Annotated in this window: 40 protein-coding genes; 19 read left to right on the top strand and 21 right to left on the bottom strand. The window is 70.2% G+C overall.

Going from position 1 to position 50,195, the window contains the following annotated elements:
- Window positions 1-21 precede the first annotated feature (21 nt).
- The 4 genes from D7X96_RS42040 to D7X96_RS20875 all read right to left on the bottom strand — a co-directional run bounded on the left by D7X96_RS42040 (window position 22) and on the right by D7X96_RS20875 (window position 9,017).
- Complete coding sequence (locus tag D7X96_RS42040) at window positions 22-4,941, bottom strand: hypothetical protein (protein ID WP_121770551.1); 4,920 nt, start codon at window positions 4,939-4,941, stop codon at window positions 22-24.
- A gap of 119 nt (window positions 4,942-5,060) precedes the next feature.
- Window positions 5,061-6,431 carry a peptidase MA family metallohydrolase gene (locus tag D7X96_RS20885; RefSeq protein ID WP_121770550.1) on the bottom strand — a complete coding sequence of 457 codons (1,371 nt, stop codon included), beginning with the start codon at window positions 6,429-6,431 and terminating at the stop codon, window positions 5,061-5,063.
- 52 nt (window positions 6,432-6,483) lie between these two features.
- Window positions 6,484-7,701 (bottom strand): threonine ammonia-lyase, encoded by a 1,218-nt coding sequence (locus tag D7X96_RS20880; protein WP_121724684.1) that lies wholly within the window; start codon window positions 7,699-7,701, stop codon window positions 6,484-6,486.
- 86 nt (window positions 7,702-7,787) lie between these two features.
- Complete coding sequence (locus D7X96_RS20875) at window positions 7,788-9,017, bottom strand: Glu/Leu/Phe/Val family dehydrogenase (RefSeq protein ID WP_120552803.1); 1,230 nt, start codon at window positions 9,015-9,017, stop codon at window positions 7,788-7,790.
- Window positions 9,018-9,086: 69 nt separating this feature from the next.
- Here D7X96_RS20875 and D7X96_RS20870 point away from each other — a divergent pair, with 69 nt between their 5' ends.
- Entirely contained in the window at window positions 9,087-9,581 is a 495-nt protein-coding gene (locus D7X96_RS20870; protein WP_121770552.1) for a helix-turn-helix domain-containing protein, read from the top strand.
- Window positions 9,582-9,611: 30 nt separating this feature from the next.
- Here the strand turns inward: D7X96_RS20870 and D7X96_RS20865 are convergent, their stop codons facing one another.
- Entirely contained in the window at window positions 9,612-12,032 is a 2,421-nt protein-coding gene (locus tag D7X96_RS20865) for a DEAD/DEAH box helicase (protein ID WP_121770549.1), read from the bottom strand.
- 68 nt (window positions 12,033-12,100) lie between these two features.
- Here D7X96_RS20865 and D7X96_RS20860 point away from each other — a divergent pair, with 68 nt between their 5' ends.
- Window positions 12,101-13,222: a sigma-70 family RNA polymerase sigma factor gene (locus D7X96_RS20860; protein WP_121770548.1), complete on the top strand. Its 1,122-nt coding sequence runs from the start codon at window positions 12,101-12,103 to the stop codon at window positions 13,220-13,222.
- 41 nt (window positions 13,223-13,263) lie between these two features.
- Here D7X96_RS20860 and D7X96_RS20855 read toward each other — a convergent pair whose 3' ends face one another.
- From D7X96_RS20855 to D7X96_RS20840, 4 genes are all read right to left on the bottom strand, one after another.
- Window positions 13,264-14,829 (bottom strand): beta-ketoacyl synthase N-terminal-like domain-containing protein, encoded by a 1,566-nt coding sequence (locus D7X96_RS20855; protein WP_121722304.1) that lies wholly within the window; start codon window positions 14,827-14,829, stop codon window positions 13,264-13,266.
- Between the two features lie 29 nt (window positions 14,830-14,858).
- Window positions 14,859-16,334, bottom strand: a complete 1,476-nt coding sequence (locus D7X96_RS20850) for a DUF6250 domain-containing protein (protein ID WP_120549917.1) — start codon at window positions 16,332-16,334, stop codon at window positions 14,859-14,861.
- 82 nt (window positions 16,335-16,416) lie between these two features.
- On the bottom strand, window positions 16,417-17,127 hold the full coding sequence (locus tag D7X96_RS41520) for a hypothetical protein (protein WP_121770547.1): 711 nt from the start codon (window positions 17,125-17,127) through the stop codon (window positions 16,417-16,419).
- A 27-nt stretch (window positions 17,128-17,154) separates the two neighbouring features.
- Window positions 17,155-17,430: a DUF2379 domain-containing protein gene (locus D7X96_RS20840; RefSeq protein WP_121722306.1), complete on the bottom strand. Its 276-nt coding sequence runs from the start codon at window positions 17,428-17,430 to the stop codon at window positions 17,155-17,157.
- Between the two features lie 56 nt (window positions 17,431-17,486).
- On the opposite strand from D7X96_RS20840, the gene D7X96_RS20835 reads away from it, so the two are divergent.
- The 4 genes from D7X96_RS20835 (at window position 17,487) to D7X96_RS20820 (ending at window position 21,727) form a co-directional block, all read left to right on the top strand.
- Entirely contained in the window at window positions 17,487-18,245 is a 759-nt protein-coding gene (locus D7X96_RS20835) for a DUF4159 domain-containing protein (RefSeq protein WP_120549914.1), read from the top strand.
- A 27-nt stretch (window positions 18,246-18,272) separates the two neighbouring features.
- The gene (locus tag D7X96_RS20830) at window positions 18,273-20,552 is read left to right on the top strand and encodes a glutamine amidotransferase (RefSeq protein WP_121770546.1); all 2,280 of its coding nucleotides are present in this window, start codon (window positions 18,273-18,275) and stop codon (window positions 20,550-20,552) included.
- Between the two features lie 72 nt (window positions 20,553-20,624).
- Window positions 20,625-21,098, top strand: a complete 474-nt coding sequence (locus D7X96_RS20825; RefSeq protein ID WP_121770545.1) for a hypothetical protein — start codon at window positions 20,625-20,627, stop codon at window positions 21,096-21,098.
- A complete protein-coding gene (locus D7X96_RS20820; RefSeq protein ID WP_121770544.1) occupies window positions 21,095-21,727 on the top strand; it encodes a PIN domain-containing protein in 633 nt (210 codons plus the stop codon). The genes D7X96_RS20825 and D7X96_RS20820 overlap by 4 nt, the downstream gene beginning before the upstream one ends.
- A gap of 48 nt (window positions 21,728-21,775) precedes the next feature.
- Here D7X96_RS20820 and D7X96_RS20815 read toward each other — a convergent pair whose 3' ends face one another.
- The 3 genes from D7X96_RS20815 to D7X96_RS20805 form a co-directional block, all read right to left on the bottom strand.
- A complete protein-coding gene (locus D7X96_RS20815) occupies window positions 21,776-22,333 on the bottom strand; it encodes a superoxide dismutase family protein (protein WP_121770543.1) in 558 nt (185 codons plus the stop codon).
- 110 nt (window positions 22,334-22,443) lie between these two features.
- Window positions 22,444-24,021 carry an N-6 DNA methylase gene (locus tag D7X96_RS20810; protein WP_121770542.1) on the bottom strand — a complete coding sequence of 526 codons (1,578 nt, stop codon included), beginning with the start codon at window positions 24,019-24,021 and terminating at the stop codon, window positions 22,444-22,446.
- 21 nt (window positions 24,022-24,042) lie between these two features.
- Window positions 24,043-24,897 (bottom strand): ion transporter, encoded by an 855-nt coding sequence (locus tag D7X96_RS20805; protein ID WP_120549910.1) that lies wholly within the window; start codon window positions 24,895-24,897, stop codon window positions 24,043-24,045.
- 141 nt (window positions 24,898-25,038) lie between these two features.
- On the opposite strand from D7X96_RS20805, the gene D7X96_RS20800 reads away from it, so the two are divergent.
- Window positions 25,039-25,803: a bestrophin-like domain gene (locus tag D7X96_RS20800; protein ID WP_120549909.1), complete on the top strand. Its 765-nt coding sequence runs from the start codon at window positions 25,039-25,041 to the stop codon at window positions 25,801-25,803.
- 144 nt (window positions 25,804-25,947) lie between these two features.
- Window positions 25,948-26,943 carry an alpha/beta fold hydrolase gene (locus D7X96_RS20795; RefSeq protein ID WP_158626607.1) on the top strand — a complete coding sequence of 332 codons (996 nt, stop codon included), beginning with the start codon at window positions 25,948-25,950 and terminating at the stop codon, window positions 26,941-26,943.
- Between the two features lie 105 nt (window positions 26,944-27,048).
- On the opposite strand, the gene D7X96_RS20790 is transcribed toward D7X96_RS20795, so the two are convergent.
- The 7 genes from D7X96_RS20790 to D7X96_RS20760 all read right to left on the bottom strand — a co-directional run bounded on the left by D7X96_RS20790 (window position 27,049) and on the right by D7X96_RS20760 (window position 36,706).
- A complete protein-coding gene (locus tag D7X96_RS20790; protein WP_121770540.1) occupies window positions 27,049-28,659 on the bottom strand; it encodes a sodium:solute symporter family transporter in 1,611 nt (536 codons plus the stop codon).
- Window positions 28,660-28,669: 10 nt separating this feature from the next.
- Complete coding sequence (locus tag D7X96_RS20785) at window positions 28,670-28,948, bottom strand: DUF485 domain-containing protein (protein WP_120549906.1); 279 nt, start codon at window positions 28,946-28,948, stop codon at window positions 28,670-28,672.
- 38 nt (window positions 28,949-28,986) lie between these two features.
- A complete protein-coding gene (gene acs / locus D7X96_RS20780) occupies window positions 28,987-30,951 on the bottom strand; it encodes an acetate--CoA ligase (protein ID WP_121770539.1) in 1,965 nt (654 codons plus the stop codon).
- A gap of 9 nt (window positions 30,952-30,960) precedes the next feature.
- The gene (locus D7X96_RS20775; protein ID WP_121770538.1) at window positions 30,961-32,064 is read right to left on the bottom strand and encodes a porin family protein; all 1,104 of its coding nucleotides are present in this window, start codon (window positions 32,062-32,064) and stop codon (window positions 30,961-30,963) included.
- Window positions 32,065-32,223: 159 nt separating this feature from the next.
- Window positions 32,224-33,597 (bottom strand): sigma-54-dependent transcriptional regulator, encoded by a 1,374-nt coding sequence (locus D7X96_RS20770; RefSeq protein WP_121770537.1) that lies wholly within the window; start codon window positions 33,595-33,597, stop codon window positions 32,224-32,226.
- A complete protein-coding gene (locus D7X96_RS20765; RefSeq protein WP_121770536.1) occupies window positions 33,594-36,548 on the bottom strand; it encodes an ATP-binding protein in 2,955 nt (984 codons plus the stop codon). The genes D7X96_RS20770 and D7X96_RS20765 overlap by 4 nt, the downstream gene beginning before the upstream one ends.
- Window positions 36,545-36,706 carry a hypothetical protein gene (locus D7X96_RS20760; protein ID WP_171447193.1) on the bottom strand — a complete coding sequence of 54 codons (162 nt, stop codon included), beginning with the start codon at window positions 36,704-36,706 and terminating at the stop codon, window positions 36,545-36,547. Before D7X96_RS20760 ends, D7X96_RS20765 begins: the two co-directional genes overlap by 4 nt.
- 89 nt (window positions 36,707-36,795) lie before the next feature.
- Between D7X96_RS20760 and D7X96_RS20755 the strand changes: the two genes are divergently transcribed.
- Window positions 36,796-38,370: a GspE/PulE family protein gene (locus D7X96_RS20755; RefSeq protein ID WP_120549900.1), complete on the top strand. Its 1,575-nt coding sequence runs from the start codon at window positions 36,796-36,798 to the stop codon at window positions 38,368-38,370.
- Here the strand turns inward: D7X96_RS20755 and D7X96_RS20750 are convergent.
- Both D7X96_RS20750 and D7X96_RS20745 read right to left on the bottom strand, forming a co-directional pair.
- The gene (locus tag D7X96_RS20750) at window positions 38,300-39,907 is read right to left on the bottom strand and encodes a sensor histidine kinase (RefSeq protein ID WP_121722314.1); all 1,608 of its coding nucleotides are present in this window, start codon (window positions 39,905-39,907) and stop codon (window positions 38,300-38,302) included. The two genes, D7X96_RS20755 and D7X96_RS20750, sit on opposite strands and share 71 nt — an antisense overlap.
- Before the next feature lie 182 nt (window positions 39,908-40,089).
- Window positions 40,090-40,662 carry a dihydrofolate reductase family protein gene (locus D7X96_RS20745; protein WP_120549898.1) on the bottom strand — a complete coding sequence of 191 codons (573 nt, stop codon included), beginning with the start codon at window positions 40,660-40,662 and terminating at the stop codon, window positions 40,090-40,092.
- Window positions 40,663-40,769: 107 nt separating this feature from the next.
- Here D7X96_RS20745 and D7X96_RS20740 point away from each other — a divergent pair, with 107 nt between their 5' ends.
- The 10 genes from D7X96_RS20740 to D7X96_RS20695 form a co-directional block, all read left to right on the top strand.
- Entirely contained in the window at window positions 40,770-42,002 is a 1,233-nt protein-coding gene (locus tag D7X96_RS20740) for an AHH domain-containing protein (RefSeq protein WP_121770535.1), read from the top strand.
- A complete protein-coding gene (locus tag D7X96_RS20735) occupies window positions 41,995-42,579 on the top strand; it encodes an imm11 family protein (RefSeq protein WP_121770534.1) in 585 nt (194 codons plus the stop codon). The genes D7X96_RS20740 and D7X96_RS20735 overlap by 8 nt, the downstream gene beginning before the upstream one ends.
- A gap of 112 nt (window positions 42,580-42,691) precedes the next feature.
- A complete protein-coding gene (locus D7X96_RS20730) occupies window positions 42,692-43,924 on the top strand; it encodes an AHH domain-containing protein (protein ID WP_121770533.1) in 1,233 nt (410 codons plus the stop codon).
- A complete protein-coding gene (locus tag D7X96_RS20725) occupies window positions 43,917-44,501 on the top strand; it encodes an imm11 family protein (protein WP_233609577.1) in 585 nt (194 codons plus the stop codon). Before D7X96_RS20730 ends, D7X96_RS20725 begins: the two co-directional genes overlap by 8 nt.
- Before the next feature lie 112 nt (window positions 44,502-44,613).
- Window positions 44,614-45,846: an AHH domain-containing protein gene (locus tag D7X96_RS20720; RefSeq protein WP_121770532.1), complete on the top strand. Its 1,233-nt coding sequence runs from the start codon at window positions 44,614-44,616 to the stop codon at window positions 45,844-45,846.
- 5 nt (window positions 45,847-45,851) lie between these two features.
- Entirely contained in the window at window positions 45,852-46,424 is a 573-nt protein-coding gene (locus D7X96_RS20715) for an imm11 family protein (protein ID WP_121770531.1), read from the top strand.
- Between the two features lie 11 nt (window positions 46,425-46,435).
- Complete coding sequence (locus D7X96_RS20710; RefSeq protein ID WP_121770530.1) at window positions 46,436-47,635, top strand: DmpA family aminopeptidase; 1,200 nt, start codon at window positions 46,436-46,438, stop codon at window positions 47,633-47,635.
- Between the two features lie 71 nt (window positions 47,636-47,706).
- Window positions 47,707-48,894 carry a GNAT family N-acetyltransferase gene (locus D7X96_RS20705; protein WP_121770529.1) on the top strand — a complete coding sequence of 396 codons (1,188 nt, stop codon included), beginning with the start codon at window positions 47,707-47,709 and terminating at the stop codon, window positions 48,892-48,894.
- Window positions 48,895-48,970: 76 nt separating this feature from the next.
- Window positions 48,971-49,945 (top strand): NAD-dependent epimerase/dehydratase family protein, encoded by a 975-nt coding sequence (locus tag D7X96_RS20700; RefSeq protein ID WP_121770528.1) that lies wholly within the window; start codon window positions 48,971-48,973, stop codon window positions 49,943-49,945.
- 11 nt (window positions 49,946-49,956) lie between these two features.
- Window positions 49,957-50,195: WGR domain-containing protein (locus D7X96_RS20695; protein ID WP_121770527.1), on the top strand; the 239-nt coding region annotated here is incomplete at its 3' end.

The following is a 50,195-nucleotide window of genomic DNA, read 5'->3' as shown; positions in this document are numbered from 1 at the left end:
CCTATTAAGTCGTCGGCAGCGTCAGATGTGTATAAGAGCCAGCTCCTGGGGCGTGGCCCAGGCGGAGCGCGCGGCGGGGGCCGCAGGGGCGCCCCACTCCGGCGTGGCGGGAGGGGAGACCCACTCGGAGGCGGCTTCCTCGACCGGAGCGTCCCACGACTGCTGGGTGCCGGTGGGCTGGGCCCAGGCGGCGCCAGCGGAGGCGTCCTCGGTGGCGGCCCATTCCGGCTGCGCGGCGTCCGTGGTGGCCCACGGCTGATCCGCGCCCGGGGTCACGGCCTCGGCCGTCGCCCATTCGGGCTGGGCCTCGATGGGGGCTTCTTCCGCGGCGGCCCATTCGGGCTGCGCGGCGACGGGAGCGGCTTCCTCGGTGGCCCATTCCGGCTGGGCCTCGATGGGCGCTTCTTCAGCGGCGGCCCACTCCGGCTGCGCGGCGACGGGAGCGGCTTCCTCGGTGGCCCATTCCGGCTGGGCCTCGATGGGGGCCTCTTCAGCGGCGGCCCACTCCGGCTGCGCGGCGGCGACGGGAGCGGCCTCTTCCGTGGCCCACTCCGGCTGCGCTACGGCAGGAGCAGCGGCTTCTTCGGTGGCCCATTCCGGCTGCGCCTCAATGGGAGCCTCTTCGGCGGCGGTCTCGGACGTCGACCACTCGGGCTGCGTGGCAACCGGCGTGGCAGTGTCAGCCGTAGCCCACTCAGGCTGCGCCTCGATGGGAGCCTCTTCGGCGGCGGTCTCGGACGTCGACCACTCGGGCTGCGTGGCAACCGGCGTGGCAGTGTCAGCCGTAGCCCACTCAGGCTGCGCCTCGATGGGAGCCTCTTCGGCGGTGGCCCACTCGGACTGAGTGGCAACCGGCGCAGCGGCTTCTTCGGTGGCCCATTCGGGCTGGGCTTCGATCGGTGCGTCTTCGGCAGTGGCCCACTCGGGCTGCGCCTCGATGGTCGCGGCCTCCGTGGCGCCGTCCGTCGGCGCCCACTCGGACTGAGTGGCGACCGGCGCGGTGCCTTCAGCCGTGGCCCACTCGGACTGCGCGGCGACGGGCGCGGACTCTTCCGTGGCCCACTCGGGCTGGGCTTCAATCGGCTCGGCTTCATCCGACGTCCACTGGGCCTGCGCGGCTACGGGCGCGGAGCCCTCCGCCGTGGCCCAGTTGGACTGCGCGGACTCAGGTGCGGCTTCTTCGGCGGTCCACTCGGGCTGGGTGGCGACCGGTGCACTGGCTTCCGCCGGGGTCCACTCAGGCTGCGCGGAAACAGGCGTGGCCTCTTCCTCCGAGACCCATTCGGGCTGTGCCTCGATGGGGGCCTCTTCCGCCGCGGCCCACTCAGGCTGAGCGGCGACAGGAGCGGACTCTTCGGCCGTGGCCCACTCTGGCTGAGCTGCGACGGGCGCGGTCGCTTCCGTCGAAGCCCACTCGGGCTGCGCGGCGACAGGAGCGGCGGCTTCCTCCGTGGCCCACTCGGGCTGGGCTTCGATGGGCGCGACTTCATCCGACGCCCACTGTGACTGCGCGGCAACGGGAGCGGACTCTTCGGCCGTGGCCCATTCGGGCTGCGCAGCGACAGGCGCGGACTCTTCCGCCGTGGCCCATTCGGGCTGGGCTTCGACAGGGGCTTCTTCAGTCGAGGCCCATTCGGACTGCGCGGCGACCGGTGCGGTGGCTTCCGCCGGAGCCCACTCGGACTGCGTGGCGACGGGCGTGGCCTCTTCAGCCGTGGCCCATTCGGGCTGGGCTTCGATCGGCGCGTCTTCAGCGGTGGCCCACTCGGGCTGGGCCTCGATGGGCGCGGCCTCCTCGGTTCCCCACTGCGGCTGCGTGGGGACGGCGGCGGCGCCTTCGGTGGTGGCGGCCCATTCGGGCTGAGCCTCGATGGGCGCGGCTTCTTCCGTGGCGCTCCACTCGGACTGCGTGGCGGCGGGCGCGGCGGCTTCCTCCGTGGCCCACTCCGGCTGGGCTTCGATGGGGGCGGCTTCTTCCGTGGCGTTCCACTCGGACGCCTGCGCCGGCTGGGCGGCCTCAGGGGTGGCCCATTCGGACTGGGCCTCGATCAGCGGAGCTTCCTCGGACGCGGGCGTCCATCCGGCCTGCGCATCCGCGACGGGCGCCGTCGAGGACGCGGCCCAGGCGGAGTCAGTGGCCGGAGCATCCCAGGCGGGCGTCGCGCTCGCGGCGGGCTGCTCGGACGACGCGGTGGCGGCCCACTCGGGCTGGAGCTCGATGGGGGCGGCGTCCTCGGACGGCTGCGCCCACTCGGACGCGCTCGCGGTGGGCTCCACGGCATCGGCGGCCCACTCGGGCTGGAGCTCGATGGCTGCGGACGCGTCCTGCAGACCCACGGTGTCGGTGGCGTCCGAGGGCGCACCTTCGGCGGACCACGACTGCGCATCCTGATCCGAGGTGTTCCAGGTCGAAGCTTCGGTGGACTGCGCTTCGGCGAGCGACTCGGCGGCGGTGGCCAGCGGCACGGCCTCGTCGGCACTGCCGCTCAGCTCGCCCCACTGCTCCGAAACAGGGGCCGCTTCGTCCGCGGGCTCGACGTCGTCCGAGCCGAGTTCCACCGTGTCGGCTTCGATGTCCGGGCCAACCGGGATGCTGCGGATCCGCAGCGACGGGATGCCGGACTCGTTCGCGAACGGGGAGGGCGGCGGCGTGAGCTGCTCCTCTTCGGCTCCGAGTTCGGCGACGTCGAAGGTCTGGGCGTCCACGCCGGACGCGACCGCCGGGGCCGCGCCGCCGTTGGAGCCATCCGTGACGCTTTCGTGGGCGACATCGTTCGCGTCGAGCGCGATCTCCTCGGCCGAGGCTTCCGCCGGAGCACCGCTGGCGGACTCCCAGTTCGACGCGACGTCGTCCGTGCTGAGAGCGATTTCCTCGGCGGGGGCTTCGGGTGAAGGAGCGCTGCCCGACTGCCAATCCGTGGCGACATCGCTCGACTCGAGCGGGATCTCCTCGGCGGCGGCGTTGTTCGCGGACCACTCCGTCACGGCATCGCCCGTGGCCGGTGTGTTCGCGTCGGTGGTTGCCGCCGTGTCGGCCTGCCACTCCGTGGCGACATCCTCGGAACCGAGGGCGATCTCTCCCGCGCCTTCCGTTGAAGCACCCGGATCCGCCTGCCACTCCGTGGCGACGTCCGTGCTCAGCGCGACGGCATCGGCAGCCGGAGCCTCGCCAGCTGCCTGCCACTCCGTGGCAACGTCATCCGCACCCAGCGCGATCTCTGCGTCAGCCGGAGCCGAGGCACCCGCCTGCCAATCCGTGGCGACATCGTTGGTGCCGAGCGCGATCTCCTGCGCAGCAGCCTGTTCGCCGGTCTGCCAATCCGTGGCGACGTCGTTGGTGCCGAGCGCGATCTCCGCCGGAGCCTCGCCAGCCGCCTGCCAATCCGTGGCGACATCGTTGGTCCCGAGCGCAATCTCTTCGGCCGGAGCCTCAGCCCCCGCCTGCCACTCTGTCGCGACGTCGTTGGTGCCGAGCGCGATCTCCGCCGGAGCTTCAGCACCCGCCTGCCACTCCGTGGCCACATCACCGGTGCTGAGCGGGATCTCCTCGGCCTCCGGAGTCGCCTGCCATGCGGCCTCGACTTCGGTCGGTCCGGTCGCCGCGGCCTCTCCACCGGACTGCCAGGTCGCCGCGACAGGCGTCTCCGGCTGCCACTCCGTGGCGACGTCGCCCGCGTCCAGGGCGATCTCCTCCGCGGGCACTTCCGTGGCCGAGGCGCCATCCGTCCACGCCTCCGCGATGTCCCCCGCGCCGAGCGCGATCTCCCCACCTTGCTCCGGCGCACCCGCGACAGGGGCCGCATCCGCCCCCCACGCTTCCGCCGTCTCCGCGGCGGCCGGCTCCGCTTCCTGCACGGCGGCTTCCACGGGCGCGGCGGACTCCGCCGTCGCGACGTCGCTCCAGTCCCACTCCGAAGCCGTGCCTCCAGCCGGCGCCGTCGGCTCCACCGCGAGCGGCGCCGTGTCGAGCGCGCTGGCCCGCGACTCCTCGGACTCCACCGCCAGCGGCGCCGCGTCCCACGCCGCGTCCACGGGCGACAGGTCCTCGGCCATCACCGCCTCGGGGACGGGCTCCGCCTCCAGCAGCTCCGCCTCGCCGACCGCGTGCTCCGCGGAGGCCAGCGCCTCCGCCATCGGATCCAGCTCGGACGTCGCGGGGGCCTGGGCCTCCGACTCGACCTCCATCGACAGGTCCGCGAACGAATCCTCCAGCGAGGGCTCCGGCTCGGCGGCGGCCACCGGCGGCGGCGTCTCCACCGACAGACCGGAGAAGTCCTCCTCGGCGCTCGTACCCCACGCCTCCGCCGCAGCAGGCGCCGCCGCCACGGGGGCCTGCGGCATCCACGGCGCGGGTTCACTCAGCGAGGGGATGTCGATGTCGTCCGTGCTGAGGTTCAGGCTGTCCGGCTCGGCGGGCGCCTGCGGGACGTACCCGCCGGCCTGCGGATCCACCGGGGCCGCGTTCGGGTCATACGCCGCGTTCGGGTCGTAACCCTGCTCCGCCCATGCCGCCGCCGCGTTCGGATCATAGGCCGCCGCGTTGGGGTCGTAGGCCGCCGCCGCGTTCGGGTCATACGGCGCGTTCGGGTCGTAGCCGGCGGGGTACGCGTACCACTGGCCGTCCTCGCCGTAATAGCCCTGGGCGTTCGGGTCATAGCCGGCGGGGTAGGCGTACCACTGGCCGTCCTCGCCGTAGTAGCCCTGCGGCTGCTCGTAGCCGGCGGGGTAGGCGTACCACTGGCCATCCTCGCCGTAGTAGCCCTGCGGCTGCTGCTCCGGCTGTGCCCACGCCTGGGCCGCCGCGGTGTCCGCCGCGTCCTGGATGCCCAAGAGGCCGCGCAACTCGACCCAGCGAGCCTCCTCGACAGCGGACAGGCTTCCCAGCTTCCGCTTCTCATCCAGGAAGCGGAACTCTCTCATCGCGGCGCGCGTATCGGACATCCGTCACCTTGCTGCGCCAGCGTCCAACAGGGGGACCGCCGCAGCGAAAATCTTGGAGGTCCGCGAGTGTAGGGGACTCCCGCCAGGGGGTAAACCAATCCGCCACGCCCGGCCGGCCGCTACCTCCCCGAGAGGGCGGCACGCACCGCCTGGTCCAGGCCCGCGAAGTCCTTCTCGTAGGTGGCCTGAAGGGCCTCCTGGAAGGACTGCCCCCCGCCCGCCCTTTGGATGAAGGCCAGCAGCTTCTCCTGGCCCCCCAGCCGCACCAGCTCCCGCACCGCCATGGCGGACGTGCCGTAGGCGATCTCCGGCTGGGACATGGTGATGGGCGCCTTCGAGTCCATGTCCGACAGCTTCGGCAAGAGCCCCTGCTTTGCCCGGCCCCGCATCGCATCCCGGAGTCCGCGCGGGGGGCCGTCCAGCCCCAGGTAGCGCCACTCGATGTACTCGGCCAGGCCTTCGTTGAACCAGCGGGGCAGGGCACCGCCGCCGCCCGGGCAGAGCTCGTCCACCGCCGCGTGCACGTACTCGTGGACCAGCGTGGCCTTCGTCGCCTGCGTCAGCTCCGCCGCGTCGTTCATGCGGATGGCGTTGTCGGAGTACAGGCCCGCCACCGCGGCCGCGTAGCTGGGGCCCAGGTGCGTGGCGAACTCGTCGCGCGTGTAGAGCACCACGTTCAGCTGCCGCTCGCGGGCCTTCCCCAGCGTGCGCTGGGTGAAGTCATAGGCCTCGTCGAGCGCGGACACGACCTTGCCCTCGTACTCCGCGCGCTGGCCGAAGTCCCGGTCGCTGTTGAAGTAGCGGATGGCGAAGCGGCTGTTCTGGCGCACGCGCATGCCGTCCTTGCCCACGCCGGACTCGTAGCTGAGGCTCGCGGAGCGGACCTCTCCGCCTGACGTCGCCCTCGCCTGGCGCGTGTCCCCGGAGCCGGGCTCGCCGTTCATCCGCTGCTCCAGGCGCTCCGCCTCGCGCCGCGCGGCCCCTTCCTCCGACACCCGCGAGCGCGCCAGCTGCAGCAGCTTCTTCGCCTCCGAGGCCTCCTTCGACTTCGCGGGCACCTTCTGCAGCGTGGCCAGCGCCCCTTCCGAGTCCTGGTCCGCCAGCTGCAACCGCCCCAGCTCCAGCGCGAACGCGCCGTCCTTGGGGAAGTGCTCCAGGCCCTTCTTCAGCGCGTCCTCCGCGGCGGAGCGCTGATCCGTCTTCAGCGCGGCGCGCGCCAGGCAGCGCAGGCCGCCCGCCGTCTCCTGGAAGGCCACGGCGCGCTCGCCCAGCGAGTACGCCATCACGGCATCCTCCGGGAGCAGCGCCTCGCAGCCCTTGAGCAGCGGCGCCGCCACGGACGGCCGCTGCGCTTCGGGGTAGGCGGAAGGGTCCGCGGCCGCGAAGGCCAGGTACAGCTCCTCCCACTCCTTGTGGGCCGCCAGCTCCTTCGCCTTCTGCGCGGGAGGAGCGGCGGCCAGGAGCAGCAGGGCGATGAGGGGCGTGTTCATGGGTTTCCGGAGTATCGCCGAAGCCCCGAGCGCCCGCGCAAGCCTCCCCGCCCTACGTCCGGGCGACCTGCCAACCCTGCGACTCCAGCGCGGTCATCAGCTCCTGGATGTGGGCGTGTCCGGTGGTCTCCAGCATCACCTCCACCGTGGCCTCGCCCAGGCCCGCCTTGGAGAAGGCGCGGTCATGGTGCAGGTCCACCACGTTGGCGCGCATCTCGGCGATCTGCGTGGTGAGCCGCGCGAGCATGCCGGGCCGGTCCGGCAGCCGCACCTCCAGCTGCACCAGGCGGCCCGCCTTCACGAGGCCCCGCTCGATGATGCGGCTGATGACGTTCATGTCGATGTTGCCGCCGCCGATGATGATGGCGACGCGCTTGCCCTTCGCCTGCGGAATCCGGCCATTGATCAGCGCCGCCAGCCCCGTCGCGCCGGCGCCCTCGGCCACGGATTTCTCCTGCTCCAGGAGCATCAGGATGGCGGCGGCGATCTCCTCCTCGTCCACCGTCACCACCGCGTCCACGTACTTGCGCACGTGTTCGAACGTCAGCTCCCCCGGCACCTTCACCGCGATGCCGTCCGCGATGGTGGTGCCCGCGTTCGTGAGCTCCGTGCGCTTCCCGGCATCCAGCGACGCCTTCATGCTGGCGATGGTGGAGGCCTGCACGCCCACCACCTGGATGCGCGGGTTCGTCTCCTTCAGCGCCACGGCCACGCCGGAGATGAGCCCGCCGCCGCCCACCGGCACGATGACCAGCTCCAGGTCCGGGCACTGCTCCAACAGCTCCAGCGCGAGCGTGCCCTGGCCCGCGATGACGTGCGGGTCGTTGAACGGGTGCACGAAGGTGAGGTTCTCCGCGGCCTGGATGCGCAGGGCCTCCGCGTAGGCCTCGTCGAAGTTGGCGCCCTTGAGCACCACGCGCGCGCCGTAGTCATCCCGCGTGCGCGTGACCTTGATCAGCGGCGTGCGCTCCGGCATCACGATGGTGGCGCGGATGCCCAGCCGGCGCGCGTGGTACGCCACGCCCTGCGCGTGGTTGCCGGCGGAGGCCGCGATGACGCCGCGGCGCTTCTCCTCTTCCGTCAGCGTCAGCAGCTTGTTGAGGGCGCCGCGCTCCTTGAAGGCGCCGGTGCGCTGGAGGTTCTCCAGCTTGAAGTACACCACCGCGCAGTCGGTCCTCTCCGTGAAGTAGTCCGACGCGGGGCACGGCGTGGGGCGCAGCGCGGTGCGGATGCGCTCACGCGCCGCCTGGATGTCCTGCAGGGTGACCATCATGGCGGCCGTGTAGCGGAAGCGCGGCCCGCACGGAAGCGGCGCGGAGCCCCATGGCTGGCTGCCCGCGTGCGCGGCGGGGTGCGTCAGATGCCGCGCAGCACCGTGGCCTTGCCCACCCGGCCAATGGCCAGGATGTAGGCGGCCGTCCGCATGGAGACCTTACGGGACCGTGCAATCTGCGCCACCCGGTCGTAGGCCTCCTTCATCGTCTTCTCCAGCTCCGCGTTGACGCGGTCCTCCTCCCAGGAGACGTGCTGGAGGTTCTGCACCCACTCCAGGTAGCTCACCGTCACGCCGCCCGCGCTGGCCAGGATGTCCGGCACCACGAAGATGCCGCGCTTCTCCAGGATGTCGTCCGCCTCCGGCTGGGTGGGGCCGTTGGCGCCCTCCACCACCAGGCGCGCGCGCACGCTGTTGGCGTTGTCGCGCGTGAGCACGTGGCCCAGCGCCGCGGGGATGAGCACTTCACAGTCCGCCGCGAGCACGTCCTCGTTGGTGCAGGGCGTGCCGCCGGAGAAGCCCGTCACGGTGCCGGTGCGCTTCACGTGCTCGAAGAGGGACGGCACGTCCAGGCCCATGGGGTTGTACATGCCGCCCAGCACGTCGGACGCGGCCACCACCACGCCGCCGTCGCCCCAGATGAGCTGCGCGATGTGGCTGCCCACGTTTCCGAAGCCCTGGATGGCGAAGCGCGTGCCCTTCACCGGCATGCCCAGGTCGCGCAGGATTTCCCGGCACACATAGAGCAGGCCGCGCCCGGTGGCGGCCTCGCGGCCCTTGGAGCCGTACAGCTCCAGGGGCTTGCCCGTCACCACCGCGGGGGAGTGCCCGTGGTAGCGCGAGTACTGGTCCATCACCCAGGCCATCACCTGGGGGTTGGTGTTGACGTCCGGCGCGGGGATGTCCCGCGTGGGCCCGATGACGTCTTGAATCTGATCCACGAACTTGCGCGTGAGCCGCTCCACTTCCTTGAGGCTCATCTGCGCGGGGTCGCACGCCACGCCGCCCTTGGCGCCGCCGTAGGGCACGTTCACCACGGCGGTCTTCCACGTCATCAGCGACGCGAGCGACACGCACTCGTCCTGGTCCAGGGCGGGGTGGTAGCGCAGGCCGCCCTTCATGGGGCCGCGGCTGTTGTCGTGCTGGATGCGGTAGCCCAGGAACGTGCGGATCTCGCCGGAGTCCATCTCGATGGACACCTGCACCTTCACCTCGCGCAGGGGCGTGGCCAGGAGCGTTTCGATGGGCGTGCCCACGTCCATCACCCGCGCGGCCTTGCGGAAGTAGTAGTTGGTGCCGTCGACGGCGTTCATGGTGGGCTTCACTCCTGGGGACAGACTTCAAAACCTTAACAGAAGCGGTGCGCTACGATGGGTGCGTCCATGCGCCCCGACTCCCCGGACGACAGCGACGCCGGTTCGTCCCTGCAGGGACTGGCGCGGCGGATCCGCACGCTGCGCGAGCGCCGGGGCCTCACCCAGGAGGACTTCGCCGCCCGGTGTGACATCTCCGTGAGCTTTGTCTCGCTCCTGGAGCGCGGCGAGCGCAACCCCAGCTACGACACGCTCCTCCAGGTCGCGGCCGCGCTGGAGCTGCCGCTGGGGGAGCTGTTCCGGCTGGAGGACGCGGAGGACGCGGGGGCTCATCGGCTGGTGGAGTGGGTGCGGCTGAAGAAGCTGGGGCGGGAGGACGTGGACCGCCTGCTGGCCGTGGCGGAGGCGATGTTCAGCGGTGGGCCGGGCGCTGTGTCTTCCCAGGTGGAGGAGCCCAGCGCGGCCTGTACCTCACCGGAGTGCGGCCGGCCCGTGCTGGCCCGGGGGCTGTGCGTGGCGCACTACCACCGGGCCCGCAGGAAGAAGGCGGCTCCGGAGCCGTGAGGGACCGGAGCCGCGGGAGCCGCGGAAGCGCTACTTGCGCTTGGCCCGCTCGACCTTGAGCGTCTTGCCCTCGCCGTGCGGCTTGCCGTGGGTGGCCTCGAAGCCCGCCACGTCCTCCTCCGCGACGAAGACGTACGCGTACGTGGGGCGCAGGTCGGTGCGCAGCACCTTGCCCGCCGGAGCACCCGCGGCCTCCAGCGCGGCGGTGACGCCCGCCTCGTCCAGGCCCTCCTGACGGCCCAGGCCCACCCACAGCCGCGCCTGGCCCGGGAGGTCCGGCAGCGCTTCGTGACGGGGGCGGCGCTCCTCACGCTGGCCGCGCGGACGGTGCCGCTCCAGCTTCAGCGGCTTCTCGTTGTGCGCCTTGCCGTTGAGCGACTCGAAGCCCGGGGCGTCATCCTCCGGCACGTAGACGTAGCCGTAGGTGGGGCGGGTGAGGGCCTTGATGACCTTGCCGGCCGGGGCGCCCAGGGACTCCAGCGTGGCGGGCAGCTTCGCCTCGTCCATGCCGTCATCCGAGCCCAGGTTCACCCAGAGCTTCACCTCGCCGGGGCCCGCGTCCGGGGACGGGGGCGGGCGGGTGCTGGTGGTGTCGCGCTCGCTGCGCGGCTTGCTCTTCTCCACGCGCAGCGTCTTGCCGCCGTGCTGCTTGCCGTTGAGGGCCTCGAAGCCGGCGGAGTCCTCCTCGGCCACGAAGACGTACGCGAACGTGGGGCGCAGCTCCGCGCGCACCAGCTTGCCCACCGGCGCGCCCGCGTCCTCCATCGCCGTGGCGATGCTGCCCGGCCCCAGGCCGTCCGCGGTGCCCAGGTTCACCCAGAGCTTCGTCTCGCCCGGGCCCGGCTCCAGCGCGGCGGAAGGTGCGCCACCCCGGCGCTCGCCCCGGTCCTCGCGGCGCTCGTCGCGGCGCGGACGGCGTTCGCGGTCCGGGTGCTCGTCGCGGCGCGGACGCTCGGCGCGCTCGCCCCGGTCCTCGCGGCGGGGACGCTCGCGGTCGCGCTCACGGTCCTTGCCCCGGCGCTCCGTGGGCTTGCGCTCCGGCGCCGGCTCGCGCTTCTCCGTCTCACCGGCGGCCTGGGCCTTCTCCATGCGCAGGCGGCTGAAGTAGTACTTGATGAGGAAGGCGACGAGGTCGTCCGCGTCCGGGCGCTGCTTGAGCTGCGAGGCCAGGGGCAGGAAGCCCTCGAAGATGCTGGAGCCCATGCCCTCGCGCAGCTCACGCAGGTGGCGCTCGGTCCACAGGTGCATGGCCTCTTCGGGCGCGGGCATCTCACGCATCTCGAACTTGATGCCGAACTTCTTCTCCAGCACGGTGAACGTCGCCAGCTCGCGCCCGGAGAAGAGGTTGATGGCCGTGCCCTTGTTGCCGATGCGGCCCGTGCGGCCCACGCGGTGCAGGTAGACGGCGGGGTCCTCCGGCAGGGAGTAGTTGATGACGTACTCCAGCCCGGAGATGTCAATGCCGCGCGCCGCGATGTCCGTGGCGACCATGAAGGCCACCTCGCCGCGCTTCACCTTGCCCATCACCCGCTCGCGCTCCTTCTGCGGCAGGTCTCCGTTGAGCAGTTCCGCGTCGAAGCCGTTGCGGTTGAGCACCGCGGTCACCAGCGCCGTGTCATCCCGCGTGTTGCAGAAGATGATGGCGTTGGAGGGCTCCTCCTTCTCCAGGATGTAGATGAGGTTGCGCGGCTTGGGGAACTGGTCCGACACGTCGTAGCGGATGTGGTGGATGTGCTCCACCGTGAAGACGTCGCCGGACAACAGCAGCGTCTCCGCGTTCGTCGTGTAGCGCGCGATGAGGTTCTGGATGTCCGTGGGGACGGTGGCGCTGAAGAGCAGCACCTGGCGCGTCTTCGGAAGACGGTCGAGGATGCGGGTCACTTCCTCGTAGAAGCCCTGGTTCAGCATCTCGTCGGCTTCGTCGAGGATGGCGTGGTCGCAGCCGTCCAGCTTGAGGTTGCCGCGGTTGATGTGGTCGAAGACGCGGCCGGGGGTGCCCACGATGATGGGCGTGCCCTCTTCCAGCGCGTCCTCCTGCTGCTTCATGGAGGCGCCGCCGTAGATGGCCGCCACCTTCACGCCCTTGTACTTGGCCAGGGTGGTGAGCTCCTCCGCCACCTGGAGCGCCAGCTCGCGCGTGGGGCAGAGGATGAGGGCGCGCACGCGCTTCTCGTCCGCCGGAATCTTCTCCAGCAGGGGCAGGCCGAAGGCGGCCGTCTTGCCCGTGCCCGTCTTGCTGCGGACGATGAGGTCCTTGCCCGCCATCGCGGGGCCAAAGGCCTTGGCCTGGACGGGGGTGGGACTGGTGTAGCCGCGCTCCGCCAGCGCGCGGCGGAGGGGCTCGGAGAGGTTCATTTCTTCGAAGCTGATGTCCGCGATGTACTCGCCGGGACGCGTCGTGGCTTCGTCAGGTGCCGGGGCTCCCGGCGTGGGCTCTTGGATGTCGCTCATCGGGCATGGGCATAGCCCCTGCATTACCCTCTGGCAACAATCGCGGCACTTTGGGGTATGGAGCGCGCATGGCGAATGGGAGGAAGAGAACCAATGGACCGGCCGCCCCCCGGCCCCGCGCGAAGCGCCCCGCGGCCTCCGCCCGTCCGGAGGCCGCCCGGGAGACCGCCCCAGAGGAAGAAGTGGAAGAAACCGCCCAGGACCCGGACGCCCTGGAGCCGGACCTGGCGGAATTGAACGAGGCGGAGGCGGAAATCGAGGAGGTGGCCACCCCGGCCCGCCCCGTGCGGCCCACGGTCCTGGTGAAGGCGGAAGGCGCCTCCATCACCAGCCGGGACCCCCTCCAGGCCTACATGGCCGAGGTGACGAAGCACCCCCTGCTCACCCGGGAGGAGGAGCACCGGCTGGCCAAGGAGTACCAGTCCACGGGGGACGTGCGGGCGGCCTACCGCCTGGTGGCCTCCAACCTGAGACTCGTGGTGAAGCTGGCCCACGAGTACCACCGCAACCCCCTGTCCCTGCTGGACCTGGTGCAGGAGGGCAACATCGGGCTGATGCAGGCGGTGAAGAAGTACGACCCGGACCGGGGCGTGAAGCTGAGCTCCTACGCCGCGTGGTGGATACGGGCCTACATCCTCCGCTACATCATGGACAACTGGAAGATGGTGAAGCTGGGGACCACCGAGGCCCAGCGGAAGCTCTTCTTCAAGCTGCGCCAGGAGCAGGAGAAGCTCGTCGCCCAGGGCTTCGAGGCCAGCCCGCGCCTGCTGGCGGAGCGGCTCAACGTCTCCGAGCAGGACGTGGTGGAGATGGACCAGCGGCTGGGGCACGACGAGATGTCCCTCGACGCGCCGCTGGGCAACGACGGGGACTCGGGCGCCACCCGGGCGGACCGCTACCTGCCGTCCAACGCGGTGCCCGCCGACGAGCGCCTGGGCTCCGAACAGCTCAAGGCCCTCTTCCGGGAGAACCTCAACGCCTTCGCCCAGACGCTGGAGGGCAAGGAGCGCTACATCTTCGAGCACCGCCTCACCGCGGACGAACCGCTCACGCTCCAGGACATCGGCGACAAGTACGGCGTCAGCCGCGAGCGCGCCCGGCAGATTGAAGCGGCCCTCATCAACCGGATGCGCGAGTTCATGCGCGAGCGCATCCCGGACTTCGACATGGTGGCGGTGCCCAAGGGCTGAAAGCGCCCGGGGGGCGGCGCGGGCCCCCCGGTCTTTCCCGGCTACTTCCAGGGCCGGGAGATGATGCAGGCGTTGATGCCGCCCACGCCCATGGACAGCTTGCCCGAGCAGCCCTGGGGCGCGGCCACTTCCTGGTTGAAGACGAAGCGGCCGTGCACCCTGGCGATCTGCTTGTTGAGCTCCGTCGGGGCGAGCGGCGTGGGGTACACCTTGCCGGCCTCCGCGCCCAGGTACTGCGCGGTGAGCTCCCAGCCGCCGCCCGCGGACATGCCGTGGCCGAAGGTGCCCTTGCGCGCCGTAATCAGCACGGACTCCGGCATCACGTCGCGCAGGTTCTGCACCTCCAGGAAGTCACCCGGGGTGGCGGTGGCGTGCAGGTCCCAGCTGCCCACGTCCTCGGGCTGGCAGCCCGCGGCGCCCAGCGCCTCGCGGATGGCCAGGGTGGGGCCTTCCTTGGACGGGGTGATGATGTGGTCCGCGTCCGCGGTGACGCCCACGGCCACGGGCTCCAGGCCCAGCGCCTTGAAGCCCTTCTGGGTGAAGTGCTCGTAGTCGCCCACCACCCACACCACCGCGCCACCGGCGATGTGCGTGCCGCGCAGCGCGGTGAGGGGCTTGGACACGGCGGCGTCCGCGGAGATGACGCGCGCGTTGTAGAAGCCGCCCACCACCAGCGGGTTGGGCGCCGCGTCCGTCATGCCCAGCACGACGGCCTTCGCCTCGCCCAGGCGGATGGCGTTCATGGCCAGCTTCAGGCCGTAGCCGAAGGACGAGCACGCGGCCACCGGCGCGAACGTCATGCCCGTAATCTGCCCCAGCATGGACACCTGGGACGCGGGCGTGTTGTGGATGTTCCACAGCACGTTGGAGGACACGGCGTTCCACGGCGGCTCGGGCGCGTTCCACTTCTTCTGCAGGCGCCCGTTGCGCGTGCGCTTCTCCTTGATGACGGACAGCTTGGCGGACTCCACGTCGCCCTCGTCGGGCACGCCAATGGCTTCAATCTCGCGCAGCTCCTCCAGGTACTCGCGCAGCTCCGGCGAGCGGCCCGCCCAGAAGTGCCACCAGTCGTCCTCCGCCTTGTCGCGCTCCACCTCTTCGATGGTGGAGGGCTCCGGGGGCAGGCCCGGCAGCGGCTCGCGCGTCTCACGCCACTGGCGGAGCGCGCCGTTGCGCTCCGGGGACGCCCAGAAGCGGTCCCACCGGCGCTGGGCGCGGTAGAGGTCCAGGGAGATGTGCTGGATGGTGGGCAGGTCGCCCAGGCCGGTGCCCACGTAGACGTGGGCCTTGGTGCCCAGCTCCTGGAGTTCCTTTTCAATGCCCGGGTTCTGCGCCAGCGACTGGATGAAGGCACCGATGGCGTACTGCGTGGGCTGCCCCATCTTCCGCTCCAGCTGGGAGAAGCGGTTGGCGGGGAAGCGCGCGTCGATCCACGGCTTGTAGGCCGCCAGGTCGAACTCCGGCGTGCCGACGAGGAAGTTGTCCGGACCGAAGCCGTTGAAGGGGGTCAACCAGGTCTCGGACGACGCCAGGTTCCTGGCGAAGGCCTCGATGTTGGGGGAACGCGGGGCGACCACGCCCCAGCCGAAGATTCCGACTCTGCGCACGGGTGTTTCCTCCGCCGCCCGGGGGAAGGCTACAGCGGCTGGATCTTGAGGTTGTCGAAGTGGACGCGCGTCTGCCATCCGGAGAAACCGAAGTACTGGTTCCGGGGGCCGTAGAGCGGGGACGCGTCCTGGAGGGTGAGGAAGGGCTTGCCGTCCACTTCCCACGACAGCAGGCCGTCCCGCCGCGTGATTTTGAAGTGGTAGCGCTGGCCGGGCACCACCACGGCGCCGTCGCGCACGGCGCGGTCGTTGGTGTGCTCGTGCTGGCGGGCGATGATGGACTGGGTGTTGCGCCAGCCGCCGAAGACGAAGACGTAGCCGGTGGCGGTGTACTGCAGGCGCGGGTCGCCGGCGTAGAAGGAGCGGCCGTCGCCCCACGCCTCCACCTTCATGTCGCCTTCGGGGCTGTCACCCCAGGCGTCGAATTCAATGACGGCGTTCTCCGGGAGGGGCTTCTTCAGCCACACCGGGCGGTTGCCCAGGTTCTGCACCACGAGCGCCCCGTCCTCGATTTTCGCGGCGGCGGGGTTCGTCACGTTCCACGCGTCGCCCAGGGTGTCGCGGTTGAAGTCGTCCTCGGACGGGCCCGGGGGCAGGGTGGGTTCCTGCTTCGCCACCATGGTGGCGGGCATGGAGTCCGGCGTGCCCACGCGCAGGTTGTCGAAGAAGAGCTGGGACTCCCAGCCGGACAGGCCCAGCCGGTCCTGCCCCTTGCCCTTGAGGGGGAACGGGTCGTCCAGCTCCGCCACCAGCTGGCCGTCGATGGCCCACTTGAGCACGTTGCCGCGCCGCTCAATGCGCCAGTGGTACGTGCGGCCGGACTGGATGGGGGCGCCCACGCGGGACTCCACCCGAACCTTGGTGTCCTTCCTGAAGACGCCGGTGGCGACGAGGTCCGCGCCCTGGCCGCCGCCCTTCTCCGCGATGCGCGCGGCCCTGCGCTGGAGCGCGTCCAGCGCGGGGGCGTTGATGTCCTTGCGCGCGATGACGGACAGGCTGTTGTTCCACCCGCCCTGCACCAGCACGTACCCGGAGGCCGGGTCGCGTCCGTTGCCGAACAGCTCCACGCGGATGTCGCCCTCGGGGTACTCCGGGCGCACGTCGAACTCCACCGCCACGTCGTCCGGCAGCGCGGCCTGGAGCCACAGCGGGTTGTTCTTGGGCGCGGGGCCCAAAAGCTCCCCGTTCGTCACGCGCCAGTAGGCCCCGGTGGAGAAGAAGTCGCGCGAGACGACCGCCGGGTCGTTGAAGGCCTGCTGGTAGGGCACCGTCGCGGTGACGTCCGCCTGGCCCCGGAAGAGCGCGTAGTGGATGAGCGGCAGCTGGATGAAGGCGACGGCGCCAGCGAGGACGGCCCACCCCTTGCGGCTCATGCCCGCGGGCTTGCGCCACGCTTCGTGGGGCACGGCGGGCTGGGAGGCGTCCGGGGATGACGGGACGGAGGCCGCCGGGGGCGACCCTTCCTGCTTCTGCGTGTCCTTGTCCTTGCGGCTGGCCTGGCCCATCGATGCTCGAGGAAGGGGAGGGGGAAAGCCGGCGGAATCTACGCCCCGGCCCCCCCGGCGTAAAGGATTGCCGGGACAGGGGTTACTTGACCCCCCATCGCTTCTCGAGCGCCTGCTGCTCCGCCAGGCGCTGCTTCAGCCGCTGCTTCTCCGCCTTCTGTTGATCCGACTCCTCCGGCGAGGGGCGCACGGCCAGCTGGTAGACACTGCCCGCCAGGGCGAAGAGCAGCGCGGCGATGATGACGCCCCAGGGCCGGCTGGCCGCCGCCTCCACCACGCCGCCAAACTGGTGCAGCGCCGCCAGCGCGCCAATCACCAGCAGCCACGCGCCCACCATCGACGCGACGATGCCGCTCACCTGCCGGTGGAGGAAGGCGCCCACCAGTCCGCCCACGATGAAGCCCGGCCCGAAGCCGAGCAGGAAGTCCGCGGGGCCTGCGATCTGGCCCGCCACGAGCCCCAGCGGCACGCCCACGCCCACGAAGGTGACGGCGGGAGGAAAGAGGAAGCCCAGCGCCATCAGCGCGGCGGCCACCAGGGTGGGCAGGCGGGGATCCAGCTCCGTCCCCAGGTTGAGCCGCTGGACGACAGCGCCCGTCCACACCAGGCCCAGCACCGCGCCCACCGGGCCCGCCACGGCGCGGAACAGCTTGCCGCCGCCCGCGAGCAGCAGCACCAGCCCCACGAGCGCCACCACGACGCCGACCCACATGGGCAACAGCCGGTAGATGCCCACCCAGCCGGAGGGGTTGAAGGACTGGTACGACTTGAGCGCCTGGAGGAAGCCTTCCATGACGCACCATCCTAGCGGCTGTGGCCGTCAGGAATAGCGGGTCAGGACCAGCCCCAGCAGCAGCACCAGGATGACCGCGCCCAGCAGCGCGTACGCGTAGAGGGAGCGGGGCGTTTCGGTGGCGCGCAGCAGGTCTTCCGCGCGTTCGCGGTCTTCCGGGGAAGGGCTGCCCGCGAGGATGCGCCGGGCGTCCTGCCGGGCACCGGCCACGTCACCGGCGTCCTTGCGGGCCCACGCGGCGCGCACCGGTTCGGAGCCGGGGGCCGGGCCGGACTCCGGGGGCGTCTGTCCGCCTTTCGCCATGGCGCGCGTCTATACCAGGGAATGCAGGCACCCGCCGACGGTATAAGCAGGTCCCCATGCCCGTGCGGCCCCTCTCGCGTCGAAACCTCCTGCTCGCCACGTCCGCGCTCGTCCCGCTGCTGTCCCGGCGTGCGGCCGCGTTCGGTGAGAAGAGCCGCTTCATCCCCGCCGTGGCCCGGCACGGGGGCCGCTGGGACGTCCGTCTGTCGGGCTTGAGGCGGCTTGCGTGGGAGCTGCAGCGGCGCACGTCCGTGGAGGTGGTGCCGGACGCGCGCCCGTTCGCGCTGAGCAGCCCGGACCTCTTCGAGTACCCGTTCCTCTACTTCGGAGGGGACGGGGCCTTCCCGGCGCTGAGTGACGCGGAGGTGTCCAACCTGCGCCGCTACCTCACGTACGGCGGCTTCGTGTTCGGGGACGCCAACGACGGCAGCGACGGGGACGGCTTCGACGCCAGCTTCCGCCGGGAGATGGCGCGCGTGCTGCCGCAGAGCCCGCTGAAGGAGGCGCCGGGGACGCACGTCGTCTTCAAGTCCTTCTTCCTCCTGGACGCGGCGCCGGGGCGGCTTTTGCACAAGCCGCTGCCGCTGGTGGCGAGCGTGGGCAAGCGCGCGGCGGTCATCTATTCGCAGAACGACGTGGCGGGCGCGTGGAGCCGCAGCGAGTCCGGCGACTACGAGTTCGACGTGTCCCCCGGCGGCGAGCCGCAGCGTGAGCTGGCCATCCGCCTGGGCATCAACCTGTGCATGTACGCGCTCTGCCTGGACTACAAGGACGACGCGGTGCACCTGCCCCTCATCCTCAACAAGCGGCGCTAGCAGGGCCCTGCGCGCGCGCACCCTCGAATGAACTCCCCGTCCTTCAACGCGTGGAAGCTCGTCAGCCTGTCGCCCCTGCCCGTGTGGGCGCTGGTGCTTCTGGGCGTGGGGCTCTTGCTGGGCATCGGGTTGGCGGCGTGGGGCGTGCGCCGTGAGCCTTCGCGGGGCCGCAAGCTCCTCCTGTGGAGCCTGCGCCTGGGCGCGGGCGTGGCGGCGTTCTTCTTCTTGTTGGAGCCCGGCATCCGGCACCTGCAGGTGGCGCGGATGAAGAACCGGGTGGCGGTGCTGGTGGACCGCTCGGCGTCCATGAACTTCCCGTCGGAGCCGGGCGGGCCCACGCGCAGCGCGCAGGTGGCGGCGTTCCTGGAGAAGGCGGCGCCCACGTTCGCGTCGTGGCAGGACCGCTTCACGGTGGAGGTGTACGGCGTGGATCCGGAGCTGTCCCCGGTGACGGCCGCGCAGCTCTCCCAGGAGCCCGCGCGGGCAGGCACGACGGACCTGCTGGCGGCGCTGCGGTCCGCGGCGTCCGGAGGGCAGGGGTCCCGCAAGCTGTCGGGTGTGCTGCTGTTCAGCGACGGCGCGGACAACGCGGAGCTGAAGTCCGGCGCGGTGGGCCGGGCTCGCGCGGCGCTCACGGACCTGGGCGTGCCGGTGTCCACGTTCCTGGTGGGGCAGGAGGCGCTGAAGGATTTGTCGGTGGAGGGGCTGAAGGTGGATGACTTCGCCTTCGTGCGCAACTCGCTGACGGTGGAGGTGGAGATCCACGGGCGCGGGTTCAGCGGACAGGACATCCCCGTCGTCTTGAGCCAGGAGGGCAAGACGGTGGCCAGCAAGCTGGTGAAGATGACCACCGGTGACGACGTGAAGCCGGTGTCCTTCACCTTCACGCCGGACCAGACGGGGCGCTTCGTCTACACGGTCACGGTGCCCACGTTCCCGGATGAGGCGGTGAGCGACAACAACAGCAAGTCGTTCACGCTGAAGGTGATTCGCGACCGCGTGCGCGTGCTGCTGGTGGTGGGACGGCCGTCGTGGGACGAGCGCTTCCTGCGCGGGCTGCTCAAGCAGGACGCGAACGTGGACCTGGTGTCGTTCTACATCCTTCGCACGCTGTCGGATGACCCGGGCGTGTCGAACGAGCGGGAGCTGTCGCTCATCCCGTTCCCCATGGAGGAGATCTTCGACACGAAGCTGCACACGTTCGACGTCGTCATCTTCCAGAACTTCGGTTACTCGGATCCGTCGCTGTCCATCGCGGAGTACGAGCGCAACCTGGAGCGCTACATCCACGAGGGCGGCGCGTTCGTGATGATTGGCGGCGACAGCGTGCTGGGTGAAGGGCGCGCGGCGATGCCCACGCTGATGGAGGCGTTGCCGGTGGAGGCGGCGGGCCCGGCGAACGCGGACCCGTTCAAACCGCGCCTGACGCCGGAGGGCCTGCGGCACCCGGTGACGTCCATTGGCACGGGCGCGGCGAGCACGGAGGGCGCGTGGGGAGAGCTGGCGCCCATTCCGGGCGCGAACCTGACGCGGGCGCGGCCAGGGGCGACGGTGTTGATGGACCACCCGTTCATGACGGTGGACGGGAAGAACGCGCCGCTCGTGTCGGTGTGGGACTACGGGCGGGGCCGGGCGATGGTGGTGGCGACGGACGCGACGTGGTCGTGGGCGTTCACGGCGCACCGGGACGGTTCGCCGACCCGCGCGTATGACCGCTTCTGGGGCAATGCGCTGCGCTGGCTGGTGCGCGATCCGGACCTGACGACGCTGAAGGTGACTGCGGATCCGCCGTCGGTGGAGCCGGGGCGGCCGGTGGGCGTGGTGGTGCAGGCGCGGACGGCGGACTACCAGCCGGCGGAGGGCGCGCAGGTGCGGGTGGAGCTGTTCTCCGTGGCGACGCAGAAGCCGGTGGCGGTGCAGACGGGCACGGCGGGGGCGGACGGCGTGGTGCGGCTGGAGTTCGCGCCGCCGGCGCCGGGGCCATACAAGCTGCTCGCGTCCGCGAAGAAGGGCGAGACGGACCTGGGCAAGGGCGAGGACGCGGTGGCGGTGCGCGCGGTGGGCCCGGAGCTGTCGGACGCGTCGGTGCGGCCGGAGCTGATGGAGCAGATCGCCAGCGTGACGGAGGGCAAGGCGTTCAAGCTGCCGCAGGACGGGATGCCGGACGTGCCGCTGTTGGATCCGCCAGTGGTGGAGGTGGGGCGCGCGAAGGACCAGCCGCTGTGGGACCGCTGGTACTACCTCGTCGCGCTCATCGCGCTGCTGGGCGCGGAGTGGTTCGCACGGCGGCGCTTCGGATACGTGTAGCCGGGACGGCGGGCTCCCGGGCGCCCGGCGGTGTCATTGCCGCCGTGTCAGAGGGCTCCTTACGATGGAGGGATGATGCACTCGTCTTCAGACCCCTACTCGCAAGGTCGGTCCAGTTTCGACTTCGCCGTCTACGACCCTGCCGGACGCCTGCGGGTGCAAATCGAGGCCAAGGCCAACCCTCGCGCCACGCGTTCCTGGGCGAAACAATTCTGGAACGACCTTGAAGAGATGGAACGACGCCCTTCCGCGGCGCTGTTCATCCTGGTCACCCCTTTGTGGTTGTTCGTCTGGGACGTTCCCAAGGTGAAGAGTGGAGTCCCCACCCGGACGATTGATGCGAAGGAGCTCCTGGAGCCCTACTTCGCGCGCGCCGAAATCATTCCAACCGAGATTCATCCCGACGCGTTCGAAATGCTGGTGTCGTGGTGGCTCCACGACCTGGCATCCAGGGGAAGGAAGAAGCAGCCTCCTGCCTCATTGTCCCGAACGGGCCTCCTTCAAGCCCTTGCGGAAGGCAAGGTGGTCAGGGAGGCGGTGGATTGAGGGTCTTCGTCGAGACGAACTTCGTTCTGGAGATGGCTTTTGAGCATGCGCAATCCCAGGCTTGTGAAGGATTGGTCCGGCATGCCGAAGCAGGAGACATCCAGCTCGTCATTCCGGCCTTCTGCTTCATCGAGCCAGCAGACACCTTGCGCCGCAGGATTCACGCCCACAAGGAATTGCAGGGCAGGCTCGAGGAGGAGCAGCGGAGTCGGCGCGACACCGCCAGCTTCACTGAGGCCCAGGACCTGGCGTGGAATGTGGTCATCGGTTCATTGGTGAAGAGCACGCAGGATGCTCGTTCACGCGTGAGGTCGATTCGTGCCCGGCTGCTCAAATGCGCGGAGGTCGTGCCGGTCAGTGGCGACGTCATCACTCGCGCGGCGAGCTTCCAGCAGGAGAATATCGACCTGCATTTCCCAGATGCGGTGGTCCTCGCCTCCGTGATGGCTCGGCTGACGGAGGACGCCGACCCGGCAAGGCGCCCGTCAGTCTTCCTGAACCGAAACACGACTGATTTCAGTACCGGCGCCATCAAGCGTGTGTTGAAGGAACGGTACTGCAAGCTGATTACACGCTTCGATGATGGACTGGGCGCCGTTCGAGCCGGGCTTCGAGCCACGCCCAGCTGAAACTTGCCGAGGCCTGATGCACAGGCCCCGGCGGTGAGGCGGAAGTGACTACTCCGCCTTCTCCACCACGCCGCAGGCGATGCGGCCGCCGGCGTCGCCGGTGGGGTCGGTGTGGTAGTCGTCCAGCTTGGCGTGGACCATGACGGCCGAGCCGTCCTTGTCGAGCAGCGACTTCACCTTGAGGTCCGCGACGAAGACGTCGAACTGCACCTTGCCGTCCTGCGGGACGTAGAGGTTCGGCAGGTCACCCGCGTGCTGGCCCTTGGGCGACAGCGCGCCGTGCTGCTTCTTCGTCGGGTTGAAGTGGCCGCCCGCCGTCTTGAACTCCGGCGCCTCGCACTTGCCCGTCTCGTGGATGTGGAAGGCGTGCTCGCCCGCGGGCAGGTTCATCAGCGTGCCCTTCACCAGCACGCCCTTGGGCGCCTGCTCCAGCGTCACCTCGCCCACGTCCTTGCCCTGGGCGTCCTTCAGCTTCGCCTTCACCGTCTCACCCTTCTTGGGGGCCGGCTTCGTCCCGGCGTCCGCGGGGGCCGGCGTCCCGGCGTCCTGGGCCAGGGCGGGCGTGGAGAGGAGGGCGGCGGCAACCAGCAGGGAACGGATCGTCATGTCTCAAAGACTCCAGGGATGGGGTTACCCAGCGGCGGGCACACTACCCGCCGCACCTGCTTCCCGCTGGAGAATGTCCACCGTTGCATGCGCCCGGTGACAGGGAGTCATCACTCCGGCAGCGCGCCATCCAGCGGCACCGGCACCACCCGGGACGCCCCGAACGCGGGCGCCCAGACCCGCTGCACCTGCGTCCCGTTGAGAAAGCGCATCACCGCGCGGAAGGCCGCCTCAGGCCCTCCCAGCCCTTGCGCCCAGGCGCTGCCCCGGGGCGACAGGTTCGGCACCAGCGGACCCAGCGACTCGCGAGTCCTCGCGCCCCGGGTGATGCCCAGTCCTTCGTCGCGGATCCGCTGCGGGACGTATAGCGGCGCGAACCGCGCGTGACGGTGGTCGTGCACGCAGCCGGGCTCCTCCAGCAGCGCCGCGGACAGGGGCAGTTCGCGCACGTTGAACAGCAGCTTCACGGCTTCTTCGTGCGGATCATACGGACCGCGCAGCCGGTGGTCTCCTCGCGGAATCAACCGCCGGTCCAGGTAGCAGAACGCCTTCGCTTCTGGCGGCACCGCGCCCCGGTGCCTCGCGCCGCCGTAGCGGAAGAACGGACGCACGTGGCTTGCGTCCACCTCCAGCTCCGGCCCCTGTTTCAGCGCGCGCAGCTTGGGCAGCAACGCGGGCTCCAAGCCGTGCTCCCGCGCGAAGTCCTCCAGCGTGTCCCCGGTCGCGGCGCGGAAGGCCTCGAGGCGCGCGAGCAGCCGCTCCCGGTCCGCGTCCACCAGCAGTTCGTCGAAGCGCGTCTTCACGCCGGGCAGGCTCACCGGGATGAGCGTGGTGAGCAGCTCGCCCCGCGCACGCCAGTCGGCGTCCAGCGCGGCGGCCTCGCGGGCGATGGGAGAGAGCCGCCACTCGGGCGCCTCCGGCGTGAAGCACTGGCCCACGCCCTTGTGCTCATGGCGGGGCGGAGCGGCCTCCGCGCCCGAACGCGACGTCCACACCGTGATGCACGTGCGCACCTGCGTGCCCGTGAAGATGCCCGGGCCCAGGTCCACCACTTCGCGCAGGTGGAGCGCTTGCAGCAACGCATGGCGCAGCGGCGCGTAGGCGAACGCCTCCAGCAGGCTCGCGGGCGTGATGAAGGCCAGCACTCCCGGCCGCGCCGTCAGCCGCTTCATGGCCACGAGGAGGAAGAACGCGAAGTCATCCCGGAGGCTCGTGCCCGGCGGCATCTCCAGCGGCACCAGGGCGCGCAGCCGCGCGTAGCAGGCCGCGTCCTTCAGCACCGCCGACGTGCCGTTGTAGGGTGGGTTGCCCACCCATAGCTCCGCGTGCCCCTCCGGTGTCCCCGCGAGCAGCGGATCCAATCCGCCCCGGAGCGCGTCCCCCACGCGCACGTCCGCGCCCGGCACGCGGGCCTGGCACAGGCGCGCGACGCCCTCATCCAGCTCCAGGCCGCACAGCCTCGCGTCCGGGCGGTGCCTGGCGGCGGCGGCGAGGAAGGCCCCCGCGCCACAGGCCGGGTCCACCACGGTGAGCGGGCCGTCACCCAGGTGTGACAGCGCGAGCGCGAGCGTGCGCTCCACGATGGGCGCGGGCGTGTAGAACGCGCCCACCGCCTTGCGGTTGATGCCGGGGAACTGGTGGACCAGCAGTTCCTCGTCCAGCTCGGGCGTGTCGAGGGCGCGGGCCATGCCGGGCCATCCTAGACAGATTCACCCGGTGGGCCGCGAGGGGCCGAAGTCCAATGCCGTGCCGCAGACTTTGCAATAGCGCGCATCCCCGTCATGACCCTGTGCGCCACAACCGGGGCACGCCTGGGTATTCACCGGCTGACGCGTGGCGTTGGCGAGCTCCACCGACACGATGCCCGTGGGCACCGCGATGATGCCGTAGCCCATCACCATCAGGATGGACGCGAGGAACTGCCCCGTCACCGTCTTGGGCGTGATGTCCCCGAAGCCCACCGTCGTCATCGTCACGATGGCCCAGTACATGGACCGGGGGATGCTGTCGAAGCCGTGCTCCTCGCCCTCCACCATGTACATGACCGCGCCCATGATGACGTCGATGCTGAGCACCGTGCCCAGGAAGACGATGATCTTGGGGCGGCTCGCGCGCAGCGCCGTGAGCAGCACCTCCGCCTGACCCAAGAGGTGCCCCAGCTTGAGGATGCGGAAGACGCGCAAGAGGCGCAGCACCCGGATGACCAGCAGCGTCTGCGCGCCGGGAATCAGCACGCTGAGGAATGACGGCAACAGCGCCATCAGGTCCACGATGCCGAAGAAGCTGCGCGCGTAGTGCAGCGGCTGGCGCACCGCGATGAGCCGCAGCACGTACTCCAGCGCGAACAGCACCGTGAAGACCCACTCGGCCGCGTGCAGCCAGGGGCCGTAGCCGGTGCGCACCTGCGCGACGCTCTCCAGCATCACCGCCGCCACGCTGAACACGATGGCCCACAGGAGGGCCACGTCGAACGCCTTGCCCGCCGGCGTGTCCGCTTCGAAGATGATGGTGTGCAGGCGGGCGCGAAAGCCGCTCGGCGGGCTCTGTTCGGAAGGGCGGTCCACGGGCCGCGCAGCTTAGGCGCAATCCCCCTGGGAACGTTCAACAGCGTCCTGGTGGCCTGGACCGGCGGCTGGATTGCCAGGGCCGGGTCGCGGCCCAAGGTTCCCGGGCGCCCTGTCCATGGCTTGGAGCGGCTCTGGCGCATGTTGCAAATCCTCGACGCCATCCCGGTGTGGCTGCTGGCCCTGATGGTGATGGGCCTGCTCTTCCTGAGCCTGGAGTCCGGCCACCGGCTCAGCCACCGGAAGCCGGGGCTCGGGGATGCGTCGGCGCTCCAGGCGTCGGTGCTCGGGCTGGTGGCGCTCCTGCTCGCCTTCTCCTTCTCCATGGCCTCCGACCGGTACTCGCTGCGCCGCACCCTCGTGGTGAAGGAGTCGAACGCCATCGGCACGCTCTACCTGCGCCTCGGCTACCTGCCCGAGCCCGCACGCGACGAGCTGCGCGCCCGGCTGCGCCGCTACACCGACCTCCGCCTGGAGGGGTACCAGGCCGTGGGAGACCTGGCCCTCTTCGCGACGAAGCTCCAGGAGTCGAAGTCGCTCCAGTCGGAGCTCTGGGCTCGGCTGGAGGCGCTGGCGCCCCGCGTGGAGGCTCCCGTGCTCATCCTCGTCACCCAGGCGATGAATGACGTGTTCGACGTCTCCGATGAGCGCCTGGCGGCGGCCCACAACCTCATCCCGACCACCATCTTCGTCCTGCTGCTCGTGGGGATGCTCGGCTCCGGCGTGCTCCTGGGGTACCGGCCGGAGGCACAGGTGCGCGGGCTGCTCTCCTGGACCCTGTTCGTGGTCATCCTGACCGCCGTGATGTTCACCCTGCTGGACCTGGACCTCCCCACGCGAGGCCGCATCCGCGTGGACCAGCAGCCGCTGCGCTCGCTCCAGGAACAGCTGCGCGCCCATCCCTGACCACGTCAAAGGCAATCGGCGGCGGGGGTCGTCCGTTCAGGGGGCATGCGAACCCTGAAAGACACCATTTCCCTCTCCCTTGTCGGCCTGTCGCTCACAGCCCTCCCGGCCATCGCTGGCGAAGCGCCCACGCCGCAGGAGGTCATGCGGGAAGCCCGTAGGAACGTGCTCACGGATGGCATCGAGAAGGCGGAGGCCGTGCGCATCGGCGGCATCGACCAGTGGATTTCCGTGCGCGGGCGCCACAAGGACAACCCGCTGCTGCTCTTCCTGCACGGCGGGCCGGGCTTCACCGCGCTGCCCGCCGCGTACTTCTACCAGGGCGAATGGGAGGAATATTTCACCGTCGCGCACTGGGATCAGCGCGGCGCAGGCAAGACGTATGCCCTCAACCCGCCGGACAAGGTGAAGCCCACCATGACGGTGGACCGCATGGTCGCGGACGCGGAGGAGGTCATCGCGTACCTGCGCAAGACGTACGGCAAGAAGCGCATCGTGCTCGTGGGCCACAGCTGGGGCACGCTGCTGGGCGTGAGGCTCGTCCAGAAGCACCCGGAATGGTTCGACGCGTACGTGGGCATCGGTCAGGGATTGGACGTGCCGAGGAACGAGGTCCTGGGCTACGAGGCCACGCTCGCCGCGGCGAAGGCGGACGGCAACAAGAAGGCCGTCGCGGACCTGGAGTCCATCGCCCCGTTCCCGGACCCGAAGGACCCCGCGCGCACGCTGGCCAACCTGCACAAGGAGCGCCGCTGGCGCTCGTACTACGAGGCCCACGGCTGGCGCGCGCCGGACTGGCACGGCGCCCAGGTCTGGCGCTACAGCCCGGACGTCACCGGCAAGGACATGGACGCGCGCGACGCGGGCCTGGACCTGAGCCTTGAGAGGTTCTGGGGGCCCATCTCCCAGATGAACCTCACGAAGGCCCACCGCTTCGCGGTGCCCGTCGTCTTCTTCCACGGCCGGCACGACCGCACCGTGTCCGCGCAGCTCCTGGAGGCCTGGTTCCCCACCGTCCAGGCTCCGTCGAAGAAGCTCGTCTGGTTCGAGGACTCCGCGCACATGGTGCACGAAGAGGAACCCGGCAAGGTGCTCGTGCACCTGGTGAACGACGTGCTCCCGCTCACGCGCGGGAAGTAGTCACGGGGGAAAAAGAAAGGCGGAACCCGAGCCCCTTTGGAAACTCCCGGGTTCCGCCCTGTCCTCCACGCCGAGGAAGAAACCGTGAAGGACGGCCGAGCAGCCTCAAATCTTTTGCGGAACCTCCGGGAGGCCCGTGGGCACCGGCACCGTCACCGGAGGCGGCGTCACCGCCGCGCCCACGTGCATGCGGTGCTCCACCTCCGCGAAGCGCGCGGAGGCCTCCGCCTCCGGCGCCAGCAGCGACACCACCCAGCCCACGATGAAGGACAGCGGGATGGTGACGATGCCCGGGTTCTTCAGCGGGAAGACGGCGGACGCGTTGCCGAGCAGCTCCACCTGCACCGTGGGCGACAGGAAGATGAGCAGCACCGCGCTGATGGACCCCGTCAGCATGCTGGCCACCGCGCCCTTGGTGGTGAAGTTCCTCCACAGCATGGACAACAGCAGCGCGGGGAAGTTCGCGCTCGCGGCGATGGCGAACGCCAGGCCCACCATGAAGGCCACGTTCTGGTTCTTGAAGACGACGCCCAGGATGATGGCCAGGATGCCCAGCGCCAGGCTGGCGATGCGCGCCACCTTCAGCTGCTCCGCCTCCGGCGCGTGTCCCTTGCGCACCACGCTGGACCACAGGTCATGGGACAGCGCCGCCGCGCCTGACAGCGTGAGGCCCGCCACCACCGCGAGGATGGTGGCGAAGGACACCGCGGAGATGAAGCCCAGGAAGCCCGTGCCGCCCACGACCTCCGCCAGCATGGGCGCCGCCATGTTGCCGCCCTTGTCCACGCTCACGATGGCCTGACGGCCCACCAGCACGGACGCGCCGAAGCCCAGGATGAACGTCACCAGGTAGAAGAAGCCGATGAGGCCCGTGGCGTAGAAGACGCTGGTGCGCGCCGCCTTCGCGTTGGGCACCGTGTAGAAGCGCATCAGGATGTGCGGCAGGCCCGCCGTGCCGAACATCAGCGCCAGGCCCAGGGAGAGGGTCTCCAGCGGGTTGGACACCAGCTTGCCCGGCGCCAGCGCCTCCGGGCCGTAGCGGTTCACCGCCTCGCTGAAGAGCGCCGCCGGGCTGAAGCCGAACTGCCACAGCACCGACACCGCCAGCGCCGTCGCGCCGCCCAAGAGCAGCACCGCCTTCACGATTTGAACCCACGTGGTGGCGATCATCCCGCCGAAGAGCACGTAGAGGATCATCACCGCGCCCACGATGACCACGGCCGTCTCATACGAGAGGCCGAACAGCAGGCGGATGAGGTTGCCCGCGCCCACCATCTGGGCAATCAGGTAGAAGACGACGACGGTGAGCGTGCCCACCGCGGCGGACAGCCGCACCGGCGTCTGCTTCAGGCGGTAGGCCACCACGTCCGCGAAGGTGTACTTGCCCAGGTTTCGCAGCGGCTCCGCGATGAGGAAGGTCACCACCGGCCAGCCCACCAGCCAGCCCACGGAGTAGATGAGCCCGTCGAAGCCGGACGTGGCGACCAGCCCCGCGATGCCCAGGAAGCTGGCGGCGCTCATGAAGTCGCCCGCGAGCGCGAAGCCGTTCTGCCCCGCGCTGATGCCGCCGCCCGCGGCGAAGAACTCCGACGTCGTCTTCGTCTTGCGCGCGGCCCAGTAGGTGATGGCCAGCGTGATGCTGACGAAGAGGAGGAAGAAGACGATGGCCGTGGTGTTGGGCTGGCCAAGCTGCGTGCCCGCGGTCGTGGGATTCATGGTTGGCCTTTCAGCGGCGCAGCTCGTCGAGGGCGCTGTCGTACTTCTTGTTGGCCCAGCTCATGTAGACGCCCGTCAGCACCCAGGCGAAGAGGATGGTGAGCGCCCCCAGCACGATGCCGACGGACAGCCCCGGCACGAACTGATGCCCCATCAGCGGCCGGTTGAAGGCCACCAGCAGGATGAAGCCCAGGTAGGCGACGAGCATCGCCACCGTCAGCGCGCCCGCCACGCGCCAGCGCCTCGCGGCGAGCGCCTTCAACGCCTCGTCCTTGGAATTGCCGTGCATCGGTGTTCCTCCTTGTGAAGCGTGAAAGGGATGGGGGTTCAGCGGCGGGCGTCCGGCGGCAGGCCCTTGGTCAGCAGCTCATCCAGCACGGCGGGGTCCGCGAGCGTGCTCGCGTCACCCAGGTTCTCCGTCTCGCCGCCAGCGATCTTGCGGAGCATGCGGCGCAGGATCTTCCCGGAGCGCGTCTTGGGCAGGCCCGACACCAGCACCACCCGGTCCGGCGTGGCGATGGGGCCAATCACGTGGCGCACCTGCTCACGCAGCGTGCCCACCATCTTCTCGTCCGGGGTGCGCACGAAGTCCGGCTTCACCGTGACGAAGGCGCAGACGCCCGTGCCCTTCAGGTCGTGCGGGAAGCCCACCACCGCGGCCTCGGCGACGGCCTCGTGGGCGACCAGCGCGCTCTCCACTTCGGCGGTGCCCAGGCGGTGGCCGGACACGTTGAGCACGTCGTCCACGCGGCCGGTGATCCAGTAGTAGCCGTCCTCGTCGCGGCGGCAGCCGTCGCCCGTGAAGTACAGCGGCAGGAAGCGCGCGTAGTACGTCTCCACGAAGCGCGAGTGGTGTCCGTACAGCGTGCGCGCCTGTCCCGGCCACGAGCGCGCGAGGCACAGGTTGCCGCTGACGCCGTTGCCCTCCAGCTTGCGGCCCTCTTCATCCACCAGCACCGGCTCCACGCCGAAGAAGGGCAGGGTGGCGCTGCCGGGCTTGGCGGGCGTCGCGCCGGGCAGCGGGGCGATGAGGATGCCGCCCGTCTCCGTCTGCCACCAGGTGTCCACCACGGGGCAGCGGCCCTCGCCCACCACGTCGTGGAACCAGCGCCAGACCTCCGGGTTGATGGGCTCGCCCACGCTGCCCAGGAGGCGCAGCGACTTGCGGGAGGACTTCTTCACGAACGCGTCGCCCTCCTTGATCAGCGAGCGCAGCGCGGTGGGCGCGGTGTAGAGCGTGGTGGCCTTCAGGTCGTCCACCACCTGCCAGAGGCGGCTCGCGTCCGGCCACGTGGGGGTGGACTCGAAGAGGACCGTGGTGGTGCCGGTGCTGAGCGGGCCATACACGAGATACGAGTGGCCCGTCACCCAGCCCACGTCCGCGGTGCAGAAGTGCACGTCGTCCGGCTGCGTGTCGAAGATGTAGCGGAACGTCGTGTTCGCGTAGACGAGGTAGCCACCGGTGGTGTGCAGCACGCCCTTGGGCTTCCCGGTGGAGCCGGAGGTGTAGAGGATGAAGAGCGGATCCTCCGCGTCCATCCACTCGGCGGGGCAGACGCCCCGGTGCTTCTGGACCTCCACGTCCAGCCAGTGGTCGCGCCCCTCGCGCATGGGCACTTCCCTGGGCGTGCGGCGCGCGACGAGCACGGACGTCACCTGGGACAGGCCCTCCAGGGCCTCGTCGGTGATGGCCTTGGTGGCCACGCTCTTGGGGCCGCGCGGGCCCTCGTTGGCGGTGATGACGACCTTGGCTCCGGAGTCCAGCACGCGCTCGCGCAGCGAGTCCGCGGAGAAGCCCGCGAACACCACCGAGTGCACCGCGCCGATGCGCGCGCACGCGAGCAGCGAGTACACCAGCTCCGGAATCATGGGCAGGTAGACGATGACGCGGTCCCCCTTCCGCACGCCGTGCGCCTTGAGCACGTTGGCCAGGCGGTTCACGTGGTGGGCGAGGTCGCGGAAGGTGACGGTCTCATACTCGCCGGGCGTGTTCTTCGCCCAGAGGATGGCGGCCTTGTCCGGGCGCGCCTTCGCGTGGCGGTCCACGCAGTTGACCGTCACGTTGAGCTTGCCGCCCACGAACCAGGCGAAGTCCGCGGCCTGCTCGTTCACCTCGCGGATGGACTCCGGCGGATGGAACCAGGTGAGCTGCCTGGCCTGTTCACCCCAGAAGGCGTCCGGGGCCTCCAGGCTCTGGCGGTAGAGGCGCTGGTACTCCTCCAGGCTCTGCACGTGCGCGGTACGGCGGAAGGCTTCCTTGGGCTGGAAGAGCGAGTCCGTGTCGGTGGCCATGGGGCGTCCTCAGTAGAAGAGCTGGAGCTGGGCGGTGCCGGTGATGCCCGTGGTCGCGTGGGCGAGGTCTCCCGCGCGCGACACGGCCACCTCCGTCTTCAGGTTGAAGGTGTGGTTCTGGAACCAGAGGTTGAGGCCGGGCCTGAACGTGAGCAGGTCCGTGGCGTCCACGCGGCCGTTGAAGTACTCGCCGGTGAAGACGGGCTGGACGATGCCGATGCGGTAGCCCAGCTCCACGAAGAAGCCGGTGCCGCTGCGCACGTTGTCGAAGCCCTGCTGCCAGGAGAAGACGTTGCTCTGGAAGACGAACTCCTGGTTGTCCCCCACGGGGATGTCCAGGAACACGTCCGCCGCCAGGGCCACCGCGTCGTGCACGCCGGAGGCGGTCGCGATGGCGCCGTACTGGTAGTCCCCGCCCACGCCGAAGGACAGCATCGGCTGGTCCGTGAAGTAGATGCCGCGCAGGAACTGGTCGGTCTCGTGGCCCCAGACGTTGTAGCGGACGTGGCCCACGACGCGCGGCAGGTCGTCCGCGTTGACCGTCTGGCCGTTCTCCAGCTTTGCGCCCTCCACGCCGTTGAGGATGGCGGCGCGGTACGTCCAGGGGCCGGCGAAGCCGCGCACCTGCACGCCCATGTCGCGCCACACCTTGCCCACGCCTGGCGGGTAGCGGATGAGCTCGGAGTGGTAGTCCACCGTCTGGAGCGCGATGGCGCCCTGCAGCGCGTGGTGCGACAGCGGCGCGAGGATGAAGCCCGCCTCCACCCACGTCTTGTCGGCGAACTCGTACGCGACCGTGGCGTCCTGGATGTAGAAGGCGACGCTGTAGTCGCCGTTCTTGCCGAAGTTCGGCTGGTCCGTGTCGATGAAGAACGACAGCTTCTTCGTGATGGACCCGAAGACGAGCAGCCGCACGCGGCGCAGGAAGAAGTCAGTCCCCACGCCGCCCGTGGGCGCGCCGTCCTTCACCAGCTGCATCTGCGGATGCAGCAGCACGTCCACGTTGAGGACCGCGTCCTCGCCCAACTGAATCTTGCCCGCCGCCGCCGGCAACGCGGTCAGCAGGGCCGTGAGCACCAACAACCGCGACAGGGCATGGGGGATGGGGCGCATGGGTCCCCATCCCCTGAGCAACGCCCGTTCCACCCGGGCGCGCTCCGGGTTTCAGGACCTTGGAGGTTGGCTCGGCGCGTCAGGATGTGGCGGAAGGTGACAGGACGTTACCCCCCGTAACGATTCGTGCAGCGCGTCGTAACACCCGGGGTGGCGGTGTCAGGCGCGGGTGCGCGGGATGCCCAGCCGCTGGCGCTTCTCCCAGAGCGTCTTGCGGCTGATGCCCAGCCGGCGCGCCAGCTCCGTCTCGCCCATGCGGTCCTGGTGCTCCAGCACGAAGCGGCGGAAGTACTCCTCCATGGAGTCGGGCGAGCGTGGGTCCTCGCTGGCCGGGACGGGCGGGAAGTCCGTCTCCTCCAGCGCGGGGACGCCCGGTCCGCCCGGCGGCTCCAGGGCCAGCAGGTCGGCGGTGATGAGCGGCCCGTCCGCGAGGATGACCGCGCGCTCGATGGCGTTCTCCAGCTCGCGCACGTTGCCCGGCCACGGGTGCTGGGCGATGGCGGCGAGCGCATCTGGAGACAGCGAGGCGGGCGGGCGCCCGATGCGGAGGCAGGCCCGCTCCAGCAGGTGCTTCGCCAGCGCGGGCACGTCCTCGCCGCGCTCGCGCAGCGGGGGCAGGCGGATTTCAACGACGCGCAGGCGGAAGTAGAGGTCCTGGCGGAACAGCCCCTCCTGCACGCGGCGGGGCAGGTCGCGGTGCGTGGCCGCGAGGATGCGCACGTCCACCTTGCGCGAGCGCGTGGCGCCCACCCGCCGCACCTCGCCGTCCTGGAGCATGCGCAACAGACGCGCCTGCGCGGGCGCGGGCAGCTCCCCAATCTCATCCAGGAAGAGCGTGCCGCCGTGCGCCGCTTCCACCAGGCCCGCGTGCGCGGCCTGCGCGCCGGTGAAGGCGCCCTTCTCGTGGCCGAACAGCTCGCTCTCCAGCAGGCCCTCCGGAATGGCGGCGCAGTTGACCGCGATGAGGGGCCCTTCCGCGCGCGGGCTCTGCGCGTGGACGGCGCGGGCCACCAGCTCCTTGCCGGTGCCGGACTCGCCCAGCACCAGCACGGTGGCGGCGGAGGGGGCCACCTTGCGCACGCGCTCGAACACGTCGCGCATGGCGGGGGAGTTGCCCACCATGCCGCCGGGGGACCAGGTCTGCTCCACCTCGCGCTTGAGGGCGGCGTTCTGGCGGGTGAGGCGGCCCTCGCGCAGCACGCGCTCCACCTGGAGCAGCAGCTCGTCGTGGTCGAAGGGCTTCGCGATGTAGTCCACCGCGCCCAGCTTCATCGCGTCCACGGCGGACTTCACCGTGGCGAAGCTGGTCATGATGAGCACCGGCACGCCCGGACACAGCGCGATGATGTCCGTGCCCGGCGGCCCGGGCAGGCGCAGGTCGGAGATGACCAGGTCGAAGGCGTCCAGCGCGTGCTCGGCGGCGGCCTCTGGCACTGCGCCCGCTTCCGCCACGTCGTGGCCCGCGCGGGTGAGCAGCCTTCGCAGCTCCGTGCGGATGATGGGTTCGTCCTCGATGATCAGGATGCGGCTCAAGCGGAGGCCTCCTGCTTCAGCGCGTCCGCGCGGGGCAGGCTGAGCGTCACGCGGGTGCCGCCGCCGGGGCGGCCCTCGATGCTCAGCGCGCCGCCGTGCTCGCGCACGATGCCCTCCACCAGCGCGAGGCCCAGGCCGGTGCCTTCGCCGGGCTGCTTGGTGGTGAAGAACGGCTCGAAGATGCGTTGCGACAGCTCCGGGGCGATGCCGTGTCCCCGGTCCTCCACCTGGATGCGCACCTGGTCTCCCGAGGCTTCCGCCAACAGGTCCACGCGCGAGCCCGCGGGCGACGCGTCGATGGCGTTGGTCAAGAGGTTCACCAGCACCTGCTCCAGCCGCTGCGCGTCGCCGCGCACCTCCAGCCCCTCCGGGCTCTGGAGCGTGCACGAGACGTCACGCGCCTTGCGCGACAGCCGGGCCAGCTGCGAGGCCTCCGCCAGCAGCGGGCCCACCGCCACGCGCGTGAAGGGCCGGGACTCACCGCCCACCGTGCCCGCGTGGCCGAAGCCCACCAGCGCCCGGACGATGGCGTCGATGCGGCGGCACTGCTGGAGGATGAGCCCCACGCGCTCGCGCACGGCCTCCGGGTCCTCCAGCTCATACTTGAGGTTCTGGCTGATGCTGGCGATGGCGGTGAGTGGATTGCCAATCTCATGCGCCACGCCCGCGGCCACCCGGCCCAGCGACGCCAGCCGGTCCTGGTGCGCGAGCCGCGCGTCCACCGCCTTGCGCTCCGTCCAGTCCTCCACCAGGAACGTGATGCCCGTCTCCGCGCCATTGGCCCCGTCCGAGGGCGCGAGCCGCGAGCGGTGCAGGCGCAGCGAGCGCTGCTTCCCGCCCACCATCACGCGTGCCCCGTCGTCGCCGCCCGGCGCGCGCGCGAGCCCGGAGAACAGGGGGCCCCACGGCTCCGGCAGGCGCGCGAGCGGCTGGCCCCGCGCGGAGTCCATGGGCACGCCCGACAGCGCCTCCAGCGCGGCGTTCCAGATGACGACCTCGCCGTCCGGGCCCATGGCGCACACGCCCAGGGGCAGGTCCTCCAGGATGCGGTAGAGGTAGCGGCGCACGACCTCCAGCTCGCGCAAGGGGCCGCGCATGTCGCGCGCGTCGCGCAGCCGCTCCTCCACGAAGCGCAGCTGATCCGCCAGGGCCGTGCGCGTGCCGGGGTCCAGCCGCAGCGCTTCGCCCACCGCGAGCCGCGCCAGCACCGGGCCGATGAGGCCGGAGAGGTTGCGCTCCACGCCATCGCGCAGGCGGCGCAGCTCCGCGGGGCGGCGCTCGTCGGGGGACAGCTCCAGCGCCTCGCGCGCGCGCTCCACCTCCGCCGCGGCCACCTGCGCGCCCAGCACGGGCTCCAGCTGCCGGCGGAACTCCTCCGGGGAGCTGGCCGCTACGCTGCCCTCGGCAAGGCCCGGCGCCTCGCGCGCGCACACCCGCGCGGCCTCGCGCTCCTCCGCGGACTGACGCGTGACGAGCGACACCGCCACGAAGCACAGCGCGTTGAGGGCCAGCGAGGTGAAGGTGGCGAAGCCCCAGGGCTCGTCCGCGCTGAAGCCCAGCTTCACGGAGAGCTGGTTGGTCCACGCCACCAGCGAGGGCGGCTCCCACAGCGGCGCAATCAGGGTGAGGGCCCACGTCGTCCCGCCCGCCAGCAGCCCCGCCAGCAGCCCCGCGCGCGTGGCCTTGGGCCAGGTGAGGAGGCCCAGCACGCCCGGCGCGAACTGCGCGGTGGCGACGAAGGACACGAGCCCCAGGTCCACCAGGCCCATGGCCCGCGTGTTCAGCAGCCGGTAGAAGCCATAGCCCGCGAGGATGACGGCGGCGATGAGCACGCGCCGCGCCCACAACAGCCACCCGTACAGGTCGTCGCGTCCGCGTGCGGTGCCCAGGGGCAGCACCAGGTGCGTCAGGCACATGGGCGCGAGCGCGAGCGTGGTGACGATGACCATGGCGCTCGCCGCGGACACGCCGCCCAGGAACGCGACGAGCGCCAGCAGCGGGGCGCCCTTCGAGATGGGCACGGAGAGGACGTGGAAGTCCGCGGGCCAGGGCAGGCCCAGTGCTTCGCCGGACCACAGCAGCACGGGCACCGCCAGGTTGATCAGCAGCATCAACAGCGGGAAGGCCCACGCGACGGTGGCCAGCCCGTCGCGCTCCGGCGCCTCCGTGAAGGCCACGTGATACTGCCGGGGCGTGAGGAAGGCGGCGATGGTGGAGAGCACCAGCAAGGGCGCCCAGGACGCGTCGCGCGCGGGGCGCTGAAGGGCCTCCACCGCCTCCGGGTGCAGGGTGAGCCAGGCGTTGAGCCCGCCCACGCCGCCGAAGACGGACACCACGCACCAGCCCGCGACGATGAGCAGCGCCAGCAGCTTCACGCCCGACTCGAAGGCGATGGCCAGCATCAGCCCTTCATGCCGCTCGCGAGGGGCGGGGTGGCGCGCGCCGAAGAGGAGCGCGAAGACGATGAGCACGCCGCAGAAGCCGGGCCCCACCAGCGCGGGGGACGCCGCGGGGCTCAAGAGGCGCGCGGACTCCACGACGGCGCGAATCTGGAGCGCCAGGTAGGGCAGGCTGCCGGCCAGCGCGAACAGCGTCACCGCCGTGCCCGTCACCTGTCCGGGGTAGCGGAAGGCCAGCAGGTCCGCGAGCGAGGTGAGCTGCAACTCCCGCGTCAGCCGCAACAGCGGCCGCCACAGCACCGGGGCCAGCAGGCACGCGAGCGTGAGGCCCAGGTAGATGCCCAGGTAGCGGAAGCCGTGGCGGGCCGCGTAGCCCACGCTGCCGAAGTAGGACCACGACGTCGCGTACACACCCAGGGCCAGCGCGTACGTGAGCGGGTGCTGGGTGATGCGCGGGGAGATGCGGCCTTTCTCCGCCGCGTAGGCCACCAGGAACAGCGCGCACAGGTAGGCCACGGAGGCGATGACGAGCGGGCCTGGCCCCAGCGTCATGGACGCAGGCTCCGGTGCGCCACCCACCCGCCCAGGGCGATGACGCCCAGCCACACGAGGAAGGGGAGCGACGCGGGCGCCCCTTCCGCCAGCCAGAGCCTGCGCAGCGGCGAGCCGAACAGCAGCACCGCCACGGCGAACACCAGCAACGACGGCATGGCGGGAGGGTCCGCGGGGGGCCGCGACATGCCTTGAAGGATAGCAGCCCTGGCGGGCCTCGCGGGGGGCCGTGATAAGCCGGCGGGCCATGGCTCCCCCGGACGTGCCCCCGTTCTCCGAACTGCCCCAGTTCACGCTGGACCGTGAATCGCTGCGCCTGCTCCCCGAGTCCTTCTGCCGCCGCCTGGGCGTCGCGGTGATGGGCAAGGTGGACGCGGCCAACGACACGGAGCCGGTGACGGTGGCGATGCTGGACCCGGGGGACGAGTCCGTGCGCTACCGCATCGCGGACTTCCTGCGCCGGCCGGTGCGGCCCGTGCGGCTCAACCGCTACGAAATCGACTCCGCGCTGGAGGTGGGCTTCGGCGCGGGCGTGCACGCGTCGGTGGACGTGGTGCTGAAGGCGGGCACGCCGCTGTCACAGCGCCCCACCGCGGTGGAGCTGGTGAACCACGTGCTCCAGGTGGCGGTGGCGCAGAACGCGTCCGACATCCACGTGGAGAGCTACACGGACGACGTGGACCTGCGCTACCGCGTCGACGGCATCCTCCACCAGACGTACACGGACATCTCTCCGGACTCGCTGCCGGAGGTGGTCAGCCGCATCAAGGTGATGGCGGGGTTGGACATCTCGGAGAAGCGGCGCCCCCAGGACGGCCGCCTGCGGGCGCTCTATGAATGGGACGGCGGGCGGAAGTTCGTGGACTTCCGCGTGAGCGTGGTGCCCTCCCCGGCGGGCGAGGACGTGGTCATCCGCCTGCTCGACGCCACGGTGGGCCTGGTGCCGGTGGAGAAGTTGGGGATGACGCCGGAGCTGCAGGCCACGGTGCTGCGGCTGTTGGGCAATCCGGAGGGGCTGGTGCTGGTGACGGGGCCCACGGGCAGCGGCAAGACGACGACGCTGTACGCGGCGCTGGCGCGGCTCAACGACGGGCGCAAGAAGATCATCACCGCGGAGGACCCCATCGAGTACGTGGTCCCCAAGGTGAACCAGAAGCAGGTGTCGCCGCAGATGCCGCACCTGACGCTCCTGCGCGCGCTGTTGCGGCAGGACCCCAACGTGATGCTGGTGGGGGAGATCCGCGACCTGGAGACGGGCAGCACCGCGCTGATGGCGGCGGCCACGGGGCACGTGGTGCTGGGCACGCTGCACACGGCGGATGCCATTGGCGCGGTGAGCCGCCTGCGCGGGCTGAAGCTGGAGGACGGCGACATCGCGGAGGCGCTGCTCGCGGTGCTGGCGCAGCGGCTGGTGCGGCGCATCTGCCCGGAGTGCTCCGCGCCCGCCGCGCCGACGGCGGACCAGCTGGCGCTGCTGGGGCCGCTCCTGGACGGCGTGCAGCCCCGGGCGGGGCAGGGCTGCGAGGCGTGCCGCCACACCGGCTTCAAGGGACGCGTGGGCCTGTTCGAGCTGCTGGTGGTGGACCCGGAGCTGCAGCTGCTCATCGCCACCGGGGCGCCGGGGGTCCGCCTGCGCCAGCACGCCCGGGCGAAGGGCTTCCGCACGCTGGTGGAGGACGCGCTGGCGAAGGTGGAGGACGGGGTCACCACGCTGCATGAGCTGACGCGCGTGGTGCCCTACCGCTACATCCTCACGGCTCGGGAGGAGCGCCAGCTCCAGGCTCAGGCGGCAGGTCCGGGCCCGGGGGCAGCATCACGGTGAACGTCGAGCCCTCGCCGGGCGCGCTGCGCACCTGCACGATGCCATTGTGGGCTTCGATGATCTGCTGGGTGATGAAGAGGCCCAGCCCCAGGCCGCCGTAGTTGCGCTCGGAGACCGCGCGCACGAAGCGCTCGAAGACGCGCGGCTGGTCCTCCATCGGGATGCCGATGCCCTCATCCCTCACGCTCAGCACGGCGAGCCCTGCCTCCATGCGCACGCGGATGTGGACGGGCTTGCCCGCGCCGTACTTGAGCGCGTTGGTGAGCAGGTTGGTGATGACCTGATCCACCCGGGACCGGTCCCAGTGGCCCGGGGTGGGGGTGGGGGCCTCCAGCGTGACGACGCAGCCGACCTGCGCGGACTGGGGCGCGTAGCGGGCCACCACGTCGCGCGCGAGCGAGGCCAGGTCCATGGGCGCCCGGTCCAGTCGCAGCTGGCCCATGCTGATGCGCGACACGTCCAGCAGGTCCTCGATGAGGTCGGACAGCTTGCGCACCTGCCGGCGGGCCACCTCCAGGTCGCGGGAGATGCGCTCCACGGGCAGCGTGGCGGAGGGGTTGTTCTCCACGGTGCGCAAGAGGGCGGTGAGCTTGAGCTGCAGCGGGGTGAGCGGCGTCTTCAGCTCGTGCGAGGCGACGGAGAGGAACTCGTCGCGGGCGCGCACGGCGTCGCGCAGCATCTCCAGCTCGCGCCGCTCCTGGGACTGTTTGCGCTGGGTGATGTCGCGCGTCACCTTGGCGAAGCCCCGGAGGTTGCCCGCCGGGTCATGCAGCGCGGTGACGACGACGCTGGCCCAGAAGAGGCTGCCGTCCTTGCGGACGCGCCAGGCCTCCTCCTCGAAGTGGCCTTCCCGGGCGGCCACCTGGAGGGCGTACCAGGGCTTGCCCCGCGCCACGTCCTCCGGGGGGAAGAAGCGGCTGAAGTGCTGGCCGATGATCTCCTCGGCCTTGTACTGCTTGAAGCGCTCGGCGCCGGCGTTCCAGGTGGACACGCGGCCGTCCACGTCGAGCATGTAGATGGCGTAGTCCTGGACCTGCTCGACGAGCAGGCGGAAGCGCTCCTCGCTCTGCAAGAGCTGCTCCTGGGCCTGCTTGTGCTCGGTGAAGTCGCGCACCACCTGGCCGTAGCCCACGAGCTGGCCCTGTGAGTCGCGCATCGCGGTGATGACGACGTTGGCCCAGAAGAGGCTGCCATCCTTGCGCACGCGCCAGCCCTCCTCTTCGAAGCGGCCCTCGCGGCAGACGATGTCCAGGTGCTGCTGGGGCTTGCCGCGGGCCACGTCCTCGGGCGGGTAGAAGCGGCTGAAGTGCTGGCCGAGGATCTCCTCGGACTGGTAGCCCTTGATGCGTTCGGCGCCGGTGTTCCAGCTCATGATGAGGCCCGCCGGATCCAGCGTCAGGATGGCGTAGTCCTTCACGCTGTCGATGAACAGGCGCAGCTGGGTGGCCATGTCCCGGGCCGCGCTGGGATGCGCGAACGCGATGTCGCCACCGCTGGCGGACGAGGGAGGCTGGCTGTCGTCCAGGGGACTTCTCATAGACGGTCCAGAGTAACGCACGGGGAGGGGACAGCGGGGGGGAACGGTGCAGTGGATCCATCCACCATCCAACCCTGCCGGGAGACCGGGCTTCCGAGCAGAGCGGAAGCTCACACCCTGCGTGGAGAACCCGTGGATTTTCAAGGCCGCATTGTCCCCAGGTCCAATACGGGGCGGCCGGGCTAGGGCTTGAGGTGGTCGTAGCTCAGGAAGACGACGCCACAGTCGACCGTGCGCGTGCCTGTGAGGCGCAGGCGGTGGGGTGCGAAGCCCGCTTCGACGAGGCGGATGCCCTGGCCGACGATGACGGGGTTCACCTTGATGATGAACGCGTCGATTTCAGGCATCAGCTCGGCGGCGAGCGCGCCACCCCCGCACAGCCAGATGCCCAGGCCGTCGCGCGCCTTCAGTTCGCGCACGGTGGCGAGCGGCGTGCTGGAGAGGTGGACGGCGGGGTCGGGGCTCTTCGTGAGGGTGCGGGAGAAGACGTGGTGGTCCAGGTGCGGGTACGCGTTGGTGACGCCCGCGTCGAGTCCGACCTGATAGGTGTTGCGGCCCTCCAGCACGGTGTCGAAGTGCCTGCCCGGGCCGGTGATGCCCTTGAAGGCGCGGTAGCCGGCGGGGAGCGTCTCCGGGTACTCGGCGGCGATGGCGTCGAAGTAGTCCGGCTCCGTGCTGAAGTAGTCGTACGCACCGGTGGGCGAGGCGATGAAGCCGTCGAGCGAAGTGGCGACGTAATAGGTCAGTTTCCGCATGGGCGTGCTTCCTCCGGAAACCAGGGCTTAGCACCGGCTGGGCGGGAGCACCTGTTAGAAAGGCATTGGCTGGTTGCCTGCACGGCAATCCCGGAGGAGGCGGTGCCATGAAGCTCTGGGCAATGGCCGTGCTGCTGTGGCTGACGGCGGGCTGCGCGACGACGCGCGTGGTGAACCTCGACACGGGGCAGGGCCGGCCCATCGCCTATACGCCGGTGGAGACGCGGCCGGTCCGGATGGACGAGGAGGCGTTCAAGGACGCGGTCACGCAGCTGGTGCTCGCGCTGAAGCTGGACGTCGCGCTCCGGGAGGAGGGTCGGCGCTCGTTGCTGGCGTCGGTGGGAGGCATCGTCGCGGGGGCTCAAGGCCGGCAGGTGCTCCGTTTGGGTGATGGCTTCTCCCTGGACCCGATGGAGCGGCGGAGGCTGGCGCTCTCCTTCGCGCTCGACACGGTCTGGGAGGGAGTGGCGGAGGCAGTGGAAGACCTGCTGGATCCCGTGGCGCTGCGGGCCATGGTCACGACGATGATCGGCACCGCGATGGTGATGCTGGTCGCACCGGAGCCCATCACCAAGCTGGTCGCGGTGGTGTTGACGGCTTCGCTCATCGCGTATCTGGGAACAGGTCCTGTGTGGAACATGGGGCAGGCGTTCTTGCGGCTCATGGACGAGTCGCGGGATGCGCGGGACGAGGCCGGCCTCAAGGAGGCGGGACATCGCTTCGGGCGTGTCCTGGGAGCCAACGGAGCGCGGGTCCTGGTCATCGTCGCGATGACGGCACTCGGTGGCAGGAGCGCGATGGCCGCGCAGGGACCAAGGCTGCCGGGCTTCCCGCAGGCGGCGTTGAGGGCGGAGGTGGAGGGTGGATTCCAGCTGTCGAGAGCGCTGGCCGGTGAGGTGCGGTCCATTTCCGTGTCCTCAGCGGGAGTGCTCAACGTCACGTTGGCGCCCACCGCCGTGGCGGCCGTCGCCATGGGGCCCGGGGGCGGCGGAATCCAGGGCGACCCCGAGGGAGATGTTCATCACATCTGCACGGACAAGAACGAGGTGTCAGAGCAGTCAGGTGGACCCTGGACACCCATCTTCGAGCCGTTCTTCGAACAGGCGGGGATGAGCCTCAACGACCCCGCGAATCTGGTGCGGATCAACGGACACCGAGGGCCGCATCCTGCGGAGTACCATCAAGCGGTGTTCAATCGACTCAGCCAGGTAATGGCGAAATGCAGAGGCGTCGCGCAGTGCCGGACTGCGTTGGTGGACGTCCTGACATCCATCGCGAAGGACCTGACGACCGCGGGCACAAGCATGCGAAAGCTCATCACCAGGGATCCCGATGCATGATGTGAAGGAACGACGGTTCTTCGACCTGTGTATCGATGTGTACGTACCGGGGCGCTGGTACTTCAAGACACCGATCCATGTGGACGGTCAGCCCTTGGATGACCCCTGGGTGTTCACGGATGGGGTGTTCATTCCCGACCCGGGCCCGCTGCGTATTCCGCTCTCCCGTCCTGGGAAGCCCCTGGACTTCACCACCACTGGCGTAGGGGTCGCGCCCGTTCTCAGTCCTCGGACCGCAGAAGTTTTTCGCGCGCTGGCCCCCAACGACGTGCAGCTTTTCCCCGTGCAGGTCGAGGGCCAACCCGAGCCCTATTTCCTCTTGGTCGCAACGCGTACGGTTCGCTGCGTTGATGAAGTGGCGAGTGAAGAGGTTCAACTCTGGAAGCCAGAGAACGGGCAACCCGAGAAGGTGGGCCAGTATCTGGCCATCGCTGGACTACGTATCGACAAGACAAGGGTCGCTGACGAACGGGTGTTTCGTCTGTGGGGATGGCGGCCCGCGCTCATCGTCGATGGCGAACTCAAGGCCGCCCTGGAACAGACCGGCATCGTGGGAGGACAGTTCGTCGAGGTGTAAAACCCGGGCCCATGGAACTCCGTCCCGCCGTGCCCCGCTTCAATGGAAACTTGCCGTTCGATAGGCAAGCGAGACGCGTGGGGCTGACCGATGCGATCAGCGTGGAGGGCGCATGAAGCTCTGGGCAATGGCAGTGCTGCTGTGGCTGACGGCGGGCTGCGCGACGACGCGCGTGGTGAACCTCGACACGGGACGGGGCCGGCCCATCGCCTATACGCCGGTGGAGACGCGGCCGGTCCGGATTGACGAGGAGGCGTTCAGGGACGCGGTCACGCAGCTGGTGCTCGCGCTGAAGCTGGACGTCGCGCTCCGGGAGGACGGCCGGCGCTCGCTGCTGGCGTCGGTGGGAGGCATTGTCGCGGGGGCTCAAGGCCGGCAGGTGCTCCGTTTGGGTGATGGCTTCTCCCTGGACCCGATGGAGCGGCGGAGGCTGGCACTCTCCTTCGCGCTCGACACGGTCTGGGAGGGAGTGGCGGAGGCAGTGGAGGACCTGCTGGATCCCGTGGCGCTGCGGGCCATGGTCACGACGATGATCGGCACCGCGATGGTGATGTTGGTCGCACCGGAGCCCATCACGAAGCTGGTCGCGGTGGTGCTGACGGCTTCGCTCATCGCGTATCTGGGAACAGGGCCTGTGTGGAACATGGGGCAGGCGTTCTTGCGGCTCATGGACGAGTCGCGGGATGCGCGGGACGTGGCCGGCCTCAAGGAGGCTGGGCATCGCTTCGGGCGCGTGCTGGGGGGCAACGGAGCGCGGGTCTTGGTCATCGTCGCGATGACGGCGCTCGGTGGCAGGAGCGCGATGGCCGCGCAGGGGCCACGGCTGCCGGGCTTCCCGCAGGCGGCGTTGAGGGCGGAGGTGGAGGGTGGATTCCAGCTGTCGCGGGCGCTGGCCGGTGAGGTGCGGTCCATCTCCGTGTCGTCAGCGGGAGTGCTCAACGTCACGTTGGCTCCCACCGCCGTGGCGGCCGTCGCCATGGGACCTGGAGGCGGAGGGATCCAGGGCGACCCCGAGGGAGATGTTCATCACATCTGCACGGACAAGAACGAGGTGTCTGAGCAGTCAGGTGGACCCTGGACGCCGCTCTTTGAATCTTTCTTCGAACAGGCGGGAATGAGTCTGAATGACACGGCGAACTTGGTTCGAATCAACGGGCACCGAGGACCTCATCCTGCGGAGTACCATCAAGAAGTGTTCAATCGACTCAGCTTGGCGATGGCAGAATGTCGAGGCGTCGCGCAGTGCCGGGTTGCGCTGGTGGACGTCCTGGCGGCCATCGCAAAAGACCTGACAACCGCAGGCACCCGCTTGCGCAAGCTCATCACCCGGAATCCCGATGCCTGACGCGATGAAGCGGCGGTACTTCGACCTGTGCATCGACGTGTATGTGCCGGGGCGGTGGTACTTCAAGACACCGACCCACCTCGACGGTCAGCCACTGGATAATCCTTGGGTGTTCACGCGTGGGACGCCCATCCCCGACCCGGGCCCGCTGAGTATTCCGCTCTCCCGTCCTGGGATTGCCCTGGACTTCACCACCACTGGCGTAGGGGTCGCGCCCGTTCTCAGTACTCGGGCCGCAGAAGTTTTTCGCGCGCTGGCCCCCAACGACGTGCAGCTCTTCCCGGTGCAGGTTGAAGGACAGGTCGAGCCCTATTTCCTCCTGGTCGCGGCGCGCACGGTCCGGTGCGTTGATGAGGCCGCGAGTGAAGAGTTCAAGCTCTGGACTCCTGAAGACGGGCAGCCCGAGAAGGTCGGGGGATACAAGTACGTTGCCGGGCTGCGTATCGACAAAGCCAGGGTCGCTGACGAGCGCGTGTTCCGCCCATGGGGACTTCGCTCCGCTCTCATCGTCGATGGAGAACTCAAGGCCGCCCTGGAACAGACCGGCATCGTGGGAGGACAGTTCGTCGAAGTGTAGAACCCGGGCCCATGGAACTCCGTCCCGCCGTGCTCCGCTTCAATGGAAGCTTGCCGTTCGATAGGCAAGCGAGACACGTGGGGCTGACCGATGCGATCAGCGTGGAGGGCGCATGAAGCTCTGGGCAATGGCCGTGCTGCTGTGGCTGACGGCGGGCTGCGCGACGACGCGCGTGGTGAATCTCGACACGGGGCGGGGCCGGCCCATTGCCTATACGCCGGTGGAGACGCGGCCGGTCCGGATTGACGAGGAGGCGTTCAAGGACGCGGTCACGCAGCTGGTGCTCGAGCTGAAGCTGGACGTCGCGCTCCGGGAGGACGGCCGGCGCTCGTTGCTGGCGTCGGTGGGAAGCATCGTCGCGGGGGCTCAAGGCCGGCAGGTGCTCCGTTTGAGTGATGGCTTCTCCCTGGACCCGATGGAGCGGCGGAGGCTGGCGCTCTCCTTCGCGCTCGACACGGTCTGGGAAGGAGTGGCGGAGGCAGTGGAGGACCTGCTGGATCCCGTGGCGCTGCGGGCCATGGTCACGACGATGATCGGCACCGCGATGGTGATGTTGGTCGCACCGGAGCCCATCACCAAGCTGGTCGCGGTGGTGCTGACGGCTTCGCTCATCGCGTATCTGGGAACAGGGCCTGTGTGGAACATGGGGCAGGCGTTCTTGCGGCTCATGGACGAGTCGCGGGATGCGCGGGACGTGGCCGGCCTCAAGGAGGCTGGGCATCGCTTCGGGCGTGTCCTGGGAGCCAACGGAGCGCGGGTCCTGGTCATCGTCGCGATGACGGCGCTCGGTGGCAGGAGCGCGATGGCCGCGCAGGGGCCAAGGCTGCCGGGCTTCCCGCAGGCGGCGTTGAGGGCGGAGGTGGAGGGTGGATTCCAGCTGTCGAGAGCGCTGGCCGGTGAGGTGCGGTCCATTTCCGTGTCCTCAGCGGGAGTGCTCAACGTCACGTTGGCGCCCACCGCCGTGGCGGCCGTCGCCATGGGGCCCGGGGGCGGCGGAATCCAGGGCGACCCCGAGGGAGATGTTCATCACATCTGCACGGACAAGAACGAGGTGTCAGAGCAGTCAGGTGGACCCTGGACACCCATCTTCGAAGACATCTTCCAGTCCGCCGGACTGAAACTCTCCGATGCCGCGAATCAGGTGCGCATCCAGGGGCACCGGGGGCCTCATCCTCGCGAGTACCATGTAGAAGTGCTGCGCCGGCTCCGGCTCGCCATGCAGGGATGCCAGGACACCGGGCAATGCCGGGCCGCCTTGGTTGACGAACTCGCGAGGATCGCGAGAGAGCTCGTGACTGCGGGAACCAAGCTGCGGAAGCTCGTCACGAAGAACCCGCAGGGGTAGCCACCATGCCGCGACACTTCTTCGAACTCGACTTCGACATCGACGCGCCGGGCCGCTGGTATCTGCGGGAGCCCACCGGCCTGAATGGAAAGACGGTTCCGGATATCTGGGCGTTCGTGTCCGGGAAGGCCGTCACCGAGCCTGGGCCGCTGCGTGTGCCGCTGTCCCGGCCTGGCCAGGCGCTGGACTTCGACAAGACGACGGTGGCCGGAACGCCCATCGTCAGTGGCCGCATCGCATCCGTGTTCCGGGAGTTGGCCCCGGACGACGTTCAACTCTTCCCGGTGGAAATCCAGGGGCAGGCCGAGCCCTTCTACCTGCTCAACGTGATGCGCGTGATCCGCTGCATCGACGATGCCGCTTGTGAAGAGGCACGACGCTGGACGCCCGAGGACGGACGTCCCGACAAGGTGGGGGAGTACCACGTCGTTTCCGGCCTGCGCATCGACGCCTCGAAGGTGGGCGGCGCCGCCGTCTTCCGTCCCTGGGGATACCTCCTGCCCATCATCGTCGATGGACAGCTCAAGGCCGCCCTGGAACAGACCGGCATCGTGGGCGGTCAGTTCGTCGAAGTGTAGAACCCGGGCCCATGGAACTTCGTCCCGCCGTCCTCCTGGGCCTGCTGTGCCTCCTGCCAATCACAAGCACCGCGCGTCCCCGGTCCAGTGACCTGGGCATCCCCTTCGGCGGACAGCCGGGTTCGCTCAATGCCATCACCGACGTGAAGGGCGTGGAAGTGGGCCACGTCACGCTGAACACCGGCACCTCCGTCCGGACCGGCGTCACCTCCGTGCTGCCTCGTGGCCGGGAGGCCATTGCCCAGCCTGTCTTCGCGGCGACCTTCGACCTCAATGGCAGCGGTGAGATGACCGGCTCCCATTGGGTGAAGGAATCCGGCCTGCTCTCCGGCCCCGTGATGATCAGCGACACCCACGCCGTGGGCGCCGTGCACGAAGGCGTCATCACCTGGGCCCAGAAGCGCGACCTCACCTGGGAGCTGGGCCTCCCCGTCGTCGCGGAGACCTGGGACGGCTTCCTGCACGACATCGATGGCTTCCACGTCCGGCCCCCGCACGCGATGCAGGCGCTCGACGCCGCGCGTCCCGGCCCCGTCGCGGAGGGCTCCGTGGGCGGCGGCACGGGGATGATCTGCCATGGTTTCAAGGGCGGCATCGGCACGTCCTCCCGCAAGCTGCCGGCGGAGCAGGGCGGCTACACCGTCGGCGTGCTCGTGCAATGCAACTACGGCAGCCGCCGCCTCTTCTCCGTCGCCGGCGCTCCCGTGGGCGAGGAGATCCCCGACCTGCGCTCCTGCTACTTCGGAGACACCGCGCCGAAAGGTCCCTACCGCGCCAACCTTCCGCCGTGCTCGAAGCGCGCCAGCGCCGGTCCGCCCCCGCCAGAAGGCATGGGCTCCATCATCGTCGTGGTGGCCACCGACGCGCCGCTCCTGCCGCACCAACTGGACCGCCTGGCCCGCCGGGTGCCGCTCGGCATCGGGAAGATGGGCGGCCTGGGAGAGAACTCCTCCGGCGACATCTTCCTCGCCTTCTCCACCCAGCCCGTGAGCACCACGGAGGTCGCGCCCGTCTCCATGCTCGACAACGAGCGGATGACGCCCCTCTTCGAAGCCACGGTGCAGGCCACCCAGGAGGCCATCCTGAACTCCATGCTCGCCTCCGACACGATGACCGGCTTCCAGAACGTGCGCGTCCATGGCCTGCCACCCGAGCGGCTGGTGAAGGCCCTGCGGAAGTACGGTCGCCTGCCCCCGAAGCCCACGAAGTGACAGCGCGCTTCCCCGCGCTCCATCCGCTGCGCCATGCTCGCGCCGCCTGACGTCAAGCAAGGGGATGCGGGATGGAGAAGGACGCCTACGGACCACCGAGGGATGAACAGGAGCTGTCCGCCATCGCGGACATCATCGCGCAGGCGTTCGCCATGCCGCTCGCGGACTCCGAGACCGTGGTGCGCAAGAACTTCTCCGAGTCCTCCCTGCGCATCCTGCGCGTGAACGGCGAAGTGGCCGCCACGCTCACCCTCATCCGCATGGGCCAGTTCCTCGGCGGGCGCTCCGTGCCCCTCATCGGCGTGGGCGGAGTGGGCGTCGCTCCCGCGCACCGGGGCGCCGGCGCCGCCACGCGCCTCTTCCATCACTTCCTGCGCGAGATGCGCGACGAGGGCGCCCCCCTCTCCGTCCTCTATCCCGCGACCCAGCCGCTCTACCGGCGCGTGGGCTACGAGGTCTCCGGCGCGCGCTACGAAATCCACGTGGACGCGGCCTCGCTGGAGCTGGGGGAACGCTCGCTGTCCCTTCGCCCCATGCGCCCGTCCGACGACGCGGCGGTGGAGGCGTGCTACCGGCGCTTCGCCGCGCAGCACCACGGCTGGCTGGACCGGGGGGACTACATCTGGCGGCGCGTGCGCACGCCCCGCAACGACACCGCCTATGGCTACGTCGTGGAGGGCGCCTCCGGCATCGAGGGCTACGTGTACCTCGTGCGCGGCCTCTCGCCCCAGGGCGCCGTGCCCACGCAGGCCGTCAAGCTCACGGACCTCACCGCCACCACGCCCGCCGCCGCGCGCCGGTTGCTGCGCTTCCTCGGCGACCACCGCTCGCTGGCGCGGGACGTGATGTGGTTCGGCGGCGCGGACGAACCGCTCCTCGCGCTGCTGCGTGAACAGACCTACCAGGTGAAGCTCTCCATGCACTGGATGACGCGCCTGCTGGACGTCCCCAAGTCGCTGGAGGCGCGCGGCTTCCCTCGCGGCCTCTCCGGCGCGCTCCACCTGGACGTGGAGGACGACCTCCTCCCGGAGAACACGGGGCGCTTCGTGCTGGAGGTGGAGGGCGGCACCGCCCGCGTCCGGCCCGGTGGCGACGGAAACCTCAAGGTGCACGTGCGCGCCCTCGCCCCGCTCTACACCGGCTTCCTCACGCCCCGGGCGCTCCAGCTCGCCGGCATGCTGAGCGCGGACGACGCGTCGCTCGACACGGCCAGCGCCCTGTTCTCCGGGCCCGCGCCCTCCCTGCGCGACATGTTCTGACGCGCGGGCCCGGGCTACCCGGGCCCCTTCCGGGAGTGGTAGGAGCGGCGTCCTCGGACGTCAGGAGGCTTCACACGTGCGCGCGTTCGTCACCGGTGGCTCGGGGTTCGTCGGGAAGCACCTGCTCAAGGCGCTCGCGAAGCGCGGAGAACCGGCGCGCGCGCTGGCCCGCTCTCCCGCCGCCATGGAGGCCGTCCAGGCCGCGGGCGGCGAACCGTGGGAGGGCGACCTCTTGGATCCGGAGCGCCTGCGCCTGGGCATGGAGGGCTGCGACACCGTCTTCCACTCCGCCGCGCACGTGAAGCTGTCCGGCCCCCGCGCGGCCTTCTACGAGGCCAACGTGCGCGGCACGGAGGCCGTGCTGGAGGCGGCGCGCGCGGCCGGCGTGAAGCGCTTCGTGCACGTGAGCACGGAGGCCGTGCTGGTGGACGGCGGCCCCATGAAGAACCTCCACGAAACCCACCCGCTGCCCGAGCGCCTCGTGGGCCCGTACCCGTCCACCAAGGGCCAGGCCGAGCGACTCGTGCTCCAGGTCAGCTCACCGGAGTTCACCACCGTCGCCGTGCGGCCCCGCATGGTCTGGGGACCCGGGGACACCACCCTGCTGCCCACGCTGGTCGCCGCGGTGAAGTCCGGGCGCTTCCGCTGGATTGACGGCGGGCACTACCTGACGTCCACCTGCCACGTGGCCAACGTGGTGGAGGGCATGCTCCTGGCCGCGGAGAAGGGGCAGGGGGGACAGGCGTACTTCCTCACCGACGGCCCGCCCGTGGAGTTCCGCGCCTTCGTCACCGCGCTGCTCAAGACGCAGGGCGTGGAGCCCAGGGACAGGTCCATGCCCACCGCGCTGGCCGCGACGGTGGCCGTGGTCAGCGACTTCGTCTGGGACCTCCTGGGCCTCAAGAGCGCGCCGCCGCTGTCGCGCACGGAGCTGCTGCTCGCGGGCCAGGAGGTGACGGTGAGCGACGAGAAGGCCCGGCTGGAGCTGGGCTACACGGGCAGCGTGTCGCGTGACGAGGGACTGCGCGCACTGGCCGCGAAGCTGGAGTAACCTCCGCGTCCATGCGCAGGTTCGAATTCGTCGACGGCAACAGCTCCAAGTTCTGGGTGCCCGAACTCCAGGGCGCCACCTTCATCGTGACCTACGGCCGCATCGGCACGGCGGGCCAGCGCAAGGAGAAGGTGTTCCCGGACGAGGACGCCGCGCAGAAGGAGTACAACAAGAAGGTCGCGGAGAAGGTGCGCGAGGGCTACGCCGAGGTGACCTCCGGTGAGGCCCCGCCCGCGCCGCCCCCGAAGGC

Origin of the sequence: Corallococcus interemptor (assembly GCF_003668875.1) — a bacterium.
GTDB classification, from domain to species: Bacteria; Myxococcota; Myxococcia; order Myxococcales; family Myxococcaceae; genus Corallococcus; species Corallococcus interemptor.
This window is presented reverse-complemented; position numbering and strand designations above follow the sequence as displayed.

What these genes read in the sequence shown, in the direction of transcription:
- D7X96_RS20735 (WP_121770534.1), top strand. Translation starts at nt 41,995, where the DNA reads ATGCATGATGTGAAGGAACGACGGTTCTTCGACCTGTGTATCGATGTG.
- D7X96_RS20885 (WP_121770550.1), bottom strand. Translation starts at nt 6,431, where the DNA reads ATGAACACGCCCCTCATCGCCCTGCTGCTCCTGGCCGCCGCTCCTCCC.
- acs (WP_121770539.1), bottom strand. Translation starts at nt 30,951, where the DNA reads ATGGCCACCGACACGGACTCGCTCTTCCAGCCCAAGGAAGCCTTCCGC.
- D7X96_RS20705 (WP_121770529.1), top strand. Translation starts at nt 47,707, where the DNA reads ATGGAGAAGGACGCCTACGGACCACCGAGGGATGAACAGGAGCTGTCC.
- D7X96_RS20775 (WP_121770538.1), bottom strand. Translation starts at nt 32,064, where the DNA reads ATGCGCCCCATCCCCCATGCCCTGTCGCGGTTGTTGGTGCTCACGGCC.
- D7X96_RS20750 (WP_121722314.1), bottom strand. Translation starts at nt 39,907, where the DNA reads ATGAGAAGTCCCCTGGACGACAGCCAGCCTCCCTCGTCCGCCAGCGGT.
- D7X96_RS20710 (WP_121770530.1), top strand. Translation starts at nt 46,436, where the DNA reads ATGGAACTTCGTCCCGCCGTCCTCCTGGGCCTGCTGTGCCTCCTGCCA.
- D7X96_RS20745 (WP_120549898.1), bottom strand. Translation starts at nt 40,662, where the DNA reads ATGCGGAAACTGACCTATTACGTCGCCACTTCGCTCGACGGCTTCATC.
- D7X96_RS20815 (WP_121770543.1), bottom strand. Translation starts at nt 22,333, where the DNA reads ATGACGATCCGTTCCCTGCTGGTTGCCGCCGCCCTCCTCTCCACGCCC.
- D7X96_RS42040 (WP_121770551.1), bottom strand. Translation starts at nt 4,941, where the DNA reads ATGTCCGATACGCGCGCCGCGATGAGAGAGTTCCGCTTCCTGGATGAG.
- D7X96_RS20880 (WP_121724684.1), bottom strand. Translation starts at nt 7,701, where the DNA reads ATGGTCACCCTGCAGGACATCCAGGCGGCGCGTGAGCGCATCCGCACC.
- D7X96_RS20720 (WP_121770532.1), top strand. Translation starts at nt 44,614, where the DNA reads ATGAAGCTCTGGGCAATGGCCGTGCTGCTGTGGCTGACGGCGGGCTGC.
- D7X96_RS20795 (WP_158626607.1), top strand. Translation starts at nt 25,948, where the DNA reads ATGCGGGAAGCCCGTAGGAACGTGCTCACGGATGGCATCGAGAAGGCG.
- D7X96_RS20830 (WP_121770546.1), top strand. Translation starts at nt 18,273, where the DNA reads ATGAACTCCCCGTCCTTCAACGCGTGGAAGCTCGTCAGCCTGTCGCCC.
- D7X96_RS20840 (WP_121722306.1), bottom strand. Translation starts at nt 17,430, where the DNA reads ATGGCGAAAGGCGGACAGACGCCCCCGGAGTCCGGCCCGGCCCCCGGC.
- D7X96_RS20800 (WP_120549909.1), top strand. Translation starts at nt 25,039, where the DNA reads ATGTTGCAAATCCTCGACGCCATCCCGGTGTGGCTGCTGGCCCTGATG.
- D7X96_RS20740 (WP_121770535.1), top strand. Translation starts at nt 40,770, where the DNA reads ATGAAGCTCTGGGCAATGGCCGTGCTGCTGTGGCTGACGGCGGGCTGC.
- D7X96_RS20730 (WP_121770533.1), top strand. Translation starts at nt 42,692, where the DNA reads ATGAAGCTCTGGGCAATGGCAGTGCTGCTGTGGCTGACGGCGGGCTGC.
- D7X96_RS20765 (WP_121770536.1), bottom strand. Translation starts at nt 36,548, where the DNA reads ATGACGCTGGGGCCAGGCCCGCTCGTCATCGCCTCCGTGGCCTACCTG.
- D7X96_RS20835 (WP_120549914.1), top strand. Translation starts at nt 17,487, where the DNA reads ATGCCCGTGCGGCCCCTCTCGCGTCGAAACCTCCTGCTCGCCACGTCC.
- D7X96_RS20725 (WP_233609577.1), top strand. Translation starts at nt 43,917, where the DNA reads ATGCCTGACGCGATGAAGCGGCGGTACTTCGACCTGTGCATCGACGTG.
- D7X96_RS20875 (WP_120552803.1), bottom strand. Translation starts at nt 9,017, where the DNA reads ATGAACGCCGTCGACGGCACCAACTACTACTTCCGCAAGGCCGCGCGG.
- D7X96_RS20810 (WP_121770542.1), bottom strand. Translation starts at nt 24,021, where the DNA reads ATGGCCCGCGCCCTCGACACGCCCGAGCTGGACGAGGAACTGCTGGTC.
- D7X96_RS20790 (WP_121770540.1), bottom strand. Translation starts at nt 28,659, where the DNA reads ATGAATCCCACGACCGCGGGCACGCAGCTTGGCCAGCCCAACACCACG.
- D7X96_RS20865 (WP_121770549.1), bottom strand. Translation starts at nt 12,032, where the DNA reads ATGAGCGACATCCAAGAGCCCACGCCGGGAGCCCCGGCACCTGACGAA.
- D7X96_RS20715 (WP_121770531.1), top strand. Translation starts at nt 45,852, where the DNA reads ATGCCGCGACACTTCTTCGAACTCGACTTCGACATCGACGCGCCGGGC.
- D7X96_RS20870 (WP_121770552.1), top strand. Translation starts at nt 9,087, where the DNA reads ATGCGCCCCGACTCCCCGGACGACAGCGACGCCGGTTCGTCCCTGCAG.
- D7X96_RS20850 (WP_120549917.1), bottom strand. Translation starts at nt 16,334, where the DNA reads ATGGGCCAGGCCAGCCGCAAGGACAAGGACACGCAGAAGCAGGAAGGG.
- D7X96_RS20760 (WP_171447193.1), bottom strand. Translation starts at nt 36,706, where the DNA reads ATGCCGTCGTTGCTGGTGTTCGCCGTGGCGGTGCTGCTGTTCGGCTCG.
- D7X96_RS20785 (WP_120549906.1), bottom strand. Translation starts at nt 28,948, where the DNA reads ATGCACGGCAATTCCAAGGACGAGGCGTTGAAGGCGCTCGCCGCGAGG.
- D7X96_RS41520 (WP_121770547.1), bottom strand. Translation starts at nt 17,127, where the DNA reads ATGGAAGGCTTCCTCCAGGCGCTCAAGTCGTACCAGTCCTTCAACCCC.
- D7X96_RS20825 (WP_121770545.1), top strand. Translation starts at nt 20,625, where the DNA reads ATGATGCACTCGTCTTCAGACCCCTACTCGCAAGGTCGGTCCAGTTTC.
- D7X96_RS20755 (WP_120549900.1), top strand. Translation starts at nt 36,796, where the DNA reads ATGGCTCCCCCGGACGTGCCCCCGTTCTCCGAACTGCCCCAGTTCACG.
- D7X96_RS20860 (WP_121770548.1), top strand. Translation starts at nt 12,101, where the DNA reads ATGGCGAATGGGAGGAAGAGAACCAATGGACCGGCCGCCCCCCGGCCC.